The following is a 57671-nucleotide window of genomic DNA, read 5'->3' on the forward strand; positions in this document are numbered from 1 at the left end:
GCGGTGTCCTCGGCCCGATGCTGGTCTTCGGCTTCGGCATGGGTCTGAACTTCGTGACCCTCACGCTGACGGCCGTCTCGGGTGTGGCCCAGCACGAGGCGGGCGCGGCCTCCGGCCTGCTCAACGCCACGCAGCAGGTGGGAGGTTCGCTGGGCCTGTCCATCCTGGTGACGGTCTTCGGGACGGCCGGCCGCGAGGAGGCGAAGGAGCAGCTTCCGTCCTTCCTCGCCGTCGCGACTCCCGAGCAGAAGGCGGAGTTCGCGGCGACGAAGGAGCTGCCCGCTCCGTGGGGTCACGAGGTTCTGACGTCCGGGATCTCGACGGCCTTCCAGGCGGCCGTGGGCATGGTGCTCCTGGCGCTCGTGACGGCCGTCGTGGTGATCCGGGTGCGCAAGAGCGATCTGGAGGCGCTGAGCGGCAAGGCGGAGGCCGCGGGTCCGGTGGCGTAGGGAGTGTCCTGCCGACCCGGCAAGATCGGCAAGACCCCCTGGGGCCCGGTGGTTCGGGACACCGGCGGCGCACAGCCGCCGGTGCCACCGATCCGGGGACCGTGCGTGAGAACCGGGCGCGGCGCCCCGTGCGGGACGGCTCGCGGGTCAGGGAACGTCGTACGGGTCGCCCTCGCCATAGGGGTCGTAGGGGTCGAACTCCTCGTCGCGGCTCGGCCTGCCGCAGGCGCCGGGCGAGACGCTTATCCCACGCTCGGCGAGGATCGAACGGGCCCGCGCCTGCGACCAGCTCGTGGCGTACCAGTCGGCGTCGTCCTCGCGGAGACGGGCGTCGATGTCCCGCAGGGCGCAGGACCGCTGCGGCTCGGGCAGCCGGTCCAGTGCGGGCACGGCGTCGGCCGAGAGTCCTTCGAGGTAGTGGAGGTCGATCTTGCCGAGACGGTCGTAGCGCTCCACGTTGCGCTCGGCGACGATCGCGTCCGGCGAGACCAGCCCGAAGGCCAGCACGGCGACCGCGGCGCTCGCGGCCAGGGCACGCGGCAGGAGGCGTGCCCCGAAGACGCCCGCGGCCATGATCAGCAGGATGACGAGGCCCAGCCAGATCTCCATCGCGGCGACCGAGACGCGGAGCCGGGTGAGCCCGTACGCGTCCACGTACAGGTCCATGCGGCGCAGCGCGGACGCGACCACGACGAGCGTCAGGACGCACAGGGTGCCCAGCACGGCCCGGACGAGCGTGCGGTCACGGGCGTCGGCGCGCGGTGCCCAGCGCAGCGCGAGGCCGATGACGACGAGAGTGAGGAGCGTGGCCATGAGCAGCTGCCAGAAACCCTGCCGGGCGTACTCGGAGTAGGTCAGGCCGGTCTCGCTGAGCACCTTGTCGTACCCGCCGAAGAGGACGGCGAGCTGCACCGCGTTGAACGCCGCGAAGAGCAGGTTCATGACGATCAGCGGCAGGGCCCACTCCACGCGCCCGCGGGCCCGTCCGGGGCGGATCACCATACGGTCCCAGCGCAGCGGCGCGGCCGCGGTGCGCGCCACGGCGATCGCGCCGAAGAGACCGAGCAGGAAGAACGAGAGGCGCCAGGGCACCTGGGTCACGGAGACGTCCGGGATGAGCGAGCCCAGCAGGTCGGCGAAGGCCGCGTCGGCACCGGCGAACAGCGCGCCGAAGACGACGAGCAGGAGGACCGCCACTCCGCCGGTGCGCAGGACCGGAAGCCACCGGCCCCGGCTGCCGTCGGCCCGCTCCCGCACGCCGCGCCAGGCCCAGGTGGTGCCGGACCCGAGCGAGTCGGCGAGCCCGAGGGGACCGAACAGGATGCTCGGCCAGCCACTGCCGCCGTGCAGGGCGAACGCGGTCAGCACGAGGGCGGAGACGATGGCGAGGAACGTCGGCCAGCCCGCGTCCCGCAGGGCGGGCACGAGGAGCAGCGCGAGACCGCCGACCGCCCAGACGAGCGTCCAGGGGCGGAGCCTACGCCGCGCGGCGCGCGCGGCGAACGAGGCGGCGAGGATCGCGGGCACGGCCACGATCAGCAGGTTGAGGCCGATTCCCTCGTCCAGCAGGAGCGCGCTGAGCAGCCCGGTGGCCAGGATCGCCCAGATGGTCGGCATCGTCGCCCGGGCAGGTGGTGCGGGGCGCAGCCGCGAGAGCCAACTCGGGGGCGACGGCTGAGGTGCTCCCCAGGGGCGGTGCGGCGCACCGGCCCACGGGCCGTGCGGTGCCGGACCGCCGGGACGGCCGGTGTGCGCCCCCGCCCGCGGCCGAGGTGCACCCTGCGGCCCGGCCGCGGGTTGCGCCCCGCGGGTGCCGGGCGGCGTCCCCACGGGACCCGACGGTGCCGCCGGCCCCGGCGTCCGCGGCTCGGCTCCGGACGTCGGCCGTGCGTCCTGCTTCGCCACCGAAACGGGCCGCCGGTCGGCCTCGGGCCGCGGGGCGCTGTCGGCCTTCGGCGCGGCGTCGGACCGCGGCTCGGCTCCGGACGTCGGGGCGGCGCCCGACTGCGCCTCGGCACCGGCGTTCGACTCGGCGCCGGTCTCCGGGGCAGGCTGTGCCGGGACCTTCGGGGCGGGCGGCTCGTCGGGCGGGGAGCCCGGCGCATGCTGCGCGGCGGCCTTCCGGTCCGAGTCGGACTGCGGGGCGGAACCCTGATCCGCCGCCGGGACCCGGCCCTCCCCCTGGGCGGAGTCCGGCGCGGCTCCGGCCGGAGTGCGCTCCGATGGCGGTGGCGGCGAAGCGGACGGCGTTTCGGACACGGGACCCCCTCCCGGCCCGGTCCCCACAGGGCCGGTGTCGGCGGAAGACTGCGGTCCGGGCGTCTCGTCGGCGCGCTGTTGTCATGATCAGCGCTACGGAGTGGCCGACTCTAACGCCGGTCCGGCCCCCTGACCGGGGCCGGACGGCGCTGTGGCAGGACCGTGACACTCACGCCCGACGGAAGCCGGCGGTACGGGGCGGATCGCCCCGCTTGTCCGCCGGCCGTTCAGGGCTCGTCAGGGGCGAACCTCGGTCGGCACCCAGCCCGGCAGCTCCTCGGTCTGCTCCGTCCACGCGGCGGGGGGAGCGCCGGTCACCGCGGAGGCGACGACGCCGCCCGCGATCGCGCAGGTCGTGTCGACGTCTCCGCCGACCTGGGCGGTCGTCCAGAACACCCGCTCGAAGTCGTCGAGACCTCGCGCGGCCGACCAGAGGGCGAACGGCACCGTGTCGTGCGCGCTCGTCCGCCGGCCGCTGCCCAGGACCGCGGCCACCGTGCCCGCGTCGCCGTAGTCGAGCATGTCGCGTGCCCTGCGCAGGCCGGCGCCGACGGCACTGCGCGGCACCAGGGCGATCACTCCGTCGAGCAGGTCCGTGGGCGTGGGCGGGCCGGCCGGGTCCGCGGCGAGCGCGGCGGCGGCGGCCACGGCCATGGCGCCGACGACGGCCTCACGGTGCTGGTGTGTCGTGTAGGCGGAGATCTCGGCCTGATGCGTCGCCTGCTCCGGATCGTCCGCGTACCAGGCGCCGAGCGGGGCGATGCGCATGGCGGCGCCGTTGCCCCAGGAGCCCTGTCCGTTGAAGAGCGCCGCGGCCAGCTCGCGCCAGTCGCCACCCTCCCGGATGAGGCGGAGCATCCGGTTCACCGCGGGACCGTAGCCCCGGTCGAAGTCGTGGTGCTCGGCGAACGACTGTGCGAGTGCGTCCTGGTCGATCCGGTCGTGCCGTGCCAGCACGGCCAGCACGGAGCAGGCCATCTCGGTGTCGTCGGTCCACTGCCAGGGGCCGGCCGGCGGCTCGCGTCGTTTCAGTAGCGGGTAGTTGACGGGGACGAAGTACTGGGAGCCCAAGGCGTCTCCCACGGCCAGTCCGCGGAGGCTGGCCAGGGCGCGGTCGAAGCGCCGGTCGAGAGAGGAGTCAGCGGTCATCGCTCTGCCACTCTATCCGGTGTAGCCGTACGGTTCCGGGGTACGCCAGCGTTCGAACGGCCGGTCAAGCCGATAGCGGCCGTCGTCGCCCAGCAGGAGCATCCTCGTCTCGCCGTTGCCCGGGTTGGAGAGCGACTCGAAGTCGGCCACGGTCCAGTGGAACCAACGCATACAGAACAGCCGCATGGTCAGTCCGTGGGTCACGAGCAGCACGTTCGGCGGATGGTCGGGAGCCTCGAAGCTCCGGTACAGGCTCTCCAGGAAGGCGCCGACCCGGTCGTACACGTCGGCCCCGGACTCGCCCTGGGCGAAGCGGTAGAAGAAGTGCCCGTACGCGTCCCGGTAGGCCTTCTGCAGCCGGACGTCGTCCCTGTCCTGCCAGTTTCCCCAGTCCTGCTCGCGCAGCCGCGGCTCCTCCCGCACCCTCACGTGGGCCGGGTCGAGCGCGAGAGCGCGGAAGGTCTCGTGGGTGCGGCGGTAGGGCGAGACGTAGACGCTGACCCCCTCCTCGCCGAACAGCTCGCGCAACCGCTCCCCCGTCCGGCCGGCCTGCCGCCACCCGGTCTCGGTCAGCTTGAGCGCATGGTCGGGCTCGCGTTCGTACACCGTGTCATCGGCATTGCCCTCCGACTCTCCGTGCCGTACGAGAACGATGCGCCGCGGTCGTGCCATGCCCCGACCCTAGGCGGTGTCCTGTCGATCGCGCCGGACCGGCCCCGGCGGCGCGCGCCCGCGCCGGGATCGGTCCAGCGGGCGTGCGGACTCCAGACGGCGGACACGGCCCGTGAAGCGGCCGCGCGGCCGTCGGCCGTGGGAGACCGGACACGAAGCCACCGGCCCGCCGCCGCACGTGGAGCCGCCCCTTCCTGCGTCACACCGTCCAGGACGGCTCCAGCTGCACCACGTCCCCGGTCAGGGCCGCGACGTCGGCCTCCGTCTGGGCCCGCAGGCCGAGCCGCTCGATGCGTTCCACCCGGTACTTCCCGTGCTCGGCTGCGGACCGCCACATCGACAGCACCAGGAACTCGTGCCCCGGCGCCTCGCCGAACACGCCGCGCAGCATCCCGGGCGACCCGGCCATCGCCGGGTTCCACACCTTCTCCTGCATCAGGGCGAAGTGGTCGACCCGGTCCTCGTGCACCCGGCAGTGGGCGACCCTGGCCACGTCCGCGTCCGAGAACCGGGGCTCGAAGCCCGTCTTCACGTCGAAGCGGTAGTCGAAGAGCTTGACCTGGACGTCCTTGAAGGTGCCCACCTGCGACGACGCGAGCCGGTCGTGCGAGCGCGCCATGAAGGAGTCGTAGAACGCCCGGCTCTCCCAGAAGGCGAAGACATGGGCGACGTCGGGCCGCCCGCGGCTCCATCCCCCGCCCTGTCCCCGGAATCCCGGCTCACCCAGCAGCCCCGCCCATTTCCGCTGTCCCCGCTCGAACCCCCGACGGTCCACCACGGTGCAGCGAATCCACTTGACCAGCACCGCGCCATCGTACGGGGCCGGACAGGGCCGCCGTCGGACTACGGCGGAGTGCACCCGGACCAGTCCGGCCGCCCACTCGGCATCCAGTTCGATCCCGGAGACCCCGGACAGCGTGCCGACCGGCTCCGCGGGGCCCGGAGGGTTCCGCGGCGAACCGGCCGCCCGGCGTCCGCCGCTTCGCCACCCGCACCGGGCGCTCATGACACCATGAACAACCTGCCCGCGACCAAGGGCAGTTGACCGGTCCGGCGGAACGCGTCGTACCGGGACACGTCGTACACGGAGAGGGGAATCACGGTGAGCGGTCTCAACAAGGGGGTCGGCAAGGTCGAGGTGACGCTCAAGTGGGACCCCAGCCCGATCGGGGCACAGCCGCACGACCTGGACATCGTCGCGGGGGTCTACCGGGCGGAGGACCCCCACGGGTCGCCGGCCTATCTCGTCCACTTCGGCAGCCGCTCGCCCGACGGCACGATCACCCTGAGCCGGGACAGCCGTACGGGACAGGGCTTCGGCTACGACGAGGCGATGGTCCTGGAACTGGACCGGCTCGCGCCCGAATACGCGCGCGTGGTGGTGGGCGTGGCGATACAGCAGGGCGACGGGCGCCTGACGTTCGGCGAGGTCGCCCACACCGGCGTCCGGGTCCGCGAGGGATACACCGAACTGGTGGCGCACGGCTTCGAGGACGTGGCCGACGCGACGGCGGCGACGGTCGTGGAGTTCACCCGCGAAGGGGCCGAGGGCTGGGGGTACCGCTCGATCCGCCGCGGCTTCGACGCGGACCCGCAGACCTTCGCCACGGTGATGGGCGCGCGCCCCGCCTGAGCGGCACGGGGTGTCGTGCACGACGGAGGGGGACCGACCAGCGGCGGTCCCCTTCCGGAGCCCGTGCTCGGCCGGCCGTGCGGATCACTCCGCCCGGAGTGCCGGCGTGGGGCAGCATGCCGAAGGGGACCGGCCGGTGGCCGATCCCCTTCTGGAACCGCAGGTCAGCTGACTTCACGGCTCACGTCGAACGTGCGCCCGACGCCATTCCGCTCAGTTTCAGCTGCAGCCGCTGGTCGAGCCGCAGCCCTCGCAGATGTAGCAGGAGCCGGCGCGCTGCATCTTCGTGCCGCAGGAGAAGCAGAGCGGCGCGTCCGCGCTGATGCCCAGCTGCATCTCGACGAGCTCCGCCGAGGTGTGCGCCTGCTTCGGGGCCGGGACCTCGGCCTTGGCGACCGGGGCGGCGACGGCCTTCAGGGTCTCCGTCTGGCGCGGGGCGGACTGGGCGAGGCCCTCCACGTCCACGTCCTCGACGGACTGCTCGTACGAGCCCGTCTCCAGGTGACGCTGACGCTCCTCGGCCGAGTGGATGCCGAGCGCGGAGCGGGTCTCGAAGGGCAGGAAGTCCAGCGCCAGGCGGCGGAAGATGTAGTCGACGATCGACTGCGCCATCCGCACGTCCGGGTCGTCCGTCATGCCGGCCGGCTCGAAGCGCATGTTGGTGAACTTCGAGACGTACGTCTCCAGCGGGACGCCGTACTGCAGACCGACGGAGACCGCGATGGAGAAGGCGTCCATCATGCCCGCGAGGGTGGAGCCCTGCTTCGACATCTTCAGGAACACCTCGCCGAGACCGTCGTCCGGGTAGGAGTTGGCGGTCATGTAGCCCTCGGCGCCACCGACGGTGAACGAGGTGGTGATCCCCGGGCGGCCCTTGGGGAGGCGCTTGCGGACGGGGCGGTACTCGACGACCTTCTCGACGGCCTCGCGGATCGTCGCCTCGGACTTCGCGGTGACCTCGACCTTCTCCTCCTCCTTCTTCTTGGCGGAGAGGGGCTGGCCGACCTTGCAGTTGTCGCGGTAGATCGCGAGCGCCTTGACGCCCATCTTCCAGGCCTCGAAGTAGACCTCCTCGACGTCCTCGACCGTGGCCGTCTCCGGCAGGTTCACGGTCTTCGAGAGGGCGCCGGAGATCCACGGCTGGATCGCGGCCATCATGCGGACGTGGCCCATCGCGGAGATGGAGCGCTCGCCCATGGCGCAGTCGAAGACCTCGTAGTGCTCGGTCTTCAGACCCGGGGCGTCGATCACGTTGCCGTGCTCGGCGATGTGGGCGACGATCGCCTCGATCTGCTCCTCCTGGTAACCCAGGCGGCGCAGGGCCTGCGGCACGGTGCCGTTGACGATCTGCATCGAGCCGCCGCCGACCAGCTTCTTGAACTTGACCAGGGCGAGGTCGGGCTCGAGGCCGGTGGTGTCGCAGGACATCGCGAGACCGATAGTGCCGGTCGGGGCGATGACCGAGGCCTGGGCGTTGCGGAAGCCGTTCTTGGCGCCCAGACGGATCACGTCCTGCCAGGCCTCCGTGGCGGCGGCCCAGATCGGCGCGTCGAGGTCGTCCATGCGGACGGCCGCGGTGTTGGCGTCGGCGTGCTGCTGCATGACGCGCTGGTGCGGCTCGGCGTTGCGGGCGTAGCCGTCGTACGCGCCGACGACCGCGGCGAGCTCGGCGGAGCGCCTGTACGAGGTGCCGGTCATCAGCGAGCTGATGGCGCCGGCGAGGGCGCGGCCGCCGTCGGAGTCGTACGCGTGGCCGGTCGCCATCAGCAGGGCGCCGAGGTTGGCGTAGCCGATGCCGAGCTGGCGGAAGGCGCGGGTGTTCTCACCGATCTTCTGGGTGGGGAAGTCGGCGAAGCAGATGGAGATGTCCATCGCGGTGATGACCAGCTCGACGACCTTGGCGAAGCGCTCGGAGTCGAACGACTGGTTGCCCTTGCCGTCGTCCTTGAGGAACTTCATCAGGTTCAGCGACGCGAGGTTGCAGGACGTGTTGTCCAGGTGCATGTACTCGCTGCACGGGTTCGAGCCGTTGATCCGGCCGGACTCCGGGCAGGTGTGCCAGCGGTTGATCGTGTCGTCGTACTGGATGCCGGGGTCGGCGCAGGCCCAGGCGGCCTCGGCCATCTTGCGGAACAGCGACTTGGCCTCGACCTCCTCGATGACCTCGCCGGTCATGCGGGCACGCAGGCCGAACGTGCCGCCGGCCTCGACGGCCTTCATGAACTCGTCGTTCACACGGACCGAGTTGTTGGCGTTCTGGTACTGGACGGACGTGATGTCGTCGCCGCCCAGGTCCATGTCGAAGCCCGCGTCGCGCAGGGCGCGGATCTTCTCCTCTTCCTTCACCTTGGTCTCGATGAAGTTCTCGATGTCGGGGTGGTCGACGTCGAGGATGACCATCTTGGCCGCGCGGCGGGTGGCGCCGCCCGACTTGATGGTTCCCGCGGAGGCGTCGGCGCCGCGCATGAAGGAGACCGGGCCGGAGGCGTTGCCGCCGGAGGAGAGGAGCTCCTTGGAGGAGCGGATCCGGGAGAGGTTCAGGCCGGCGCCGGAGCCGCCCTTGAAGATCATGCCCTCTTCCTTGTACCAGTCGAGGATCGACTCCATGGAGTCGTCGACGGACAGGATGAAGCAGGCGGAGACCTGCTGGGGCTGCGGCGTGCCGACGTTGAACCACACCGGGGAGTTGAAGCTGAAGATCTGGTGCAGGAGGGCGTACGCCAGCTCGTGCTCGAAGATCTCGGCGTCGGCGGGCGAGGAGAAGTAGCCGTGCTCCTCGCCGGCCTTCGTGTACGTCTTCACGATCCGGTCGATCAGCTGCTTCAGACCGGTCTCGCGCTGCGGGGTGCCGACCGCCCCGCGGAAGTACTTGCTGGTGACGATGTTGACCGCGTTCACCGACCAGAAGTCGGGGAACTCGACGCCACGCTGCTCGAAGTTGACCGAGCCGTCGCGCCAGTTGGTCATGACGACGTCACGACGCTCCCAGACCACCTCGTCGTACGGATGCACTCCGGGGGTGGTGTGGATGCGCTCGATACGCAGACCCTGCCGGCCTGCCGCAGCCGCCTTGGCTCCCTTGGCGCGGGAACCTCGTGCCGGACCGCTCGCCGTCTCTGTCATGCCGCCTCCCATATACGGGCAAAACACTTTTCGGCGCCCGGTTACTCCCAGGGCACCATCTTCTGTACTGCTGTCTGTACTGCTGTCTGTACTGCTGCCACGAACGCCTCACGGGCCGTTCGGGGCACGTCTTCCGGTGGCCGCGCGGCGGCCGGTGGGCCGGCCCCGTCCGGGTCCGGCACCGCCGATCAGTCGGCGGCAGCGGCGGGCACGGGGACCTCGGGGGTCACTCCGCTCCCGCGGTGGTCGGATGGAGGCCGCTCGCGGAGCTCCGCGATGGCGGTCTCGAAGTCTTCGAGGCTGTCGAAGGCCTTGTACACGGACGCGAAGCGCAGGTACGCGACGAGGTCGAGCTCCTGCAGGGGGCCGAGAATGGCCAGACCCACGTCGTGGGTGGTCAGCTCGGCGCTTCCGGTGGCGCGCACCGCCTCCTCGACCCGCTGGCCGAGCTGGGCGAGGGCGTCCTCGGTGACCGGTCGCCCCTGGCACGCCTTGCGCACGCCGGAGATGACCTTGGTGCGACTGAAGGGCTCCGTCACGCCGGACCGCTTGACCACCATCAGCGAGGCGGTCTCCACCGTCGTGAAACGGCGGGAGCAGTCGGGGCACTGGCGGCGGCGTCGGATCGACGTCCCGTCGTCGGTGGTGCGACTGTCGACGACACGGCTGTCGGGGTGCCTGCAGAAGGGGCAGTGCATTGGTTCCGACCCTCCCTCACGGCACGACTGACTGGCCTCGCCAGGTCCGTCACGGCCCTGCGAAGCGACCACCAGCATAGGTGATCCGAGTGCCCCCGGCCGACCGGGGACCACTACTTGTGGGTGGCCGATGCAATCCAACCACTAGATCTTGGGGCGGGCCGCATTTTCGGCACATTGCGCGTGTCGGGCCCGCGCGGTGCGGACGGGGCGCCCGGGACCGGCCACGAGAGTACGGGAAGCGCGCGGCTCCGCCGATCCGGCCCCCTCCGGTGCCACACTGACAGGGCACCCCGGGCCCGTTCGAGCCGACCGCGAACGGTACCGTAATGACCGAATTGCCGATGCGCTCCGGGCCACCCATACACCCACCCGCTCGCACAGGTAAGGCAATCTGCGATTTTTCACTCGAACGTGTGTTTGGCGCAACCTTTCGAAAGCCACTACCGTTGTGCCAGCCAGGGAGACCATTCGAGAGGGGCCGCCGACGTGACCACCACCGCAGACAGTGCCACCATCACTGCCCAGGACCGCTCCCAGGGCCGACCCGAGCCGGTGCATGCCATGAACGACACAGTCATGAACGCGGACGGGGAGCCTGGCCGCCCCGCGCGCTCGATGCCCGGCCGACCTCCAGGCATCCGGGCCGACAGCTCGGGCCTGACCGACCGGCAGCGACGGGTCATCGAAGTCATCCGGGACTCGGTCCAGCGGCGCGGCTACCCGCCGTCGATGCGTGAGATCGGTCAGGCGGTGGGCCTCTCCAGCACGTCGTCGGTGGCCCACCAGCTCATGGCCCTGGAGCGCAAGGGCTTCCTGCGCCGCGACCCGCACCGCCCCCGGGCGTACGAGGTCCGCGGCTCCGACCAGCCCAGCACCCAGCCGACGGACACCACCGGGAAGCCCGCCGCCTCCTACGTGCCCCTGGTCGGCCGGATCGCCGCGGGCGGGCCGATCCTCGCCGAGGAGTCGGTCGAGGACGTCTTCCCGCTCCCCCGGCAGCTGGTCGGCGACGGCGAGCTGTTCGTGCTCAAGGTGGTCGGCGACTCCATGATCGAGGCGGCCATCTGCGACGGCGACTGGGTCACCGTCCGCCGGCAGCCGGTCGCGGAGAACGGCGACATCGTCGCCGCCATGCTCGACGGCGAGGCGACGGTGAAGCGCTTCAAGCGCGAGGACGGCCACGTCTGGCTGCTCCCCCACAACTCCGCGTACCAGCCGATCCCCGGCGACGAGGCCACCATCCTCGGCAAGGTCGTCGCGGTACTGCGACGGGTGTGACCCCACCCCGTCGGCACTGACCGGACCCCGGGACCCACTGCGCCGGTCCCGGGGTCCTGCCATGCCCGGGAGGCGGCCGGGGGTGTCCCTACACCCCGGCCGCCTTCGAGGCGGCGTCGATCGCCGCCAGGGACTTGCGCACCTGGTTGCGGTCCGTGGTGTACCAGAAGTCGGGCAGCGAGGCCTTCAGATAGCTGCCGTACCGCGCCGTCGCCAGCCGCGGATCCAGCACGGCGACCACACCCCGGTCCCCCGTGGCCCGTACGAGCCGTCCGGCCCCCTGCGCCATGAGAAGGGCCGCGTGCGTCGCCGCGACGGCCATGAAGCCGTTCCCGCCGGCCTCCTCGACCGCCTTCTGGCGCGCGCTCATCAACGGGTCGTCGGGGCGCGGGAAGGGGATCTTGTCCATGACGACCAGCTGGCAGCTCGCGCCGGGGACGTCCACGCCCTGCCAGAGCGACAGCGTGCCGAACAGACAGGTCTGCGGATCGGCCGAGAAGTTCTTGATCAGTTCGCCCAGGGTGTCCTCGCCCTGGAGCAGGATCGGGAACTCGGGGACACGGGAGCGGAGCTCCTCGGCCGCCAGCTGGGCGGCCCGCATGGAGGAGAACAGGCCCAGCGTCCGACCGCCCGCGGCCTGCATCAGCTCCGTCAGCTCGTCCAGCATGTCGCCGCGGTCGCCGTCGCGGGCCGGCCGGGCCAGGTGCTTGGCGACGTAGAGGATGCCCTGCTTGGGGTAGTCGAAGGGCGAACCGACGTCGATGCCCTTCCACACCGGGACATCGTCCCCCTCGGTGCCCTCCGGGGCGAGGCCCAGCGAAGCCCCGACGCCGTTGAAGTCGCCGCCGAGCTTGAGGGTCGCCGAGGTCAGCACCACCGAGCGGTCCGAGAAGAGCTTCTCCCGCAGCAGGCCGGAGACCGAGAGCGGGGCGACCCGCACCGAGGCGCCGAAGCGGTCGTGCCGCTCGTACCAGACGACGTCGTACTCGGAGCCCTGGGTGATGCGCTCGGCGACACCGTGGATCGACTCGACCGAGGCCATGGCCTGCTTGCGGACGGCGTCCTCGTCCTGGACGGACTTGTCCCGGGTGGAGCCCAGGGCCGTGATGACCTGGCGCGCCGCGTCGCGCAGCGCCATCAGGGCATACCCCAGGTCCTCCGGGACGTCCTCCAGCCGGCCGGGCAGGGCCAGCTCCATCACGCGCTCGAAACCCTCGGCCGCGGTCTGCAGCTGGTCCGCGACCTTCTCGTTGACCAGCTTGGCGGCCCGGCGGACGGCCCGGTTCACCTGGCCGGGGGTGAGCTCGCCGGTGGCGACGCCGGTGACCCGGGAGACCAGCTCGTGGGCCTCGTCGACGATCAGCACCTCGTGCTGGGGCAGCACCGGGGCGCCCTCGATCGCGTCGATGGCGAGCAGGGCGTGGTTCGTGACGACGACGTCGGCGAGCTTGGCCCGCTCGCGGGCCGCCTCGGCGAAGCACTCCGCTCCGTACGCGCACTTCGTCGCGCCCAGGCACTCGCGGGAGGAGACCGACACCTGGGCCCAGGCCCGGTCGGAGACGCCCGGGGTGAGGTCGTCCCGGTCGCCGGTCTCCGTGTCGTCGGACCAGTCCCGCAGCCGGATCAGGTCCTGTCCCAGCTTGCTCGTCGGCGCCGCGGCCTCGAAGGGGTCGAAGAGACCGTCCTCCTCGTCCTGCGGGACGCCCTCGTGGAGCCGGTGCAGGCACAGGTAGTTCGAGCGGCCCTTGAGCATGGCGAACTCCGGACGGCGCCGCAGCTGCGGATGCAGGGCGTCGACGGTCCGCGGAAGATCGCGCTCGACCAGCTGGCGCTGGAGCGCCAGCGTGGCCGTGGCCACCACGACCCGCTCCCCGTGCGCCAGGGCCGGCACCAGGTAGCCGAGGGACTTGCCGGTGCCGGTGCCGGCCTGGACGAGGAGGTGCGAGGTGTCGTCGATGGCCTCGGCCACGGCCTCGGCCATGGTGACCTGGCCGGGTCGCTCCATACCGCCGACGGCGGACACGGCGGCGTGGAGGAGCTCGGGGAGGGATGGCTTCGTCATAGCGCGTCCAGCCTAAGGGGCGGCACCGACAGTCGGATCACGCGAACGCTCACGCCAGCGGGTTGGGAACCGTCCCGTGGACGGCCGCGTGCGGCCGCTCCGCCCGGTCCCGGTAGCCGTCCAGGTGCAGACGGTTGCGGTTGAGGCAGAGTCGCTCGATCCGGGGCGTGAGCAGATCGAACAGCTCGAACCGTTCCTTCAGCTCGGGGAAGCGGGCCTGGTGGCGCAGGATCTCCGCCCGGACCAGCGCCCAGAAATCCTGCTCCGGTACGTCGAGCTGTTCCGCGCACAGCGGCGCGAGGTAGCGGAAGACGCCGACGAAGAGCCCTGAATGGATGAACTGGGTGAGGAAGTCAGGCTCCTCCGTCAGCAGGACCGCCCGGACGTCGTCGGGCATCGTGTCGTGCTCGGGGAGCGGGCGGGCGCTGATGTTCACGTCGTCGACGAAGTCCTTGATCGCCAGACGGACGGGCACGTCCCGGTCGTCGTGGACGACGATGGCGTTCTCGCCGTGCGGGGAGAAGACGGTGCCGTACCGGTAGAGGAAGTGCAGCAGGGGCGGCAGCAGGGCGGCGAACAGGTGCTGGAGCCAGACCGCGGGCGCGAGGCCGGAGCGCCGGACGAGTTCCGCGACGAACGCCCGGCCGTCGGGATCGGTGTGCAGCAGGGAGGCGAGGGTCCTGGCGCGCTCGCCCGGCGGCAGCCGGAGCGGCTCGCGCCAGATCGCGCCGAGGAGTTCCTTGTACTGGTACGGGACCTCGGGCAGCCGGTCGTAGAGCGGGTGCTCGACGGTCACGGAGGCGACCTCGCCGAGCAGGATCACGCCGCACTCGTCCCGCAGGTAGGGGTCGGCGTCGCGCAGCCCGTGGACCCAGGCGGTGACGGCGGGGGCGGCCAGGGTCCGCTCGGTGGGCAGTCCGCGCCAGACGAGGGTGTTGAGGACGGAGAGCGGCAGCTTGACGGTGTGCCGATCCGGCCGGCTGGTGTTCAGGAAGGTGCGGACGGACTGCTGCGGCACGCGCAGGTCGGCGTCGGCAGGCAGCGGGACGATGGCGCCTGCCGCGACGGCCGGGGCGTAGAGCGGGAGCAGGATCTCGTCCCACTGCCAGGGGTGGACGGGCAGCAGGAGGTAGCCGTCCGGGTCGAGGCCCCGGGCTCGCAGGACGGTGTGGAAGGTCGCGCGGGTCTCCGCGTCCAGCTCACCCGCGTAGAGCCGGTCGGGGGTGTGGAGGCCGGGCACGCCCCGGTAGGTGGCGAGGGCGGTGCTGACCGCGATCCACGGGAGGCGGGTGGCGCGGCGGGCTTCCGGGGCCCAGCGGGTGGCGTCGGTCGCGGAGAAGCCGATCCGGCCCTTGTTCAGGACGAGCCAGGGGTGACCGGTCTGGTGGCCTTCGAGGTCGGCGTACCCGAGGTCGGCGAGCGCCTCGACGCCGAGCGCGGTGTGGTCGAGGCGGGTGTCGGCGACGAGGGTGGTGGTGAGCTCGCGGATCAGGTGGCCGAGGGTGGGGCCGTCGAGGCCGAGGAGGCGGCGGGCGCGGACCAGGAGGTCGAGCGGGTCGGTGAGGGGCCGGCCGTCGAGGGTGATGGAGTCGGCCGCGACACGCCAGCTGCCGTAGGAGCCCCGGGTGGCGGTGAAGGCGAGTGCGGAGCCGTCGTCGAGGAGCAGGGTGTACCGGTCGGCCCCGGGACCCGTGCCCGGGTGGACGGGCCCGGATCGCCCGTCACGCACGGGTTCGATGATCTCCTCGTAGGCGAACTCGGCGATGGTCTTCGCCAGCAGACGGGAGGACGCCCGGGCCCAGGCAGCCGGGTTGAGCCCGGGCGGGGCGAGCAGTGCGGAGTCATGGGTGGCAGGGGACGACGGCACGGGGACTCCTCGGGGTGGGAACCGCTGTGGGTCGAGCGGTGTGGGTGAGGCGAGGGACGATCACAGAACGTGACGGAGCGGGCGGTCGCGGACCATGAGGGCGGCCTGCTTGTCGGGGAGGGCGACTTCCGCGGAGAAGCGGAATCCGGCACTCAGGAAGGCGGAGACGGAGGGGGTGTTGCGCAGGTCGGGTTCGGCGACGACCCGCGTGCAGCGGGGCCGGTGGTCGAGGACGAGGTCCGCCACGGCCCGCAGCAGTGCCGTGCCGACACCGCGGCCCCGGTCGGCGACGCCGCCGAGCAGCAGATGGATGCCGGTGTCGTGGGGACGGGCCGGGTAGTGGCGGGCGAGGGGGTCGAGGTCGGCGCGGTAGATCTCGAAGTAGCTCATCGGGGTGGAGTCGAGGACGCCGAGGCAGGGGACGCTGCGGCCGTCGCCGTCGAGTTGGGCGCGGAGGTGGGCGGCGGTCACGCTCTCCGGGCCGGACAGCTCCCAGAAGGCGGCGACGGCCGGGTCGTTCATCCAGCGGGTGACGAGCGCCAGGTCCCGATCGACCCGTACGGGCACGAGCCGGAAGGTGCCGACGGGCGTGACCGCGGGCGCCCAGCCGGCCACGGCGTCGAGGAGATCGGAGTCCGCGGGGCCCGTGGCGTCGCCGGCGGCGGCGAGGAGGGCGATGAGTTCGTCGGAGAGGCGCAGGTCCAGGGTGTCGTCACCGGTGGGGTCGGCGACGGCGGCCGGGGGGCGGGTACCGGCGGCTTCGGCCTCGGTGCGCGCGTCGGCCTCGGCACTCGGATCCGCCTCGGTGCTCGCATCGGCGGGAGGCACGGCGGTGATCTCCTCTCGGCTGTCGGGTCGGGTGGGGGCGCTCAGGGACGCAGCGGGTTGGTGATGGTGACGTAGACGGACTGGGTGTCGACGGGGCCGACCAGTTCGTCGAGGCCGTGGAGGCGCGTGAGGAGGTTGGCCTTGCAGCGCAGGGTCGTGGCTTCCAGCAGGCGGTGCGGCAGGGGGGAACCGAGGGCGGCGGCGGAGCCGAGGAACTGGCGGAAGCCGGCGAGCAGGACGCGCTCGTCGGCGAGGCCCTGGGCGCCGAAGGCCCCGATCAGGCCGAGGACGTTGTTGATGCCGAGGTAGTACGCGAAGCGTTCGTCGGTGACCTGGTCGGAGACGAAGGTGTCGCTGACGGAGCCGATGCCGGGGAGGCGGCCCTCCAGCTCCTCGCGGCGGGACTCGCGGAAGTAGTAGCCCTGGTTGTCGCGGTAGCGGCCGCCGACGGGCCAGCCCTCCGGCGACAGGAGGACGAGGGTGTTCTGCTGGTGGGCCTCCAGCGCGACGCCGGCGGCGCCGTCGAGCCAGAGCACGGGACGGACGACCTGGTCGAGGTAGCGCAGGAACCACTCGGCGGCGACGGCCGTGGTGGGCCGGCCGGTGCGGGCGGCGAGCCGGGTGACGAGGTCGAAGAGGCGGGAACGCATCCGTTCCGTGCCGGGCCAGGGACGCGGGGCGGTGAGGGCGGCGATGCACACCGCGTCGTCGCCGGCGGCGAAGGGGTTGTGGCGGACCATGACGTCGAGTCCGGGGACGGGGGCGCCGTCCGGGGTGTCGACCGCGAGCCAGGCGGGGTCGCGGACGATGTCGAAGCCGGGGTGGGCGCTCTGCCACTGGTCGACGAGGCCGGTGCGCAGGAGCCGGTGGACCTCGACGCCGCGGTGGAGTTCCTTGCGGAGGTTCTCGCGGCGGGAGTTGGTGATGCGGACGCCGAGGGACAGCTTGAGCATGGCGCGGGAGCCGGGGCGGTGCACGGTGCGGACGGAGGAGGTGGGGTGCCAGGAGGCGCCGTGGGGTCCGAGGTCGTGCAGGAGTCCCGCGTCGAGGAGGGAGGCGACGGCCGGCCGGTGGAGCAGTTCGCGGGCCTGCCAGGGGTGCAGCGGCAGGGGCACGGTGCCCGGGGGGAGTTCGAGTCCTTCGGCGAGGCCGGTGGAGAGCTGCTCGGCGGTGACGGGGCGGCCCTGTTCCGTCCAGGCGGAGTCGGTGGCCAGCACGGTGCGGTCGACGGCCATCCAGCGCAGGGGGAAGGAGCCGTGCATCTCGGGCGAGTAGAGGCGGGCCTCGGCCTCGGAGAGACCTTCGCGGCTCTTGGGGGTGGGATGGAGCGGGTGGCCGAGCAGCAGGGACTGTTCGGCGGTGAGGAACAGGTCGGCGTCGGGGCCGGGGTTCGGGCGGCGGCGGCGCTCGGCGATGAACTCGGCCGTCCGGCGGGCGGAGTCGGCGACCCGGCCGACGAGTTCGGTGCCTTCCGGTCGTCCGGTCTCGCGGCTGAGGAGGGCGGCGACGGTGACGGCGTCCGCCGCCGGGGCGGAGGTCGGGAGCCCTTCGAGCGCGGGGGCGCCGAAGCGGTGCCAGCCGGTGAGGGACCAGTGGCGGACGGGGACGAGGAGGGCGGTGCCGCTGGCGTCGAGGGGGATGCGCAGGGTGCCGGACGCGGGGCCCCGCAGGTTCTTCTCCCGTACCCAGCAGCGCAGCAGGTTCTCGATGGTCGCGAGGTCCGCCGCGCGCTGCGGGTCCGGGTCGTCGAGCGGGTCCGGATCGCCGAACGGGTCCGGGTCGCCGAACGGGTCCGGGTCGCCGAACCGGTCGGAGGCGTCGTCGGGATCCGTCGCCCGGAGGGGGACCTGGGCGTCGGGCACGTACGCGTCCTCCGCCCCGTACGGGGCGGCGGGGGGCGCGGGGACGGACGCCGGCCGTGCGGCGGGCCGGGGGTCGTACGGGCCGGAGTGCTGACGGGGGACGACGGCGTGTTCGACGGCGAGGGGCCCGTGCGGGGTGCTGTCGGCGTCGGGCGCTTCGGGTGCGGGGGTCGCGTTCACGGCGGGACTTCCTTGTGATGGTGTCCGGGTTCGGTCCGGGATCAGTGGGACGGTCCGGTGTCGTTCCGGTGGTGCGCGGCCCGCTGGCGTACGGGCCGGGGACGGTCGGGCGGTGCCGGGCGGTGGGAGCGCTCGGCGGCTGCCAGGGCGTCGGCGAAGCGGTCGAGGACGGCCTCGGCCTGTTCGTCGGTGAGGGTGAGCGGCGGGAGGAGCCGGACGACCGCGGAGTGGCGCCCGCCCAGTTCCACGATGAGTCCGCGGTCCAGGCACTGCCGTTGGACGGCCGCCGCGAGAGCGGGGTCGGCGGGCGGGGTGTGGGGATCGGCGGAGAGAGGGTCCTCGGCGGTGGGGTCGACGAGTTCGACGCCGATCATGAGCCCGCGGCCGCGCACGTCGCCGATGGCGGGGTGGGCCGCGGCCAGACCCTGGAGGCGGCCGAGCATGCGGGCTCCGAGGGTGGCGGCCCGGTCGGCCAGGCGGTTCTCCCGGACGTAGGCGAGGGTGGCCGCGCCGGCGGCCATGGCGAGCTGGTTGCCGCGGAAGGTACCGGCGTGGGCGCCGGGTTCCCAGGCGTCGAGCTCGGCGCGGTAGACGACGACGGCGAGGGGCAGGGAACCGCCGATGGCCTTGGACAGGACCATGACGTCGGGGACGACGCCGCTGTGGTCGACGGCCCAGAAGGCGCCGGTGCGGCCGACGCCCGTCTGGACCTCGTCGGCGATCAGTGGAATGGAACGGGCCGCGGTGACGCGCCGCATGCGGCGCATCCAGTCGTCGGGCGCGGGGAGCACGCCGCCTTCGCCCTGCACCGGTTCGAGGATCATCGCGGCGGGTGTGGTGACCCCGCTCTTGGGGTCGTCGAGGAGGTTCTCGGTCCAGCGGGCGGCCAGTTCGGCGCCGCGGTCTCCGCCGACGCCGAACGGGCAGCGGTAGTTCTGCGGGTAGGGCAGCCGGGTCACCCGGACGTCGGTCGCGCCGCCCGAGGCGTCGAGGGCCCCCGCCGTCATCCCGTGGTAGGCGCCGGCGAAACTGAGCAGTCCGCTGCGGCCGGTGGCCGTGCGGACCAGTTTGAGGGCGGCCTCGACGGCGTCCGTACCGGCGGGGCCGCAGAACTGGATCCGCGCGTTCTCGGCGAGGCCGGCCGGCAGCGTGGCGAACAGCTCGGTGGTGAAGGCGTCCTTGACCGGGGTCGCCAGGTCGAGGACGTGGAGCGGGGCGCCCGAGTCGAGCACCTTCCTGATCGCTTCCAGGACCACCGGATGGTTGTGCCCGAGTGCCAGCGTCCCGGCGCCCGACAGGCAGTCGAGGTAACGGCGGCCGTCCGCGCCCTCGATGGTCAGTCCCCGAGCCCGGACGGGGACGATCGGCAGCGAGCGCGCGTACGTGCGCGCCGCCGACTCGCGCAGTGACTGGCGTCGCAGGATGCCCTCGTGGGCGCTCCCCCCGCCCGTCGCCCTCTCCCCTTCGTCCGTCCGCGCGGCCCCCGGTGCCGCCGGGGCTGGTTCGGTCACGGCCACGGCTCGGTGTCCTCCCGCTGTAACAGTTGCGTTGCACATCGGTACGTCGCTCGACCGTGTGTACGACGGCCGTGAACGCTGCCTCTGTGCCCCCCGTACCTACCAACGACGGGAGGCGCCGGGGATAACGGGCCGATCCGAAGATCCTGCGAGTGGTCTGCGTCACGTCCCGGCAACGGCCGCACCGGGGCGGGAACCGCGCACCTGGCGCGTACCGTCCCCTCCGGCACCGGCATAGTGGGGGCCGCACTTCGGGCGCCGGTCACGGCGCCGACACTGTTCACTCATGCACAAGTTGACGTAGTCCCAGGGGGATCACGAGATGCGACCGATTCGTCCGCTGCTCGCCGCGGCAGCCGCCGTGGCGGCGTTGACGCTGACGGCGACGGCCTGCGGCCCGACCGAGGACAACGCGGGGAACAAGCCCAGCGCGCCCGCGAGTCCGTCCACCGGCGACAAGATCACGATTCCGGACGACCTCAAGGACCGGCTCAAGGAGCACGGGATCGATCTGGACAAGTGGAGGAACGGCGAGTGGAAGAACTGGGACCGCGACACCTGGCTGCGTGAGGCCAAGGACTACGTCAACCCGATCATCGAGGACCTCTGGGACCCGGACCGCATGCGGGACGCCGAGCGCCCCGACAAGCCGGTCGAGGAGGAGGACATCTCGGGCGACAAGGGTGTCACCGACCCGACCCCCGCGCCGGTGCGGGCGAAGTCCGTCCAGTCGCCGTACCACGCCAACGTCCCCGAGGCCGGCAAGGTCTTCTTCGACGGTCCGCAGGGTTCGATGGTCTGCTCGGCCACGGTCGTGAAGGACCCCGCGCACCCGGGCAAGTCCAACATGGTCTGGACGGCGGGTCACTGCGTGCACGCCGGCAAGAAGGGCGGCTGGTACCGCAACATCGCCTTCGTCCCCTCCTACAACGACAGCGGGAAGCCGACCTCCGCGCTGGAGAACGCCACCCGTGACCAGGTCGCTCCGTACGGCGTGTGGTGGGGCGACTGGGTGCAGACGTCCGACCAGTGGATCGCGGAGGGCGCGTCGACCGGCGGTCAGGGCGCGCCGTACGACTTCGCGGTGATCCACGTGACGCCCGAGAAGGGCGGCACGGGCAAGTCGCTGGAGGAGACGGTCGGTTCCGCCCTCCCGGTGGAGTTCAACGCCCCGGCGGTGTCGAAGATCTCCGCCATGACGGCGACCGGCTACCCGGCGGGTCCGCCGTACGACGGCCAGAAGATGTTCCAGTGCCAGGACCGGCCGGGCCGCCTCTCGGTGAAGGTCGATCAGCCCACGATGTACCGCATCGGCTGCACCATGACCGGCGGTTCGTCCGGTGGCGGCTGGGTGGCCAAGGGCCGGGACGGCAAGCCGGCGCTGGTGTCCAACACCTCCATCGGCCCGGTGACGGCCGGCTGGCTGGCGGGTCCGCGCCTGGGCGCCGAGGCCAAGGGCGTGTACGACGCGGTCAGCAAGAAGTACGCGGGCAACTGACCCGCGGGTGAACCGGGAGGCGGGGCCCAGGGGGTGTCTTCGACGACAGGCCCCGGGGGTCCCGCCTCCCCGCGGCAGGCATACTGTGCACCGCTAGTGACGCGTCCATGGCAACCAGCTGGGTGGCAGGGCCGGGACGCGGGATCCGTCTCAGGGGGAGAACAACTCATGCGTTCCATACGACTTCTGCCGGCCGCCGCCGGTCTGACGGTGGCGCTCGCGCTGACCGTGACGGGCTGCGGCCCGACCGAGACGCCGGCCGCCGACAAGCCGGCCGCCGGCGCCACCGCCTCCGGTCCCGCGGGCGACGGCGGTGACGCCGCGCTCCCCCAGGACCTGGCCGACAAGCTGAAGAAGCACGGCGTCGACCTGGACAAGTGGAAGAACGGCGACTGGAAGAACTGGGACCAGGACAAGTGGCTGCGTGAGGCCGAGGACTTCGTCAACCCGGTCATCGACGGGCTCTGGGACAACGAGCGCATGCAGTCGGCGAAGAGCCCCGACCCCACGATCGCGGCCACCGCGGGCAGTTCCGGCAGCGACCCGGTGCCGCGGCCGGTGCAGGCCCAGCGCGAGAAGACGCCGTACCACCGCAACGCGGCCCCGGTCGGCAAGATCTTCTTCGACTCCCCGCAGGGCCACATGGTCTGCTCCGGCACGATCGTGAAGGACCCGCGCCGGCCCGGCAGGTCCAACATGGTCTGGACGGCCGGCCACTGCGTGCACGCCGGTCAGCGCGGCGGCTGGTACCGCAACATCGCCTTCGTGCCGGCCTACAACGACCTCGGCAAGTCGGCGTCCGCGCTGCGCAACGCCAAGCCGCACGAGGTCGCCCCCTACGGCCAGTACTGGGCCGACTGGGCCGTGACCTCGGGCGAGTGGATCCAGCGCGGCGGCACGAACCCCGCCTGGCCCTACGACTACGCCGTGCTCCACGTGAAGCCGGAGCGGGGCGGCAAGTCCCTGGAGGAGACCGTGGGCGCGGCCCTGCCGGTCGACTTCTCGGCGCCGACGGCCGCGCAGGCCGGCACGATGGGCGCCTGGGGCTACCCGGCGGCGCCGCCGTACAACGGCCTGATCATGCACAAGTGCCTGGACCGGCCGACCCGGCTGACCACGGCCCCGGCCACGCCGACCATGTACCGCATCGGCTGCACGATGACCGGCGGTTCGTCCGGCGGCGGCTGGTTCCGGGTGCTGCCCAACGGCAAGACGGCGCTCGTGTCGAACACCTCGATCGGCCCGGCCGGCGGCAACGGCTGGCTCGCGGGACCGCAGCTGGGCCGGGGCGCCCAGGCCGCGCACGACATGGTCAGCAAGAAGTTCGCCCGCTGACCCGGTGGGCCCGGTCCCGGCGACCGGGCCCGGACCGGACCGCACACGCGGAAGGCCCCGCCCTCTCGATGCGAGGGGGCGGGGCCTTCCGCGTGGGACGACCGCTCAGTGCGCGGCGGGAACGTACGGCATCAGGAACGCCGCCAGCTCCTCGTGCACCCGCGCCTTGACCAGCGTGCCCTCCGGGGTGTGCTCCTCGGAGAGCATCTCGCCCTCGGCGTGCACCCGGGAGACGAGACCGCCCTGGGTGTACGGCACGAGCGCCTCGATCTCGACCTGCGGACGGGGCAGTTCGGCGTCGATGAGCGCGAGCAGCTCCTCGATGCCCTCGCCCGTCCGGGCGGAGACCGCGATGGCGTGCCGCTCGGCGCGCATGATCCGCTGCAGTACCAGCGGATCGGCGGCGTCGGCCTTGTTGACGATCACGATCTCCGGCACGTTCACCGCGCCGACGTCTCGGAACACCTCGCGCACGGCGGCCAGCTGCTCCTCCGGAGCCGGGTGCGCCCCGTCCACCACGTGCAGGATCAGGTCGGAGTCGCCGACCTCCTCCATCGTGGAGCGGAACGCCTCGACCAGGTGGTGCGGCAGGTGCCGTACGAACCCGACGGTGTCGGCCAGGGTGTACACCCGGCCGGTCGGTGTCTCGGCCCGGCGGACGGTCGGGTCGAGGGTGGCGAACAGTGCGTTCTCCACCAGCACACCCGCGCCGGTCAGCCGGTTGAGCAGGGAGGACTTGCCGGCGTTGGTGTATCCGGCGATGGCGACCGACGGCACCTTGTGACGGCGCCGCTCCTGCCGCTTGATGTCGCGGCCGGTCTTCATCTCCGCGATCTCCCGGCGCATCTTCGCCATCTTCTCGCGGATCCGACGCCGGTCGGTCTCGATCTTGGTCTCACCGGGACCACGGGTGGCCATGCCGCCACCGCCGCCGCCACCCATCTGACGGGAGAGCGACTGACCCCAGCCGCGCAGTCGCGGCAGCATGTACTGCATCTGCGCGAGAGCGACCTGCGCCTTGCCCTCTCGGGACTTGGCGTGCTGGGCGAAGATGTCGAGGATCAGGGCGGTCCGGTCGACCACCTTGACCTTGACGACGTCTTCGAGGGCGATGAGCTGACCGGGGCTGAGCTCGCCGTCGCAGACGACGGTGTCGGCGCCGGTCTCGAGCACGATGTCCCGCAGCTCGCGTGCCTTGCCCGAGCCGATGAAGGTGGCCGGGTCCGGCTTGTCACGGCGCTGGATGACGCCGTCGAGTACGAGGGCGCCCGCCGTCTCGGCGAGGGCCGCGAGCTCCGCGAGGGAGTTCTCCGCGTCCTGGACGGTCCCCGAGGTCCACACACCGACCAGCACCACGCGCTCCAGGCGCAGCTGCCGGTACTCGACCTCGGTGACGTCCTCGAGCTCGGTGGAGAGGCCCGCCACGCGCCGCAGAGCCGCGCGCTCGGAGCGGTCGAACTGATCGCCGTCCCGCTCTCCGTCGATCTCGTGGCTCCAGGCGACGTCCTCTTCCATCAGGGCATCGGCCCGAAGGCTCTCGGTGCGGCTCGTCTCGGCGAAGCTCTGCTCGTCCTGGGAAGGGGATGAAGAGGAGGTCATTTGATCCTTACTTCGATGGAAAGTCGTTGCGTCGATCACAACGTGTGACGGCCGCGAAACATTCCCGGCCGGGCCGCGCTGCCGACCTGATGATGGTGACACGCCCGGACGGGGCCCGTCACCCCGGTTTCACGGCTCCGGCGGCCTCAGGCGCGCGACTGCGCCAGTCCGGGTGGCCCGGCATGGCCGGGGTCTTCTTCGCGTACAGCCAGCCCGCGAAGAAGGAGCCGAGGTCACGCCCCGCGACCTCGGAGGCCAGTGCCGTGAAGTCGGCGGTGGTGGCGGTGCCGTCGCGGTGCTCGTCGACCCAGCGGCGCTCCAGCCGCTGGAAGGCGTCCTCGCCGATCTCCTGGCGCAGGGCGTAGAGGACGAGTGCGCTGCCGTCGTACACCACGGGCCGGAAGAGGCTGATCTTCTTGCCGGGCGAGGGCGGCGCGGGGGCCGCGGGCGGGCCGCCGCCGGCGCGCCAGGTGTCGGAGGCCGTGTACGCCGCCTTCATGCGCCTTTCCAGCGACTGCTTCGCCGTCTCGTCGGCGTAGAGCGCCTCGTACCAGCTCGCGTGCCCCTCGTTGAGCCAGAGGTCGGACCAGGTGCGGGGGGAGACGCTGTCGCCGAACCAGTGGTGGGCCAGCTCGTGGACCATGACCGAGTCGACGTACCACGCCGGGAACGCGGGCTCGGTGAAGAGCCTCCGCTCGAAGAGGGAGAGCGTCTGCGTCTCCAGCTCGAAGCCGGTGTCGGCGTCCGCGATCAGCAGGCCGTACGTCTCGAAGGGATACGGCCCGACCTGGCGCTCCATCCATTCCAGGTGGCCGGGGGTGCGCCGCAGCCAGGGCTCCAGGACCTCCCGGTCGGCGGTGGGCACCACGTCCCGGACGGGGAGTCCGTGCGGGCCGGCCCGGTGGACGACGGTGGTGCGGCCGATGGAGACCTGGGCGAGCTCCGTGGCCATGGGGTGGGCCGTGCGGTAGGTCCAGGTCGTGGTGGCGCCGTGCTCGGTCCGGCCCGCGGGCAGGCCGTTGGCGACGGCGGTCAGCGCGCTGGGGGCGGTGATCCGGAAGGTGAAGAGGGCCTTGTCGGCCGGGTGGTCGTTGGACGGGAAGACCCGGTGGGCGGCGTCGGCCTGGTTGGCCATGGCGAGGCCGTCGCCGGTCCGGACCCAGCCGCCGTTGTCGGCGGGTCCGGTGGGGTCGCTGGTGTGGTGGACGGTGACGGCGAGCGCGTCACCGGACCGGACCGCGCGGGCCGGGGTGATCACGAGGTCCTCGCCGCTCGTGGTGAAGTCCGCGGGTTCGCCCCCGACCGTGACCGAGGCCACCGTGCCGTGGGTGAAGTCCAGGTTGATCCGTTCCAGGTCCTCGGTCGCGAGGGCGTCGATGCGGGTCACGGCCTGGAGCGGCTTGGTGTTCGTCCCCGGGTAGGTAAGGCCGATGTCGTACGCGAGGACGTCGTAGCCGGGGTTGCCGAGGTGGGGGAAGAGCGGGTCTCCGATACCGAGGGGCGCCGGCGCGGGGAGGGCCGCGGCGAGCAGTCCGGCCGATGCGGCGACCACGACGGCGGAACGCAGCCACCGCGCGCGTGGGGGGCGAAGTCGGGGTGTGAGCGGCATGGGCTACGGCTACCAGGGCGTCCGCCGCTCCCCCGGGCGGCGCGCTCGCCCGCCACCCGAAGGAGTCATGCCACCGGGGTCTTCCGGTTCAGTCCTGCGGCGAGGCGGGGTGGCGGGCGCGGCTCACGTCGTACACGCCGGGGACGTCGCGCATCGCCCGCATGAGGGCGGGGAGTCCGGCGGCGTCGGGGAGTTGGAGGGTGTACGTGTGCCGGACCCGCTGTTCGCTGGGCGGCTCGACGGTCGCGGCGACCACGGCCACGCCGGCACCGGCGATGGCCTCGGTGAGGTCCGCGAGCAGATGGGGTCTGCCGAAGGACTCGGCGACGAGCGTGACCCGGCATTCGGCGGTGTCGCCCCAGTGCACGACGACCGGTTCGCGGCCGAGTCGTCTCATCGCGTCGACGGAGGCGCAGCCGGTGCGGTGGACGGTGACGGATCCGCCGCGTACCAGGAAGCCGGTGATCTCGTCCGGGGGTACGGGCGTGCAGCAGCCGGCGGGCCGCACGGCGGCGGTGGCGCTGCCGGGGAGTTCGGCGAGGAGCCGGGTGCCGGTACGCCGGTCCGCGGTGACGGACGAGGGCGGCCGGGGGTCGGCGTCGGGGGCCTTCGCGGCTTCGGGGTGCGCCCGCAGCCACGCGGTGATCGCGATCCGGGCGGCCTGGGTGCGGGCGTGGTCCAGCCACTGCGGCGACGGGCCCGAGGTGGCGTCCTGGGCGAGGAGCAGCTGCACCGTGTCGCCGTCGACGAGCACCGTGCTCAGCGTCGCCAGACGGCCGTTGACGCGCGCGCCGAGACAGCCGTGGGCGGCTTCGCCGTGCTGGGCGTAGGCGGCGTCCACGCAGCTCGCCCCGGCGGGCAGACCGAGGGTTCCGCCGTCGGCGCGGAAGACGGTGATCTCCTGGTCCTCGGCGAGGTCGGCGCGCAGCGAGGTCCAGAAGGTGTCGGGGTCGGGGGTGGCCTCCTGCCAGTCGAGCAGGCGGGAGAGCCAGCCGGGGCGGGTGGGGTCGGCGCGCTCGCCGTCCTCGGCTGCCTCGGCGCCGGCGTCGGCCGTGGCCGGGGGCGGGTACGGATTGCCGAGGGCGACGACGCCCGCTTCGGCGACCTTGTGCATCTGGTGGGTGCGGATGAGGACTTCGGCGACGGCTCCGTCCGGGGCGGCGACGGCCGTGTGCAGCGACTGGTACAGGTTGAACTTCGGGGCGGCGATGAAGTCCTTGAACTCGGAGATCACCGGGGTGAAACAGGTGTGGAGCTCGCCGAGGACGCCGTAGCAGTCGGCGTCCTCGTTGACCAGGACGAGGAGCCGGCCGAAGTCGCTGCCGCGCAGGTCTCCGCGCTTGAGCCGGACGCGGTGGACGGAGACGAAGTGCCGGGGCCGGATGAGGACCTCGGCGGGGATGTCCGCCTCGCGGAGCGCGGCGGAGACGGCGTCCGCGATGGCGGCGAGCGCGTCGCCGGCGCCGGTGTTCTCGGCGATGAGGGCGCGGGTGTTCTCGTACTCCTCGGGGTGGAGGATCGCGAAGACCAGGTCCTCCAGCTCCGTCTTGAGCGCCTGTACACCGAGCCGTTCGGCGAGGGGAATGAGGACGTCGCGGGTGACCTTGGCGATGCGGACCTGTTTCTCGGGGCGCATCACGCCGAGGGTGCGCATGTTGTGGAGCCGGTCGGCGAGTTTGATCGACATCACGCGGACGTCGTTGCCGGTGGCGACGAGCATCTTGCGGAAGGTCTCCGGTTCGGCGGCGGCGCCGTAGTCGACCTTCTCCAGCTTGGTCACGCCGTCGACGAGATAGGCGACCTCCTCGCCGAACTGCTCGCGGACCTGATCGAGCGTCACGTCCGTGTCCTCGACGGTGTCGTGGAGGAGGGAGGCGGTCAACGTGGTCGTCTCTGCGCCGAGTTCGGCGAGGATGAGGGTGACGGCGAGGGGGTGGGTGATGTACGGCTCACCGCTCTTGCGGAACTGCCCGCGATGCGAGAACTCGGCGAGGACGTACGCCCGGCGCAGCACCGCGAGGTCGGCCTCGGGGTGGTGGGCGCGGTGCGCTTCGGCGACGTGCCCGATGGCGTCCGGCAGCCGGTCCCTCGCGGTGGGACCGAGCAGAGCGGCGCGGCCCAGTCGGCGGAGGTCGATCCTCGCGCGGGCGCGTCTGCGGCTGGGCGCGTCGGGGCTGGTGGCCTCGGCCGCGCTCGCAGGGTTGGTGGCCTCTGCACTCATGGGGCACCTCCGGCAACGTCGACCGGCGGTGGGCGGGCAAGGCGTGCCTGCCGGGCCGGTGCTTGATGTTACCGACCCCACCACGCGCTGCAGTGCCCCTCTCGCCCAGCGTGAAACGGATCACCCATTCGAGCGACGGATCAGTCGTTGACTGTTTCGATTCCCGTCGGTCGTGCCCGCTCCGAGGGGGCGGGCGTGGCGGGCCAGGCCGGCCGGGCCCGGCGCGGCGGGAGGTTCGAGGGGGCCGGTGTCCGGCTGTCCGGCTGTCCGGCTGTCCGGCTGTCCGGCTGTCCGGCTGCCGAGGTTCAGGCGGTCGGGGCGTCCGCGAGCCAGGCGGGGTCGAGGGTGCCCTCGGCGACGATGACGGCCGGGCCGGTCATCTCGATCTCGCCGTCGGGGTGCTCGGTGATGATCAGCGTCCCGCCGAGGACGTCGACGGTGTACGTGGCGGGGGTGCCGCTCCGCGCCGGGTCGACGCCGTCCCGGCGCGCGGTGGCCACGGCGACGGCGCACGCGCCGGTACCGCAGGAGCGGGTCTCGGCGGCGCCGCGCTCGTGGACGCGCATGGCGACGTGGCGGGGGCCGCGGTCGGCGACGAACTCGATGTTGACGCCCTCGGGGTAGACCCCGGCGGGGGCGTACGGGGGCTCAGTGAACAGGTTGCCGGCGTGGTCGAGGCTCTCTACGAAGGCGACGGCGTGCGGGTTGCCCATGTTCACGTTGCGGGCGGGCCAGCTGCGGCCGTCGACGGTGACGGTGACACCGTCCTCGGGGAGCCGCGCGCGGCCCATGGAGACGGTGACGGAGCCGTCCTTGTCGAGGTGGACCCTCTTGACCCCGCCCCGGGTGGCGACGGCGACCTCGCCGGCGGTGACGTGTCCGGCGTGCTCCAGGTAGCGGGCGAAGACGCGGACGCCGTTGCCGCACATCTCCGCCACGGAGCCGTCCGCGTTGCGGTAGTCCATGAACCACTCGGCTTCGTCGGCCATGGACCGGGCCTCGGGATGGGCGGCGCTGCGCACCACGTGGAGCAGCCCGTCGCCACCGATCCCGGCCCGCCGGTCGCACAGCCGGGCGACGACCGCCGCGGGCAGCTCGACGGTGTTGTCGGCGTCGGGGACGATCACGAAGTCGTTCTCGGTCCCGTGGCCCTTGAGGAATGCGAGGGGCGAGGTCAGCGCGCTGGTCACGGGATCAACTGTACGGGGCGTCCACGACGGCGGCCCTGCGGGTCCGAAGGGCGGAACGGGGGGCGGGGCAGGCACGCCGCCGGGCCGGGCGGAGGGGCGCGGACCACGGGGCGGGGCGGGGTGGGCTCGCCGGCCGGGTGCCGGGAGGGCCGGCGTGGGCCGCGGGGCCGGTAGCGGGGTGCCGCCGGGCTGGTCGTGTTCCGGACGGCGGGCATCGGCCGCGGCAGGCGCGGCCCGGAGGTCGGGCATCGGCCGCGGCAGGCCCGGCCCGGAGGTCGCGCGTCCGGCGGGAGGCTCAGCGCAGGCGCGCCACGCGCCAGACCGCGAGGGCGACCAGGAGCGCGCTGAGGCAGACGTAGAGGGTGAAGACCCGCCAGTTCGGGCGGTCGCCCGAACCCCGGGCCGGGAGGCCCGGCCAGGTGTAGCCGACCTTGCGGGCGGCCATCATGCCCCAGCCCGCCGCGCAGCAGCTGATCAGCAGGCCGAGCATGGCGACCACGGCGCCGCCGTCGCCCGAGCCGAAGGCGAGCGGGAAGGCGAACATCAGGGAGCCGACGGCGGCGAGGCCCACGATGGGGGCGAGCTGCCAGATCCGCAGCCGACGCTGGGGCCGCAGTTCCACCTCGACCTCGCCCGGGTCGATCTCGACGGCCGAGCCCTGGGCGTCGTCGGGACCGTCCGGGGTCAAACCGGGCGCGTCACCCGGGGCTTCGCCCCGGACCGCGTCGTGCTGCTCTGTGTCGCGAGGGCCGGCCTCCATCGCCACGCGCCCTCCCCACTCGGACTCCACTTGGTCGATCGATGCTCGATGATGGCACGCTCCCACCCCCCGAAATGACGGGCAGTGCGTCCCGATGCCATCACGTGATCAGGCTGTAACCGCTCGTTCGACCAACGCCAGCGCCTCCCCGGGGAGTTCCCTGCGGTGATCTGCCGCTCCGCTGAGCCAGTGGACCCGCGGGTCGCGGCGGAACCAGGAGTCCTGACGGCGCGCGAAGCGCTTGGTAGCGCGCACGGTCTCGGTGCGCGCCTCCTCCTCGGTGCATTCGCCCGCGAGTGCCGCGAGCACCTGCTGGTAGCCGAGCGCGCGGGCGGCCGTGCGCCCCTCGCGCAGCCCCCGCGACTCCAGCGTGCGCACCTCGTCCACGAGCCCGGCCTCCCACATCCGGTCCACGCGGGTGGTGATGCGCTCGTCGAGCTCGGGGCGCGCCACGTCCACACCGATCTGCACCGTGTCGTAGACCGAGTCGGGGCCGGGCAGGTTGGCCGTGAAGGGCTTCCCGGTGATCTCGATGACCTCCAAGGCCCGGACGATGCGGCGGCCGTTGCTGGGGAGGATCGCGCGGCCCGCCTCGGGGTCCGCGGCGGCGAGCCGGGCGTGCAGGACCCCGGAGCCGCGCTCCTCCAGCTCGGCCTCCAGGCGGGCCCGGACGGCCGGGTCGGTGCCGGGGAACTCGAGTGCGTCGATGGCGCCCCGCACGTAGAGCCCGGAGCCGCCGACCAGCACGGGGGTGCGGCCGGCGGCGAGCAGCCGGTCGATCTCGGCCCGGGCGAGCCGCTGGTACTCGGCGACGCTGGCGGCCTCCGTCACGTCCCAGATGTCCAGGAGGTGGTGCGGGATGCCGCCGCGCTCCTCCACCGTCAGCTTCGCGGTACCGATGTCCATCCCCCGGTAGAGCTGCATGGAGTCGGCGTTGACGACCTCGCCGCCGAGTTGCCGGGCGAGGAAAACGCCCAGATCGGACTTTCCGGCCGCTGTGGGACCGACGACGGCGATGACCCGCGGGGCGGGAGCTGCACTTCTCACCGCCCCAGTCTCGCAAACGTCCGGGCGGGTCCTCGAACGAGCGACGTGACGAGCCGCATCCGGGTTCGTTGCCTGTTGCGAGGTTCCGCCCGCCGGTTTCGCGTACCGGCTGCACCGGGTGGCGCAGTGGAGCGCCCCGGGAGCCGCGGCGCTTCTCCCGCACGAGTACGCTATGGAGTGGAAATGGGCGTTTTCGCATTGTTTCGCCGTAAGAGCAAGGAAGCTGCCGAGGCGTCAACGGACGAGGACCGGACCGTCACTCTGACGGCGGACGAGGAGACGGCGGAGGAGATGACCGGGGCGGAGAACGTCACCTCGCGGCCTTCCGGCGCCGCTTCCGAGACCTTCGAGGACGCCGGGACGGACGCGTACGGGATGTCGGACGAGGAGCCGGCGGAGGAGCCCGCGGAGCCGTCCGGGCACGCGGACACCGCCGGGGCCGGGGAGTCGGCCGAAGCCGTCGACCGGACGGCGAACGGCGACGTCGCCGAGGCCCCGGAGGCCGTCGAGGTCGTGGACATCCCGAAGCAGCAGTCGGCCGAGGAGGCCGCGGACAACGAGGCCGGCGAAAGCGCCCGCACGTAGCGACACGGCTCCGCTCGCCCCTACTCGGCGGACGGACCCACCGGAGGGAAGGTGGCCCATGGGTCTCCTGGATTCACTGAAGGCCAAACTCGCCCCTGCCAAGGACAAGGTCTCCGACCTCGCGCAGCAGCACGGGGACAAGATCGACCATGGCCTGGACAAGGCCGCGAAGGTGGTCGACGAGAAGACCAAGGGCAAGTACAGCAACAAGATCGAGTCGGGTACCGACAAGGCCAAGCACGCCCTGGGCCGGATCGCCCACAAGGACGACGGCACCCCGGGCGGGGGCCCGAACCCGACGCCGCCGCCGACCGTCTGAGGCCCGGCACCACCTGACCGTCCGTCCGCACGGCGGGCGACCGCGCAGCCCGGAGCTGCGCGGTCGCCCGCCGTCCGCGTTGTGCCGCCCGGGCGTGCCGGAGCCCCGCGAGGCTCCCGGACCGTCCCGGACGGGACGGTCCTCAGGACCAGGCGGCGACGAAGTAGCCGACGCCGTAGGGGGCGTCCTCGTACAGGAGGCGGCCGTCGAGGCCGGTGCCGGCGGCGGCGCCCGCCAGGACCTGCCAGGGGGCGCGGCCGGCGACCTTCAGCGTGTGCGCGAGGTCCTCGTCGAGCGCGAGCAGGGCGGCCGTGTCGGCCGTGCCCAGCGCCCGCGCGGCCTCGGCGTCGAACCCCGCGGCCCGGTCGTCCAGATAGCCGGGGGCCTTGAGCGTGCGACACGCGCTGCCGTCGCCCATGACGAGCAGGGCGACCCGCTCGGCGGAGGCGGCGAGCTCGCGGCCGGTCGCGGCGCAGCGTGCCGCCTCCAGCGGCTCGCCGACTCCGAGCCCCTCGACCGGGGCGCCGGTCCAGGCGGCGCGTTCCAGGAGCCAGGCCGCGACGGCGAGGGAAGCGGGCAGCGGTCGCTCGCCGGCGGGACCGTCGCCGAGGCGGACGGAGAGGTCGACGCCGAAGCCCGCGAAGGACCCCGCAGAACCGGCCGGGAAGACGCCGCGGGCGCCCTCGTCGGCCGGGCCGACGACGAAGAGGCGATCGGGCCGGGACGCGGCGAGCAGGCCCACGGCATCGGCACAGGCGGTGCGCGCGGCGTCGAGTTCGGGTGCGGCCCCCGTCGCGACGTCGGGCACGAGCAGCGGGGGGCAGGGGCATACGGCGGCGGCGACAAGCATGATCCGCAGCCTACTGCGACGGTGGGCGCCCGAGCGGGCCGCCGCAGGGGGCACGGGTGGGGCCCCGAACGCGTCGTTCCAGGGCCGCGTGCCTCCCCCCGCCGCCGGGCCGTGAAGGGTCAGCTCGCCGGCGGCGCGTCCTGGTGAAGTTCCTCGGCGGCCGCGACCGTCTTCGCGACCGCGGGGTCGTTCGAGTCCCAGACCTGCTCGGCGATGGCGAGCCTGTACTCCGTCAGCGACACCGCACCCTTGACGATCACCAGGTAGCTCTCGCCCCCGGGGAAGCGGTACACCTCGCGCCACTTCTCACGCATCGGTGCCCCGTAGGCGAGGGTGGCGGCGCGCAGTTCCTCGAGCGCCTCGTCGCGCGTACCGGTGAGCCGGCGCACCACTTCGGTGACGTACGTCTCCCCCTTGCCGTACTGCGCGACGACGATCCACTTCCCCATCCCGGCCCCCTCGTGTGCGGTCGTGCCCGCGGTCAGTGGCTGCCACAGGCAGGCGCGGCGGCCTCCGGCAGCGGCTCCGGCACGCCGATCTTAGGCAGGCCGAGCAGGACACCGGCCGGTTTCGCGGCGGCTTCCTGCGTGCGCTTCTCCCAGGCGTCGCCGGCGCGGGTGCGGCGCACGGAGGTCGTCGGGCCCTCGGCGAGCAGGTGGTGCGGGGCGGCGTAGGTGATCTCCACGGTCACCACGTCGCCGGGGCGGACCTCGGACTCCGGCTTGGTGAAGTGCACCAGCCGGTTGTCGGGGGCGCGGCCGGACAGGCGGTGCGTGGTGCCGTCCTTGCGGCCCTCGCCCTCCGCGACCATGACCTCCAGCGTGCGGCCGACCTGCTTCTTGTTCTCCTCCCAGGAGATCTCCTCCTGGAGGGCGACGAGGCGCATGTAGCGCTCCTGCACGACCTCCTTGGGGATCTGCCCCTCCATGTCCGACGCGGGGGTCCCGGGACGCTTGGAGTACTGGAAGGTGAAGGCGTTGGCGAACCGCGCCTCGCGCACCGTGTGCATCGTCTGCTCGAAGTCCTCCTCGGTCTCGCCGGGGAAGCCCACGATGATGTCCGTCGAGATGGCCGCGTGCGGGATGGCCGCCCGCACCTTCTCGATGATGCCGAGGAAGCGTTCCTGTCGGTACGAGCGGCGCATGGCCCGCAGGACGGTGTCCGAGCCGGACTGGAGCGGCATGTGCAGCTGCGGCATCACGTTCGGGGTCTCGGCCATGGCCGCGATCACGTCGTCCGTGAAGTCGCGCGGGTGCGGGGAGGTGAAGCGGACCCGCTCCAGGCCCTCGATCTGCCCGCAGGCCCGCAGCAGCTTGGAGAACGCCTCGCGGTCCCCGAGGTCGGAGCCGTACGCGTTGACGTTCTGCCCGAGGAGGGTGATCTCGGAGACGCCTTCGGCGACCAGGGCCTCGATCTCGGCGAGGATGTCGCCGGGCCGGCGGTCCTCCTCCTTGCCGCGCAGCGCCGGAACGATGCAGAAGGTGCAGGTGTTGTTGCAGCCGACGGAGATCGAGACCCAGGCGGCGTAGGCGGACTCGCGCCGGGTGGGCAGCGTGGAGGGGAACGCCTCCAGCGACTCGGCGATCTCGATCTGCGCCTCTTCCTGGATGCGGGCGCGCTCCAGGAGGACCGGCAGCTTGCCGATGTTGTGCGTGCCGAAGACGACGTCGACCCAGGGGGCCTTCTTGACGATGGTCTCGCGGTCCTTCTGGGCGAGGCAGCCGCCGACGGCGATCTGCATGCCCGGACGCGTGGTCTTCATCGGCGCGAGGCGGCCGAGGTTGCCGTAGAGCTTGTTGTCGGCGTTCTCGCGCACCGCGCAGGTGTTGAAGACGACGACGTCGGCGTCCCCGTCGGAGCCCTCGGGGGCTCGGACGTAGCCGGCGTTCTCCAGCAGTCCGGACAGCCGCTCGGAGTCGTGGACGTTCATCTGACACCCGTAGGTGCGCACTTCGTAGGTTCGAGAAACGCCCACTTCGTCCACTGCTCCGGTCCGGTCGCTGCTGCTGGTCATCCCTCAAGGGTAAGGGGGGCGCCGGGACGTCCCGGACGACGAACGGCCCGCCGCCGTGGTTCAGGGGCGGCAACGCCTCGGCGAGCGCCCCGGGGACCTGGTCAGCACCAGGCGCCGACCTCGGCGAGCTGGGCCCGGAGGGTGCCCGCGTCCGGTCTCAGGGAGCCGGCGAAGGCGGCCGAGCCGATCGTGAAGGCGTCGACTCCGGCCTCGGCGAGGTCGCGGACCTGGCCGCGGTCGGTGATGCCGCCGGCCACGACGAGCCGGCCGGTGGTCGCGGCACGGGCGGCCCGGACGAGGTCGAGCGGGTCGGCGTCGGTGGCGCGATGGGCGAGGAGGTCCACGCCGGCGCAGCCGGCCGCCTCCGCCCGGCGGCAGTCCTCGGCGGTTCGCTCCGGGGTGCCGGCGAGGCGGGTGGGATGGCCGAGGGGTTCGCCGACGAACGGGAGGTACTCGATTCCGGTCCCGGCGAGGAGGCGAAGGGTCTCGTCGACCCAGGTGCCGCCCATCAGCCGGTCCACACCCAGGTCGATCGCGGTCCGCGCGGAGGCGAGGGCCTCCTCACGGGTGGTGCTGACGACTTCGAGGTAGCTGGTCGCCCCTCGTTCCCGGATGCGCCGGTGGAGCAGGGCGAGGGTCGCGGTGTCGACGCCGACGTCCTTGAAGCCGATATGGCCGATGCCGAGGTCGCCGACGGCTTCGAGTACGTCGAGGCAGTCCGGGACGGTCCGGTCGGCGCGGGTGAGCATGAAGATGAAATCCACGGGGCGGTCTCCGGGTCCTTCGTGGGTCGCGGCGGGTGACCGCGGCGGACGGATGGGCGTGGGTGGCGGCGGGTGACCGCGGCGGACGGATGGGCGTGGGTGGCGGCGGGTGACCGCGGCGGACGGCGGATGGGCGTGGGTGGCGGCGGGGCGGGTACGCCGGACACCTGCGCTGCCGTCCGACGCGGACGGGTACGGGTGCGCGCAGGCGGGCCGGGGACGGCGACCCACGCACGTGGGCGGATGCGGGCGCAGGTGGACGAGTGCGGATCGACGTGGCGAAGGCGTGCGGCGACGCGGACGGGCGCAGCCGCGGCAGGAGGCGGCCGCCCGACGGTCAGCGGCCGGGGTAGGGGCAGTGGCAGCCGCCGCCCGACGGTCAGCGGCCGGGCAGGGGGCCGGACGGGGCGCTCGCGCCGTCGGACGTGGCGTCGGCACGGCTCCGGGCGCCGGACCGGTCCTCGGCCGGATCGACGGTCTCCGGCACGGTGGCGCCCGCCGCGAGGTCGTCGGCCTGGTGGAGGGCGGTGAGCAGGCTGGTGTGGTCGGCGGTGCCCGTGCCGGCGATGTCGAAGGCGGTGCCGTGGTCGACGCTGGTGCGGACGAACGGGAGGCCGATGGTGATGTTGACGCCGTGTTCCAGGCCCAGGTACTTCACGGGGATGAGGCCCTGGTCGTGGTACTGGGCGACGACGGCGTCGAACTCGCCGGCGCGGGCCCGCATGAAGACGGTGTCGGCCGGCCAGGGTCCGGAGGCGTCGATCCCCTCGCTCCGGGCGGCGCGGACCGCCGGGGCGATGATGTCGAGGTCCTCGCGGCCGAAGAGGCCGTTCTCCCCCGCGTGCGGGTTGAGCGCGGCGACGGCGATCCGGGGACGGGCGATGCCGCCGCGTCGAAGGGTTCGGTGGGTGAGCCGCACGATGTCGAGTTCGCGGGCCGTGGTGAGCGCGTCGAGTGCGGTGCGCAGGGACTGGTGGACGGTGACCAGGACGACCCGGAGCTCGCCGTTGGCCATCATCATGGCGTAGTCGCCGGTGCCCGACAGCTCGGCCAGGATCTCGGTGTGCCCGGGGTAGGGCAGCCCGGCTCGTCTCAGTGCCTCCTTGTTGATCGGGGCCGTCGTGATGCCGCGGACCTCACCGCGCAGGGCCAGCTCGATCCCGCGACGTACGTAGTGGAAGGACGCGGCACCGGCCCGGGCGTCGACGGTGCCGGACCTCAGGTCCGGCGGCAGCACTCCCTCGGCGAGGACGTCCAGGACGCCGGGGCGGTGGACGGCGGCAGCCACGGTGTCGACCGGTCGCACCGTGAGCCGTACGCCCGTGGTGCGGGCGGCTCGGTCGAGGGCATCCGGATCGCCGATGACGACGACGGGCGGTCGGCGCCTGGGGTCGGCGCACGCTTTGACGGTGATCTCGGGTCCGATGCCGTTCGGGTCGCCCATGGTGAGGGCCAGGGGTGTGGTCGGCGTCCGCATGCGGTCACCCCTTCGCCGTGCTGTCGCCGCCGGCGATCAGCAGTCGGGTGAGCCGTTCGAGCGTGGCCTCGTCGCCGAAGCCCCCTGCCTTGATCAGGACGGGGATCCGCAGCGGGCCGAGCAGCGCGCCGCGGGCGATCCCCGGCTCGGGTTCGTCGAACAACTCGATGCCCGTGGCGCCGAGGGCTGCGAGCACCGCGGCGGCGGTCTCGCCTCCGGTCACGAGCAGTCCGTCGGCGAGTCCCTCCGCTGCCGACCGCGCTGCCGCGACGGCCAGTTCGTCGGTGAGCGACTCCGCCTCCGCCGGGTCGCACCGCCCGTCCGGGGTGTGCACGACCAGGACCGGGGCGTCCGAACGCCGCAGGGCCTCGACGGCGGCGGCCGGATCCCCTGCACCGCGCGACGCCTCCGAGCCCGCTTCGGGATCGGTACCGCTCGATCTCGGGTCCGCACCGGTGCCGACACTCGGGGTCGCATCGCCGGCGACGCCGGAAACGGAAGCGGAGACGGAAACGGAATCGGAGCCGGTGTGGACGGCCGTCACGTCCGGGCGCGTACGCAGGCGCTCCAGCTGACGCCGGGTCGCGGGATGCGCGCTCCCAACGGCCACCAACGGCCTTAGCGCGGCGGGAAGTCGGGGAAGCGCGGCCGCTGCGGGGATTCGCGGGTGGTGACGGGCCAGCGCGGCGGCGAGGCCGGGAGAGCCGACCCAGAGCACGTCGCCCGGGCGGGGCACCGCGGCCACCAGCCGGTCCAGATCGGCGTCCGTGACAGCGGAGCACACGCACACCCCTCCCCTGGAGAGCAGTTCGGGAAGAAGGTCCAGCTCCTTCTGGTCCCCCGCGTCCACGGCCTCGGCCTCGGGAAGCAGGAGGGTGAGGTCCGAGGTGACGACCGGGTGGACCGGGTCCCGGGCGAACTCGCTCTCGTGGACCGGAACGCCCCGCACGTGCTGGACACCGGCGACCGTGGTCCGGCCCTCGGCCGGAAAGGCCGGCGCGATCACGACGGCGCGCCGCCCCGAGCCCTCGCGGGCCGCGCGGATCTCCGCCGCGATGTGCCCCCGGAGCGTGGAGTCGACCGTCTTGATCAGCAGATCGGCCCCGGCGTGGGCGGACGCCGCCCGCTCGGTCAGCGCCCCGGCCACCGCCGAGCCCAGGAGCCGACTGCCGAGGTCGACGGCGACCACCCCCTCACCGTCGTGAGGTGGGATCACATCGTCGTCCACCCGCCCTGGCAGCAGGACCCGCGCCCGGTGCCCTGCTCTGCGGAACGGCGCGGCACCGTCCCCCGCGCTCGTGAGGTCGTCCGCGAGGACGACGATCCTGTTCATGCGGGTGATCGGTACGTTCCTCGTCATGCGTGCTCCTCGGTCCGCCGGTCGGTGACGCCTCCACATTGGCGCCCCCGCAGCCCCCCGACAAGCGATTCCTTCTCACCTGATCCGTGAGTAGATTTCACACATGCGCTGGCCCGACCTCCCCCCGCTGAACACCCTGCTCCCCTTCGAGGCGACCGTGCGGCACGCGAGCATGACCCGTGCCGCCCAGGAGCTCCACGTCACCCACGGGGCGGTCAGCCGGCAGATCCAGAACCTGGAGAAGGCCCTGGGCACCCCGCTCTTCGAGCGCGGGACCCGGGTTCTCCACCCCACACCGCAGGCGCACCGGCTGGCGGCCGCCGTCCGTGACGCGCTCGACCGACTCGACACGGCGGCCCGTGAGGTCTCACGGCGGGAGCGGGCCGGCCCGCTGGCGCTGTCCTGCGAGCCCACGCTACTGATGCGCTGGCTGATCCCGCGGCTCCCCGACCTGGCGGCGCGGGTGCCGGGACTCACCGTGCACCTGTCGGCGGGCGGCGGGCCGGTCTCCTTCGACGGGGACACCGTCGACGTGGCTCTGCGCCGGGACGACTTCCCCGTGCCCGGCCAGGTGAGCCGGACGCCGCTCTTCCTGGAGCGGATCGGCCCCGTGTGCAGCCCGGAGCTGGCCGAACGGATCACCGGAGCCCGGGGCTTCGCCGGTGTGACGATCCTGCACGCGGCCACGCGTCCGGGTGCGTGGGACGACTGGCAGCGGCTCACCCGCCGGCGCGTCGAGGGCGCCGCGCAGCAGACCTTCGAGCACTTCTACCTGGCGCTCCAGGCCGCGGTCGCGGGCGTCGGCGTCGCGATCGGCCCTTACGCGCTGGTCCACGACGACCTCGTCAACGGCCAGCTGGTGGCGCCGTTCGGCCTCATGGCCGACGGCACCGGGTACCACCTGCTGAGCCCGCGGCCACCTGAGCAGGACGACCGGGTCGCCCTGCTCCTCGGCTGGCTGCGGGATCAGGCGGGTGAGCTCTGACGCACCCCCGGCGGCGGACGTCTCCACGCGTGGGGCACGCAGCAGGCCGTCCGAACCGACGGGTCCGCCTGCCCGCCGACCCGCCACCCGCCCGGGGCCGGGTCGCGCCGGCCCGGCGGACGGAGGGACCGGCCTCGCCCGCCGCCCGGGCGCTGCGGAACGTACTGCGCGACGCCCTGCCCGTACCCGCCGATCCGCACCTGGTGTGATCGGGCGATCGCCCCCGTGAACCTCCGCCCCTCCTCCTGTCCACGCCCCGCCGTGCCCTCCGATCGAGCCGCCGCTCCGGCCTCGGAGTCCCCTGCCGGAGCGGCGGGGCCTGGCCATCGGAGGCGGTGAGCTGGCAGGATCGCGCCATGCTCGCCTCGCTCTCCCGTGCCACCCGCCGCCGCGTCCTCCAGGTCTCGGCCGCGGTTCTGGTGGTCTGCGGGCTGCTGGTGTGGTGGCTGGTTCCTTTCGGTACTCCGGCGCCGAGCGGCCGCGTCACGTTCAGTACGGGCGTGCCCAGCGGGGTCTACCAGAAGTACGGGGAGCTGCTGCAGCAGGCTCTCGCCCGTGATCTTCCGGACGTCTCGATAGCCCTCGCCGACAGCGAGGGCTCGCAGCAGAACCTCGCGCGCGTGGCCACCGGCGAAGCCGACTTCACGATCGCCACGGCCGACGCGGTGGCGCACTACCAGCGGGACCGGAAGCCCGGCTTCGACCGGCTGCGCGGCTGCGCCCGGCTCTACGACGACTACGTCCAGCTCGTCGTCCCCAAGGGTTCCGCCGTACAGTCCGTGGCCGATCTGCGCGGGCTGCGGGTCGGCGTCGGACAGGAGGGGTCGGGCGTGCGGCTGATCGCCGAGCGGGTGCTCGCGGCGGGCGGGCTGCTCGACCGCGACATCAAGCCCGTCTCGGCGGGCATCGACACGATGCCGGAGCTGCTGGAGCGCAAGCGGCTGGACGCCTTCTTCTGGTCGGGCGGTCTGCCCACGCAGGCGGTGCAGACGCTCTCCCAGCGTCTTCCGGTGCGGCTGGTCTCGCTGGACGCAGCCCTGATGGCCAATCTCCACGACGTCGGCGAGTCGAACCGCCACTACCGCTCCGCGGTGATCCCGGCGGACGCCTACGGCAAGGCGCAGGACGGGCAGGAGGTGCCGACGCTGGCGGTGGCGAACCTCCTCGTGACCACGGACGACGCCGACCCGGCCCTCGTCGAGGGCTTCACGCGAACGGTGATCGGCAGCCGTGACCGGATCGGCAACCAGGTGCACCCGGCCCAGCTCGTGGACCTCCGCACGGCGATCTACACCGATCCGCTGACGCTCCACGAGGGCGCGCGACGCTACTACCGGTCCGTGAAGCCGTAGCCGCTCCGGGCACCCGCCGTGCGGCCCGCCCGTCCACCCGCCCCGGGCCGCCCCTCAGCGCGCCTGCGGCGCCGTCCTCGGCACGGTGACCGTCACGCGCAGCCCGTGCGGCTCGTTCGGCGCGAAGCCGATGGAGCCGCCGCCCGCGGCCAGCAGCGTCCGGCAGATGGACAGGCCCAGGCCGGACCCGTTGACGTTCTGATGGCGGCCGCTGCGCCAGAAGCGGTCGCCGACCCGGTCGAGCTCCTCCAGGGTGAGCCCCGGGCCGCCGTCCGCGACCTCGATCGCGCAGGTCTCGGCGGCGAGGGACACGGCCATGGTGACCCGCTCGCCGGCCGGGGTGAACTTCAGCGCGTTGTCGACGACCGCGTCGAGGACGCTGGAGAAGGCCACCGGATCCACCCAGGCGGCCGCCGCCCGGACCTCGCCGCTCAGCCGGACACCCTTCTCCTCGGCGAGCGGACGCCAGGCGGCGATCCGCTCGGACGCCATGGCGCCGATGTCGGTGAGCCGCAGATCGGCGTCGGCGTGCTCGGCGAGGGCCAGGTCCAGCAGGTCGTCGAGGACCTGCGCGAGCCGCTTGCCCTCGGTGCGGACGGAGGCGATCTCCTCGTTGCCCTCGGGAAGTTCGAGCGCGAGCAGCTCGATGCGCAGCAGCAGCGCCGACAGCGGGTTGCGCAGCTGGTGGGACGCGTCCGCGACGAACGCCCGCTGCTGCTCCAGGACGTCCTCGACGTTGTCGGCCATCTCGTTGAACGAATGCGCCAGGCGGCGCAGTTCGGGCGGGCCGCCGGCGGCGGCGACGCGGGACTTCATGCGGCCGGTGGCGATGTCGTGGGTGACCGCGTCCAGTACGCGCACGGGGCGCAGCACCCAGCCGGTGAGCCGGAACGCCGCGCCGACGGCGAGCAGCATCGCGGCGAACTCGCCGACGACGATGATCAGCCAGCCGCGCAGGATCTGCGAACGCAGCTGTCCGGTGGGCGAGTCGGTGACGACGACGGCGACGACGTCGCCGTCGCGCACCACCGGGGAGGCGATGGTGAGCCTCGCCTCGTCCTGCCAGGGCCAGACCTGCGGTGGATCGTGGCTGCGGCGGCCGAGCAGTGCCTCCTGGAAGGCCCGGCGGCCCTCCCCTTCGTAGGGGACGACCCAGTCCTCGGGTGCGGCGGCCATGGACCGGTTGTTGCGGTAGAAGATGCCGGTACGGATGCCGTACACGTCGTGGTAGCTGGCCAGTTCGCCGCCCAGGGTGGCGCGGCGTTCGTCGATCCCGGGGTCGGTTTCGCGGACGAACTGGGCGAGGGCGGCGAAGCGCGCCGCGTCGTCGAGCCGGTCGACGACCACGCGCTGCTGCTCGGAGGCGGCGAGGCTGGCGGCCAGCGGGAAGCCGAGGGCGAGCAGCACCCCGGCCATGAGGACGATGAGCAGCGGAAGCAGGCGGGTGCGCACGAAGTGGTCCGGAGGGGGTCAGGCGGCCGGGGCGACCAGGCGGTAGCCGACGCCTCGCACGGTCTCGATCAGCGCGGGCATCCGCAGCTTGGAGCGCAGTGAGGCGACGTGCACCTCCAGGGTGCGGCCGGTCCCCTCCCAGCTGGTGCGCCAGACCTCGCTGATGATCTGCTCGCGGCGGAAGACGACCCCGGGCCGCTGGGCGAGGAGCGCGAGCAGGTCGAACTCCTTGCGCGTCAGCTGGACGGGGGCGCCCTCGACGCTGACGCGCCGGGTGGGCAGCTCGATGGTGACGGCGCCGAGCCGCAGGGCGGCCTCGTCGCCGGCGGAGCCGGCCTCGTCGCCGTTCGCGGTGCGCCGGCTGACGGCGTGGATCCGGGCCAGCAGCTCGCCGGTGTCGTAGGGCTTGACCACGTAGTCGTCGGCACCGAGGTTGAGGCCGTGTATGCGCGAGCGGACGTCGGCACGCGCCGTCACCATGATCACCGGAGTGCTGGTGAGCTTCCGGATGCGGCCGCAGACCTGGTAGCCGTCCTGGTCGGGCAGACCGAGGTCGAGCAGGATCACCCCGTACGAGGGACGCTCGCCGTGCGCGGCGGGCAGGACCGCCTGGAGCGCCTCCTCGCCGTTGCGGGCGTGCGTGACGGTGAAGCCGTGCTTCGCGAGCACCGCGGACAGGGCCGCGGCGACGTGGTCGTCGTCCTCGACGAGCAGCAGTCTCATGACCCTCCTCCGTAACTCGGTGATCTCGTGGTGGATCCCTGTCTACCAGCAGGGCACCTTGGCATGAACGCCGATCAGCGGCATCTCAGTCAAGTGTCCCCCTGGCGCACCCGGGTTTCCGTTATGGAGCCGGTACGCCGTGCACCGTCCCCTTCACCCAGTGTGTCCGGTTGCGGCCGGATCGTTATCCTCAATTTCCGCTCAGATGTGATGACGCTCGTCGCACCGGGTGCCTAGTGTCCTTGCCAACCGAGGAGGACGGAGCTAGAAGCCGATGAGCGGAGTGTCAGTGACCAAGGGCTCGGAAGACGCCGTACCGGCGGCGGCGGGCGACCTGGTCGTGCTGTCCAACGTGAACAAGCACTTCGGCGCGCTGCATGTGCTCCAGGACATCGACCTGACCATCGCCCGTGGCGAGGTCGTGGTCGTCATCGGGCCCTCCGGGTCCGGCAAGTCCACGTTGTGCCGCACCATCAACCGGCTGGAGACGATCGACTCCGGCACCATCACGATCGACGACCGGCCGCTGCCCCAGGAGGGCAGGGAGCTGGCGCGGCTGCGCGCCGACGTCGGCATGGTCTTCCAGTCCTTCAATCTCTTCGCGCACAAGACCGTGCTCGAGAACGTCATGCTGGGCCAGGTCAAGGTCCGCAAGACGGAGAAGAAGGCGGCCGAGACCAAGGCCCGCGCGCTGCTCGACCGGGTGGGTGTCGGCACCCAGGCGGACAAGTACCCCGCGCAGCTCTCCGGCGGACAGCAGCAACGCGTCGCCATCGCGAGGGCGTTGGCGATGGACCCGAAGGTCATGCTCTTCGACGAGCCGACCTCGGCGCTGGACCCCGAGATGATCAACGAGGTCCTTGAGGTCATGCAGCAGCTGGCCCGCGACGGGATGACCATGGTCGTCGTCACCCACGAGATGGGCTTCGCCCGTTCCGCGGCCAACCGCGTGGTGTTCATGGCGGACGGGAAGATCGTCGAACAGGCCACGCCCGACGAGTTCTTCAACAACCCGCGCAGCGACCGTGCCAAGGACTTCCTGTCGAAAATCCTGCACCACTGACGGCGCCTTCCCGCATGCTTCACCCTGCCGATCAACAACCCACGACCTAAGGGATGTTCACCATGAAGCTCCGCAAGTCCGCGGCCGTCGCCGTCGCCGTGCTCGCCCTGACCGCGACCGCGTGTGGTGGCAAGGAGGGCTCCGCCGGCGACAAGCCCGCCGTGAAGCCCGGCGACAAGACCGCGCCCCAGCTGCCCACGTACACCGTCGCCACCGACGTGAAGCTGGAGTCGCCGGTCTTCAAGGAGGCCCAGAAGCGCGGCAAGCTGATCCTCGGTTCCAAGGCCGACCAGCCGTACCTCGGCTTCGAGGACCAGGCCACCAAGGAGCGGTCCGGCTTCGACATCGAGATCGCCAAGATGATCGCGGCCGAGCTCGGTTTCAGCGCGGACAAGATCGAGTGGAAGACCGTCGACTCCAAGCTCCGTGAGACGGCGATCTCCACCGGCCAGGTCGACTACTACGTCGGTACCTACACGATCAACGACAAGCGCAAGGCGCTCGTCGGCTTCGCGGGCCCGTACTACAAGGCCGGCGCCGACCTCCTGGTCCGCAAGGACGAGACCGCGATCACCGGTCCGGACACCCTCAAGGGCAAGAAGGTCTGCTCGATCACGGGCTCCACCCCGCTGCAGGAGATCAAGAAGCCCGAGTACGGCGCCCAGACCGTCGAGCTCGGCAAGTACTCGGACTGCGTGCAGCAGCTCGTCACCAAGCAGGTCGACGCCGTCACCACGGACGACTCGATCCTCAAGGGCTACGCCGCCGCCAACGCCGGCAAGCTCAAGGTCGTCGGCAAGCCGTTCACCGAGGAGCCCTACGGCATCGGCATGAACAAGGACGACAAGGTCCTGCGCGACAAGATCAACGACATCCTGGACGCGCGCATCAAGGACGGCACGTACAAGAAGATCTACGAGGCCACCCTCGGCCTCTCCGGCTCCGCGTACACCGAGCCGCCGGCGATCAACCGCTACTGATCCTCAGGTGAGGCGAGCGCCCCGTACCGATGTGCGGGGCGCCGCTCCCCCTGCCCGCATGCCCTGCCCGTAAGCCTTGGCACGCCTCGACCGTAGGACGCCGACCGCCGACGCGGAGACCTCATGAACGTACTGCTCGACCATTTCCCGGAGTTCCGCGACGGCTTCATCGGAACCGTGTCGATCACCGCCGTCAGCTCGGTCATCGCGCTGCTCCTCGGCGTCGTCGTCGCCGGCTTCCGGGTGTCGCCCGTACCGCCTCTGCGCTACTTCGGCACCCTCTGGGTCACGCTGCTGCGCAACACTCCCCTGACCCTGCTCTTCCTCATCTCGCTCTTCGTGGTCCCGGAGATCCTCTTCCCGGGGATGAGCCCCTTCGTGCTCGGCTCGCTCGCGCTGGGCTTCTACACCTCCGCCTTCGTCTGCGAGGCCGTCCGCTCCGGCATCAGCACGGTGCCGCTCGGCCAGGCCGAGGCCGCCCGTTCGCTCGGCATGACCTTCGCGCAGACGCTGCGGATGATCGTCCTGCCGCAGGCCACGCGGACCGTCCTGCCGCCGCTGAGCTCGATCTTCATCGCGCTCACCAAGAACTCGGCCATCGCCGGCGCCTTCAGCGTCACCGAACTCTTCGGCTGGCAGACGCTGATGAGCGAGCAGGGCTACGCCATCGCCCCGATCTTCGTCTGGGTGGCCGCCGCGTACCTGGTCATCACGTTCACCATCAGCGGGATCTTCCGTCTCCTGGAGCGCCGCATGGAGGTCGCCCGATGAGTGCCAGCGTTCTCTACGACACCCCCGGCCCCAAGGCGCGCGTCCGCAACCGGATCCTCGCCGTGCTGGGCAGCGTCGCCATCGTCGCCCTGATCGCCGTCAGCGTCGTCCGGCTGAACGAGAAGGGGCACCTCGCCCCCGAGATGTGGGACATCTTCAACTACGCGGGCATCCGGCAGAACATCGCCGACGCGGTGCTCGCCACGCTGAAGGCCTTCGGTCTCGCCGCCGTCGGCTCCCTCGTCCTCGGCGTGCTGCTGGCCGTGGCCCGGCTCTCCGACCACGCGCCGATCCGCGTGGCGGCCACCGGCTTCATCGAGGTCTTCCGCTCGATCCCGCTGCTGATCACGATCTACGCCGTCTGGGTCGGCTTCCTCACCGACTACTCGATGTGGGCGCTGGCGCTGGGCCTGTCCATCTACAACGGCTGCGTCCAGGCCGAGGTGCTGCGCGCCGGCGTCAACGCGGTGCCCAAGGGCCAGCGGGAGGCCGCGTACGCCCTGGGCATGAGCAAGACCCAGGTGATGACCACCGTCCTGCTGCCGCAGGCGATCCGGGCGATGCTCCCCACGATCATCAGCCAGCTGGTGGTCACCCTGAAGGACACCTCGCTCGGCTTCGTGATCCTCTACCCGGAGCTGCTCCAGACGGCACGGCTGATCGCCTCCAACACACAGGTCAACGGCCAGTACCCGTACGTCTCCACGATCGTCGTCATCGGCACGATCTACATCGCGATGTGTCTCGCGCTCTCCGCCCTCGCCACCTGGATCGAGAAGCGGGGCCGCCGGGCCAAGACCGGGATCGCCGTCTCCGAGGCCGGCGTCACGACGCTCGCGGGTGCCAACGAGGCCGTGCAGATTCCCTCCCAGCCGGGCGAAGCCCCGGCCGACGAGCCCGGCATCACGAAGAACTGACAGTATGTGACATCATCCGGGGGCAGTGGCGGTCGCCGCTGCCCCCGTCACTTGACGCACGCACCCGCAGTGGGTTGCATACGTTCTGTGACCATGCACCGGGCTCGCGCCACACTTCGCTGTGCTTCCCGCATGACCGAACGGCCTTCAGGAGCCACGCCGTGGACCCGGTGATCATCGTCGGCGCGGGGCCCGTGGGCCTCGCGCTCTCCCTTGCCCTGGCAGCCCAGGGCGTCCCCAGCGTCGTACTCGACGAGGGCCCGGGCAAGGAGGAACCGCGTCCGGCCCGTTCCGTCGTGCTGCGCGAGGACATGGCGGCGATGGTGGAGCGGCTCGGCTGTGCCACGCTGCGTGACGAAGGGGTCCGCTGGGTCGGCTGGCGTTCCCTGCGACGCAAGCAACAGATGCGGCACATCACACTGAACCTCGGGCTGCGCGGCGACGAGAGCGCGGTCGCGGGCCCGCCCGCTCCGCTGCACATCCCGCAGCACGCCCTCGCGCGCGGTCTGCGGGCCGCGATCGCCGGACAGGAACTCGTCCAGCTCGTCACCGAGGCGCGTCTCGACCTGATCGAGCAGGACGCCGGCGGCATCACCGCGCACACCCGCGGACCCGGCGCGACCTGGTGGCGTGGCAGCCACCTGGTGGGTTGCGACGGCGCCCGCTCCACCGTGCGCAAGCTGCTCGGCATCCGCTTCCCGGGGCGGACGGCGGTGGAACGCCACGCGGTGGCCGCACTGCGCACCGAACTCCCCTGGCCCGGCGAGGCGCTGTTGCACCGTCAGCCGCCGTGGCGGGGTGGCGGCGACGAGGTCGCGGCCCGGCCGCTGCCCGACGGCGTCTGGCGGATCGACTGGCTGCTCCCGCCGCGCGGCGACCTGGTCACCCCCGACGCCCTCGTCAGCCGGATCCGCGACACCCTCGCCGGCTGGTGCGACGGTGTGACGCCGCCGTACGAGCTGATCGACACCGGGGTCCACACCCTGCACCACCGGCTGGCCAGGCGCTGGCGGGTGGACCGGGTCTTCCTCGCGGGCGACGCCGCGCACCTGCTCGGCGCGGTCGGCACCCAGGGCCTCGACGAGGGACTGCGGGACGCGGACAACCTCGCCTGGAAACTCGCCCACGCCTGGCACCACGGCGGCTCGGACACCCTGCTCGACAGCTACCAGAGCGAACGGCGCGCCGCCGTCGCCTCGCGGCTGCGGGCCGCCGACCAGTCGCTGCCCGTGCTGCGCGGCGGCGGGGGGCTGCGGACGTACATCCCGGGCGGTACCCGCGGCCACGACACCCTGGTGACCGACGGCCACCTGGGGCGCGGCCCGCTGGGCGCGCCCCCCGCGTACCCGCACTCCCCCCTCGCGCCTCCGGACGCCGTGGCGCAGACGCCGGTGGCCACGAGCGCGGGCGCCCCGGTCGAGGACGTCCGGGTGACGGCTCCGGACGGCACGACGGTCCGGCTCCGGGACCGGCTGGGGCAGGGACGGTTCCTGGTGGTGCTCGTGGCACCCGGCACCGGCGTGTGGGACCGGCGGCACTGGATGAGCGCGGGCGTGATGCCGCGGCTCGCGGAGGCCGTCCGGGCGCTGCCGGCGCGGGCGGAGCTGCTGGTGACCGAGGCCTATCCGGGGGCGGCGGCGCACGCCGTGCTCCTGGTGCGGCCGGACGGGCACCTGGTCGCGGCCTTCTCCGGGGTGCGGCCAGAGGAGCTGTACGCGGCGACGGACGCGGCCCGCGGCGGCGCGGTCACGGGGTCCGGGGAGCCGGGGCCGGTGGCCGCGGCCGAGGGAGCCGGAAAGCCCGGGCCGGGAGCGGGGGCGGCGCGAGCCGAGAAGGCGGGAGCCGGGGCCGGGCCGGTGTCCGGCCCACGGTCCGGGAAGGCCGCCGGGCGGGGCTCCGGGCCGGGAGCGGCGGCGGGAAAGAGGGACCGCACCGCGGACGTCAATTGACCGTCGCGGGCGCTCATGGTGTACTCCGGAGCGTGACCGACACCGATGTGCGCCTGTGGCGGAGGGTCCATATGGACCTCGTCCGCTACGCGGGCTGCGTGTGTCGCCCGTCCTGCTGAATTCGCCCTTCCCTCGCGCGCTCCGCCATGCCGTCGTCGGCTGCCCGGCGTCACCGCGCGCCTCTCCCGCGAACTTCCAGGACGGTCCTCCGTGTCCCAGCACGTCTCCGTGTCCGCGCACGCCTCCGTGGTCCCGCACGCGCACGCCGCCGCGCCCTCCCCCATCGCCACCGAACCCACCGCCGCCGACCTCCTCGACTTCGTCCGCCGCACGGCGGCGGACACCGCGTTGATCGACTCGCTGCCCCTGGATCCGGAGGGCCGCACCTGGGTGCGGCTCGACGGACCCGCCGGCAGCGAGGCCTGGCTGATCGGCTGGCCGCCCGGCACCGGCACCGGCTGGCACGACCACGCCGAGTCGCACGGCGCCTTCACCACCGCTCGCGGCACGCTGAAGGAGAACTCGCTGGCGGTGCGCCTGCCGGCGAGCGGCTGGAAGACCCTGGAACTGGCCGACGGCGTAGACCGGCGGCGTGAACTGACGGCCGGCAAGGGGCGCGCGTTCGGCCGGCACCACGTGCACGAGGTGCTCAACGAGTCCCGCGACACCCACGCGGTGTCGGTGCACGCGTACTACCCGCCGCTCCCGCTGATCCGGCGCTTCAGCCGCTCGGGCGCGGTACTCCGTCTGGAGCAGGTCGAGCGACCGGAGGACTGGCAGTGAGCGACGAACGCGTGGGCATCGACGAGTTGTTGGAGCGGGTCAGGTCCGGCCTGGACCGGATCGGGGCCCGTGAGGCGCACACGGCGTACGAGGCGGGTGACGCGCTCCTGGTCGACACCCGCTACGCGGCGCTGCGCGAGAGGGACGGCCTGATCCCGGGCGCGCTGGTCGTGGAACGGAACGAGCTGGAATGGCGGCTCGACCCGCTCGGCAGCCACCGCGCCCCGGAGGCGGACAGTCACGACCTGCGGGTGGTGGTCTTCTGCAACGAGGGCTACGCGTCCTCGTTGGCCGCCGCCTCGCTGCGGCAGCTGGGCCTGCACCGGGCGACGGACGTGATCGGCGGCTTCCAGGCCTGGAAGGCGGCGGGCCTGCCGGTCCTGCCGCCCCGGACGAACCGGGAGTAGCTCCGCCGGCACGGTCACGGGAGCGAGGGCGGGGCCGGGGTCAGCGAGGGCAGGTGCGGGGCCGGGGCCAGCGAGGGCGCACACGTGCGGGGGGGGCAGGGTGTGCGGGATGCGGGTCCGTTCCGCTCCGAGCCGCCGTACGGGCGCGGCGCAGCCGGGCCCCGGTCTGGTGGATCCCGGACACCTCCTAGAAGGGCTCGTCCAGCCCCTCCGTGTCCTCGCCCTCCTCCTCCAGCGCCTGCCGGACCACCCGCAGGGCCATGCCCTCGGGGTAGCCCTTGCGGGCGAGCATCCCCGCGAGGCGTCGCAGGCGGCGGTCCCGTTCCAGGCCGCGGGTGGCGCGGAGCTTGCGGTCGACGAGCTCGCGCGCGGTGATCTCCTCCTGCTCGGAGTCGAGCTGCCCCACCGCCTCCTGGATCAGCGAGGGGTCGACTCCCTTGGTCCGCAGCTCCCGGGCCAGGGCGCGGCGGGCCAGGCCCCGGCCGTGGTGCCGGGACTCCACCCAGGCATCGGCGAAGGCGGCGTCGTCGATCAGCCCCACGTCCTCGAAGCGGGAGAGGACCTCCTCCGAGACCTCGTCGGGGATCTCCCGCTTGCGCAGGGCGTCGGCGAGCTGCTTGCGGGTGCGGGGAGTCCCGGTGAGCAGGCGCAGACAGATCGCCCGCGCCCGCTCAGCCGGATCCTGGGGCGACAGCTCCTTCTCGGCCCTCGACGAGTCGGGGCTGTCGCCCGGCCATTCGGTACGCCGGGTCACCGTGTCAGCTCTTGGCCGCCGGGGCCGCCTTGGTCGCCTTCGTGGCCTTGACCGCCGTGGCGGGGACGGCCTTGGCCGCCTCGTCCGTGGCGGTCGCGGCACCCGCGGCCTCCGCGCCCGGTTCGGCCGCGGCTTCCTCCGGCCGCACTCCGACGCCCAGCTTCACCTTGATCTTCTTCTCGATCTCGTCGGCGAGATCGGGGTTGTCCTTCAGGAAGTTGCGGGCGTTCTCCTTGCCCTGGCCGAGCTGGTCGCCCTCGTAGGTGTACCAGGCACCGGCCTTGCGGACGAAGCCGTGCTCCACGCCCATGTCGATCAGGCCGCCCTCGCGGCTGATGCCCTGGCCGTAGAGGATGTCGAACTCGGCCTGCTTGAACGGCGGCGCGACCTTGTTCTTGACGACCTTGACGCGGGTGCGGTTGCCGACCGCGTCCGTGCCGTCCTTGAGGGTCTCGATGCGGCGGATGTCCAGACGCACGGAGGCGTAGAACTTCAGCGCGCGGCCACCGGTCGTGGTCTCCGGCGAGCCGAACATGACGCCGATCTTCTCGCGGAGCTGGTTGATGAAGATCGCGGTGGTCTTGGACTGGTTCAGCGCACTGGTGATCTTCCGCAGGGCCTGGCTCATCAGGCGGGCCTGGAGACCGACGTGCGAGTCGCCCATCTCGCCCTCGATCTCCGCGCGCGGGACGAGCGCGGCGACGGAGTCGATGACGATCAGGTCGAGGGCGCCGGAGCGGACCAGCATGTCGACGATCTCGAGGGCCTGCTCGCCGTTGTCCGGCTGGGACAGGATGAGGTTGTCGATGTCGACGCCGAGCTTCTTGGCGTACTCGGGGTCGAGGGCGTGCTCGGCGTCCACGAAGGCGACCTGGCCGCCGGCCTTCTGGGCGTTCGCGACGGCGTGCAGGGTCAGGGTGGTCTTACCGGAGGACTCCGGTCCGTAGATCTCCACCACACGGCCGCGCGGCAGGCCGCCGACGCCAAGGGCGATGTCCAGGGCGGTCGAACCGGTGGAGATCACCTCGATCGGCTCCTGGGTACGGTCACCCATGCGCATGACGGCACCCTTGCCGAATTGCCGTTCAATCTGTGCGAGCGCGGCTTCGAGCGCCTTCTCGCGGTCGGTTCCTGCCATGGGTTCCACCCGGTTTGCTTGAGTCGATCGCTTCATGTGAAAGACGCTATCCCCTGCCACTGACAATGGGCCTCGGCGTCTCTCCGACCTGTGGACAACTCGGCCACAACCCCGTGATTCCAAGGGCCGGAATCCCATAAGAATGGATGTTCGATTTCGGTGTCAAGCGCACCACGCCGACGGCACCGCCCCCGCGCGACCCCCCTCCCGGCCGGTCCGCGGACCGGTCCGAGGCCCCCCTCCCGCCGGTTCCCGCACCGTGCGCACGGTCAGGCGACACCTATCCTTCCTGGCATGCCCCTCCCCTTCCGCGTCCGTGACGGGCGCCCGTCCCCGCGGGTCACCGACGCCGTCGTGGCGCTGGCCGTCACCCTCGTCGTGGTGATCTGGACCCTGGTCGCGGCGCGGTACACGGACGAGCCGACGGCGCGCACGGTCGTCGGCTGGACCGTGATCGCGATCGGCTGCGGGGCGCTGTGCTTCCGCCGCCGGTGGCCCGTCGCGGTGGCCGTCGTGACCCTGCTGGCCTGCGCGGTCTACTACCCGGTCTCGGCCCAGGACGGGCCGCTGATGATCACCTTCGCGCTCGCCCTCTACACGCTGGCCGCCGAGGGCCGGTTCGCCGCCGCCGTCGCCCTGGCCGCGGCCACCCTGCTCGCCGTCGGCCTCGGCGAGCTCCGCCAGCAGCCGGGGCACCGCCAGATCGACGACACCTCGCTCGCGATGCTGTCCGGCTGGCTGATCAGCCTGGTCGCCGTCGGCCGCGCCCAGCGCACCCGGCTCGCCTATCTGCACGAGGTGGAACAGCGGGCGCTCGCCGCCGAGCGGGAGCAGGAGGCGCGTGCCCGGCAGAGCGCCACCGAGGAGCGTCTGCGGATCGCCCGGGAGCTGCACGACGTGCTCGGGCACAGCATCTCGCTCATCAACGTCCAGTCCGGCGCCGTCCTGCACCGGCTGGGCAAGAAGCCGGAGCCCGACGTGGCCCTGGCCGCCGCCGAGGAGGCGCTGCAGGCGGTGAAGGCCACCAGCAAGGACGCGTTGCGTGAGCTGCGCGCCACCCTCGGACTGCTGCGCCGCGCCGACGAGGCCGCCCCGACCTCGCCGACCTCGGGCCTCGCGCTGCTCGGCGAGCTGGTGGAGCGGGCCCGGAGCACCGGCCTCGACGTCCGCACCGCGGTGGCCGGCACCCCCGCCGCGCTGGCTCCGCCGCTCGATCTCGCCGCGTACCGGATCGTGCAGGAGTCGCTGACCAACGTCACCCGGCACGCGGGGGCGCGGACCGCGCTGGTCACGCTGGACTGGGGCCCGCGCGAGCTGCGGCTGCGGATCGAGGACGACGGCGAGGGCGCGCCGGAGGAGTCGCCGCTGGGCAGCGGCATCCGCGGGATGGCGGAGCGGGCCCGGGCCTTCGGCGGCGATCTGACCGCCCGGAACACCGCCGACGGCTTCCTGGTCGACGCCCGGCTGCCGCTCGCCGGTACCGGCCACGCCCCCCTGCGGGCCCCTGGCCCGCCCGGCCCCATCCACTCCGACGGACCGTCCCCCTCGCCTCCGCCGCCCGGCCCGACCGGCCCCACCGGACCGTCCGGCCGCACCGACCCGCCCACCACGCCCCAGGGGGACCCCCGATGATCCGTGTCGTACTGGCCGACGACCAGACCCTGGTCCGCGCGGGGTTCCGCTCGATCCTGGCCGACGAGGACGACATCGAGGTGGTCGGGGAGGCCGGCGACGGGGAGCAGGCCGTCGCGCTCGCACGCGAACTGCGACCGGACGTGGTCCTGATGGACGTCCGGATGCCCGGCCTGGACGGTCTGGAGGCCACTCGGCGCATCACCGGCGACGCCCGGCTGGAAGGGGTCCGGGTGGTCATCCTCACCACCTTCGACATCGACGACTACGTCTACGGCGCCCTGCGCGCGGGGGCCTCCGGTTTCCTGGTGAAGGACACCGAGCCGATGGAACTGCTGCACGGCGTGCGGGTGGTGGCGCGCGGCGACGCGCTCATCGCCCCGGCCGTCACCCGCCGCCTGATCGCGGAGTTCGCCGGCCGTACCCGGCAGCCGGACCCGAGCCCGCGCCTGAACGCGTTGACCGAACGGGAGCGTGAGGTGATGGGCCTGGTGGGGGCGGGGCTCTCCAACGACGAGATCGCGCGGCGGCTCGTCCTGTCCCCGGCGACCGCCAAGACGCACGTCAGCAGGATCATGACCAAGCTCGACGTCCGGGACCGGGCCCAACTGGTCATCCTCGCGTACGAGTCGGGGATGATCACGCCGGGCTGGCTCGGCTAGGGGGTGTCTTGCCGATCAGGCCGGGACCGCGAGCCCGGCAAGATCGGCAAGACGCCCCCTAGGTCCTGTCGCCGGGCGGTCTGCGAGGTCGCGGAGCCGTCCCCTAGGGGCTGCCGCGGCCCGCCCGCAACTCCGGGGGTACGGCCTGGGCGAGGGGCGCAACCGAGGGGGTACACCGGTTGTCCACCGGCGGGCGACGCGGTGACCGCGGGCGTACGCCGACGCTGGCCGTGTGAATCCAGAAGTACTCGACCTCGCCCGGCTCCAGTTCGCCCTGACGGCGGGCGGCCACTTCCTCTTCGTCGCCCTCACCCTCGGGCTGGCGACCGTCGTCGCCGTGCTCCAGACCGTGGCGACGATCGGGCGCCGGCCGCTGCACGCGCGCATGGTCCGCTTCTGGGGACAGCTGTACGTGATCAACTACGCGGTCGGGATCGTCACCGGCATCGTGATGGAGTTCCAGTTCGGCATGAGCTGGAGCGGGCTCACGCACGAGGCGGGCAACGTGCTCGGCGCCTCGCTCGCGGTCGAGACGATCGTGGCGTTCTTCGTCGAGTCGACCTTCCTGGGCTTGTGGATCTTCGGCTGGCACCGGCTCGGACGGTGGGTCCATCTCGCGACGATCTGGGTCGTGACGCTCACCGCGTACCTCTCGGCGTACTGGATCCTCGTCTCCAACGGCTTCCTCAACCACCCCGTCGGCCACCGCACCGAGGACGGCGGACTCGTCCTGGCCGATCCGGTGGCCGTGCTGACGAATCCGTCCGCGCTGCTGGCCTTCGGGCACGTCCTCGCCGGCGCCCTGCTCACCGCCGGCTTCTTCATGGCCGGGGTCAGCGCCTACCACCTGTTCCGGCGGACGGACGAAGGGGCGTTCTTCGGACGGAGCCTGCGCGTCGGGGTGTTCCTCGCCTTCCCCGCGCTGATGGTCACCGCCGTCTTCGGCGGCCTCCAGTTCTCCGCGCTGAGCACGTTCCAGCCCATGAAGTCGGCCGTCTTCGGCGGGAAGGCCGCCGAGATCGCACGCGTGCAGGCGGACATGGCCGCGCGCTACGGCCCCGGCGACTACGTCCCCTCCGAGGCGTGGACGCGGGGCGCGGGCCTGGTCATGCTCCTCTGCTTCGCGCTGATGATGTACCTCACCTTCGCCGGAGTGATCCTGGCCTGCTTCAAGAAGGCCGTCCTCCGCTTCCGGCTCTGGCATCTCGCCCTGATGGCCGCGGTGCCCCTGCCGTACCTCGCGATGATCGGCGGCTGGGTCTTCCGTGAGGCAGGCCGACAGCCCTGGGTGGTCTACGGACTGCTGAGGACAGAGGACGCGGTCTCCGATCTCTCCCCGGCCACGATGCGGATCTCGCTGGCCGTCTTCACCACGCTCTTCGTGCTGCTCCTGGTCCTCAACGCCTGGCTGCTGGCCCGGCACGCGCGCCGCGGCCCGGTCGATCCGGGGCTCGGCCGCGACGACCGGGCCGGCTCCGAGGACCCGGTCGCCGCCCTGCCCGCCACGCGCTACTGAGGAGCGGACCGTGCTCTTTCCCGACACTCTCGCCGTCGTCCTGCCGGCCTTCTTCGCCACCGGCTGGTTCATCCTCGGAGGCTCCGATCTCGGCACCGGGATGCTCCTGCCGTACCTGGGCCGGACCGCGCACGAAAGGCGCCTGGTCATCGCGTCCTTCGCGCCGTTCTTCCTGGGCAACGAGGTCTGGCTGATCGCCACCGCCGGCGTGCTCGCCGGGTGCTTTCCCACGCTCGAAGGGGAGTTGCTGGCGGGCCAGTACCCCGTGCTCGTCGCCCTGCTGGCCGGCTGGGTCGTCCGGGACACGGGGCTGTGGTCGCGCGGCCGCGTGAGCGGGGACGGGGGACGCCGCCGGCGCGCGCTGTGCGACGCGGCGGTGGTGTGCGGCAGCTGGACCGTCGCACTCTCGGTGGGGCTGCTGCTCGCCGCGCTGCTGACCGGGGCGCCATACGAGCCCGTCGGCGGCCCGGCGGGCGTCCTCGTCGCCCTCGCGGTCGCCGCCCTGTTCGCCGTGCACGGGCTGGGCTTCGCGACGCTGCGGCTGACCGGACCGCCTTTCGAGCGGGCCCGGCTGCTGGTGGGACGGAACGGCCCCTGGCAGTCGTTCGCCCTCACCGCCGTCCTCCTCGGTGCGCTCCCGCTGGTCGCCGGCGGCACCCTCCCGCTCGCAGGGCGAGCGGCGGACCCCGCCACGCTCGCCCTGCTCGTCCCCGCGCTGCTGGTCGTCACCCCTTTCCTGGTCGCCGCCCAGGTGTGGACCTGGATCGCCTTCCGGCGGCGGGTGACCGGGCCTTCCTACCTCTGACCCCCGCTTCCGCGTCCCCCGTCCCGCATCCCTCAGCTGTCACCCATGCCCCTTCCCGGCTCGCACCGGGCCTCTCGACAGGAGAAACAATCATGACCGTCACGCGGGACAGCGATCCCCCGGTCACCCGTCGGCGCGGCAGCGTCTTCGAGCGGCTGGCCGCCCTCTCGTACCGCCGCCGCTGGACGGCGGTGCTGCTCTGGATCGTGGTGGTGGCCGCGGCGACCGGCGCGTCCACCGCCGTCGGCAGCGCGTACCACAACGACTTCTCGCTTCCCGGGACCGATGCGCAGGCGGCCCGGACCGCCCTGGAGCGGCACGGCTCCGGCCAGGCCGACGCGACCCTGCAGATCGTCGTCAAGGACGCGCGGGGGATACGCGATGCCACGGTCACGGCGCGCGTGGACGGGCTCCTCGACCGGGTGGCGCTGCTGCCCGGTGTGACGGACGTCCGCAGCCCCTACGAGGACGGGGCCGCGGCCTCGCGGGACGGGACCGTGGGCTACGCGACCGTCACGCTCGACGGGGAGGCGGAGAACACCGACCGGGCCCAGGTCCTGAAGGTCGTCGAGACCGTGCGCGCGGCCCAGGGCGACGGCCTGGTGGCCGCCGTCGGCGGCGACGCGGCCCGTGGCGCCGAGGAGGGCGGCGGAGGCGCGGCGGAGGGCGCGGGCATGCTGGGCGCGCTGGTCATCCTGGTCTTCCTGTTCGGCTCGCTGGTCGCGGCGAGCCTGCCGGTGATCACCGCGGTGTTCGCGGTCGCCGCCTCGATCGGTCTGATCGCCCTCGCCTCGCACCTGGCGGACGTCGCCGACTTCACGCCGCCGATCATGATGCTGGTCGGTCTCGGCGTGGGCATCGACTACGCCCTGCTGATCTTCTCCCGCTACCGCGGAGAGCTGCTGGCGGGTGCGGAGCCCGAGCCGGCCGCCCGCACCGCGCTCGACGCCGCGGGCCGGACCGTCTTCTTCGCCGGCTGCACGGTGATCATCGCGTTGACCGGGCTGGTGGCCCTGGGGCTCGGTTCGCTGCAGGGCGTCGCGCTCGCCGTCGCCCTGACCGTCCTGGTCACCATGGCCGCGTCCCTCACTCTGCTCCCGGCGCTACTGGGCCTCTTCGGCCGGCGGATCCGGCGGCAGGTGGCCAGGCGGGCGGCGCGGGCCGGCCGGGTCGAGGGCGCGGGCTGGCGGCGCTGGGCGGCGGGGGTGCAGCGTCGGCCGTGGACGGCCCTGCTGCTCTCCCTGGCAGCCCTGGGTGCCCTGGCCGCGCCGGCTCTCGACATGCGTCTCGGCTTCGCCGACGCGGGCAACGACGCCCCGGCGAAGTCCAGTCGGCAGGCGTACGACCTGCTGGCCGAGGGCTTCGGTCCCGGCTTCAGCGGACCGCTGGTCGTGGTCGTGGACGGCGGCGCGGCCCGCGGCACCGGCGGGGAGGCGGACACGGGCGCGGCCGTGGCCGCCACCGCCGGGGAGCTGCGGCGGCTGCTGGACGCGACCGACGGCATCGCGGCGACGACACCTCCGCTCCCGGCCGGGGATCCCGCCGTCGCGACCGTGATCGCCTTCCCCGACTCG

The 57671-nt window shown here is 72.7% G+C and carries 49 protein-coding genes (2 of these 49 cut by a window edge); 22 read left to right on the top strand and 27 right to left on the bottom strand.

The genetic code is table 11. The annotated features are described in order from the left end of the window. Positions 1–449 carry the final stretch of an MFS transporter gene (locus ACE1OA_RS08855; RefSeq protein WP_356604233.1) on the top strand. The gene continues 1105 nt to the left of window position 1, outside the view, so 449 of the gene's 1554 nt are visible here — the last part of the coding sequence; its start codon lies beyond the left edge, outside the window; the stop codon is at positions 447–449. A 147-nt stretch (positions 450–596) separates the two neighbouring features. Here ACE1OA_RS08855 and ACE1OA_RS08860 read toward each other — a convergent pair whose 3' ends face one another. The 4 genes from ACE1OA_RS08860 to ACE1OA_RS08875 all read right to left on the bottom strand — a co-directional run bounded on the left by ACE1OA_RS08860 (position 597) and on the right by ACE1OA_RS08875 (position 5334). Next, positions 597–2354: a DUF4153 domain-containing protein gene (locus tag ACE1OA_RS08860; RefSeq protein WP_432754052.1), complete on the bottom strand. Its 1758-nt coding sequence runs from the start codon at positions 2352–2354 to the stop codon at positions 597–599. A gap of 591 nt (positions 2355–2945) precedes the next feature. Next, on the bottom strand, positions 2946–3857 hold the full coding sequence (locus ACE1OA_RS08865; RefSeq protein WP_356604237.1) for an ADP-ribosylglycohydrolase family protein: 912 nt from the start codon (positions 3855–3857) through the stop codon (positions 2946–2948). A 12-nt stretch (positions 3858–3869) separates the two neighbouring features. After that, the gene (locus ACE1OA_RS08870; RefSeq protein ID WP_356604239.1) at positions 3870–4529 is read right to left on the bottom strand and encodes a histidine phosphatase family protein; all 660 of its coding nucleotides are present in this window, start codon (positions 4527–4529) and stop codon (positions 3870–3872) included. 199 nt (positions 4530–4728) lie between these two features. Then, positions 4729–5334 carry a YdbC family protein gene (locus ACE1OA_RS08875; protein ID WP_356604241.1) on the bottom strand — a complete coding sequence of 202 codons (606 nt, stop codon included), beginning with the start codon at positions 5332–5334 and terminating at the stop codon, positions 4729–4731. A gap of 297 nt (positions 5335–5631) precedes the next feature. Here ACE1OA_RS08875 and ACE1OA_RS08880 point away from each other — a divergent pair, with 297 nt between their 5' ends. After that, positions 5632–6162, top strand: coding sequence for a TerD family protein (locus ACE1OA_RS08880; protein ID WP_356604243.1), 531 nt, complete (start codon positions 5632–5634; stop codon positions 6160–6162). A gap of 219 nt (positions 6163–6381) precedes the next feature. On the opposite strand, the gene ACE1OA_RS08885 is transcribed toward ACE1OA_RS08880, so the two are convergent. Further along, positions 6382–9285, bottom strand: coding sequence for a vitamin B12-dependent ribonucleotide reductase (locus tag ACE1OA_RS08885; protein WP_356777422.1), 2904 nt, complete (start codon positions 9283–9285; stop codon positions 6382–6384). Between the two features lie 188 nt (positions 9286–9473). After that, positions 9474–9983, bottom strand: a complete 510-nt coding sequence (gene nrdR / locus ACE1OA_RS08890; protein WP_356604247.1) for a transcriptional regulator NrdR — start codon at positions 9981–9983, stop codon at positions 9474–9476. Positions 9984–10472: 489 nt separating this feature from the next. Between nrdR and lexA the strand changes: the two genes are divergently transcribed. Further along, on the top strand, positions 10473–11264 hold the full coding sequence (gene lexA, locus ACE1OA_RS08895; RefSeq protein ID WP_356604249.1) for a transcriptional repressor LexA: 792 nt from the start codon (positions 10473–10475) through the stop codon (positions 11262–11264). Between the two features lie 88 nt (positions 11265–11352). Here lexA and ACE1OA_RS08900 read toward each other — a convergent pair whose 3' ends face one another. From ACE1OA_RS08900 to ACE1OA_RS08920, 5 genes are read right to left on the bottom strand one after another with little or no spacing between them, the layout of a single operon-like run. Further along, entirely contained in the window at positions 11353–13326 is a 1974-nt protein-coding gene (locus ACE1OA_RS08900) for an ATP-dependent DNA helicase (protein ID WP_384867711.1), read from the bottom strand. Between the two features lie 49 nt (positions 13327–13375). Then, positions 13376–15193: an IucA/IucC family protein gene (locus tag ACE1OA_RS08905; RefSeq protein WP_356604253.1), complete on the bottom strand. Its 1818-nt coding sequence runs from the start codon at positions 15191–15193 to the stop codon at positions 13376–13378. Between the two features lie 60 nt (positions 15194–15253). Beyond that, on the bottom strand, positions 15254–16021 hold the full coding sequence (locus tag ACE1OA_RS08910; protein ID WP_386543095.1) for a GNAT family N-acetyltransferase: 768 nt from the start codon (positions 16019–16021) through the stop codon (positions 15254–15256). 41 nt (positions 16022–16062) lie between these two features. Then, on the bottom strand, positions 16063–18063 hold the full coding sequence (locus ACE1OA_RS08915) for an IucA/IucC family protein (RefSeq protein ID WP_432752606.1): 2001 nt from the start codon (positions 18061–18063) through the stop codon (positions 16063–16065). 41 nt (positions 18064–18104) lie between these two features. Continuing rightward, the gene (locus ACE1OA_RS08920; protein ID WP_356604257.1) at positions 18105–19580 is read right to left on the bottom strand and encodes a diaminobutyrate--2-oxoglutarate transaminase family protein; all 1476 of its coding nucleotides are present in this window, start codon (positions 19578–19580) and stop codon (positions 18105–18107) included. 322 nt (positions 19581–19902) lie between these two features. On the opposite strand from ACE1OA_RS08920, the gene ACE1OA_RS08925 reads away from it, so the two are divergent. Together ACE1OA_RS08925 and ACE1OA_RS08930 are read left to right on the top strand one after the other, a co-directional pair. Then, complete coding sequence (locus tag ACE1OA_RS08925) at positions 19903–21078, top strand: trypsin-like serine peptidase (RefSeq protein ID WP_384867720.1); 1176 nt, start codon at positions 19903–19905, stop codon at positions 21076–21078. Positions 21079–21246: 168 nt separating this feature from the next. Then, entirely contained in the window at positions 21247–22413 is a 1167-nt protein-coding gene (locus ACE1OA_RS08930) for a trypsin-like serine peptidase (protein WP_361313663.1), read from the top strand. 105 nt (positions 22414–22518) lie between these two features. Here ACE1OA_RS08930 and hflX read toward each other — a convergent pair whose 3' ends face one another. The 6 genes from hflX to miaA form a co-directional block, all read right to left on the bottom strand. Beyond that, entirely contained in the window at positions 22519–24012 is a 1494-nt protein-coding gene (gene hflX / locus ACE1OA_RS08935) for a GTPase HflX (protein ID WP_356604263.1), read from the bottom strand. A gap of 118 nt (positions 24013–24130) precedes the next feature. Next, positions 24131–25621, bottom strand: a complete 1491-nt coding sequence (locus ACE1OA_RS08940; protein WP_432752607.1) for a M1 family metallopeptidase — start codon at positions 25619–25621, stop codon at positions 24131–24133. Positions 25622–25709: 88 nt separating this feature from the next. Then, positions 25710–27842 (bottom strand): RelA/SpoT family protein, encoded by a 2133-nt coding sequence (locus ACE1OA_RS08945; protein WP_432752608.1) that lies wholly within the window; start codon positions 27840–27842, stop codon positions 25710–25712. 305 nt (positions 27843–28147) lie between these two features. Further along, positions 28148–29032, bottom strand: coding sequence for a diaminopimelate epimerase (dapF, locus tag ACE1OA_RS08950; protein ID WP_386546362.1), 885 nt, complete (start codon positions 29030–29032; stop codon positions 28148–28150). A 295-nt stretch (positions 29033–29327) separates the two neighbouring features. After that, positions 29328–29792, bottom strand: a complete 465-nt coding sequence (locus tag ACE1OA_RS08955) for a hypothetical protein (protein WP_356777508.1) — start codon at positions 29790–29792, stop codon at positions 29328–29330. Positions 29793–29900: 108 nt separating this feature from the next. Then, positions 29901–30839: a tRNA (adenosine(37)-N6)-dimethylallyltransferase MiaA gene (gene miaA, locus ACE1OA_RS08960; protein ID WP_432752609.1), complete on the bottom strand. Its 939-nt coding sequence runs from the start codon at positions 30837–30839 to the stop codon at positions 29901–29903. 183 nt (positions 30840–31022) lie between these two features. Between miaA and ACE1OA_RS08965 the strand changes: the two genes are divergently transcribed. Continuing rightward, positions 31023–31424 (top strand): hypothetical protein, encoded by a 402-nt coding sequence (locus tag ACE1OA_RS08965; RefSeq protein WP_432752610.1) that lies wholly within the window; start codon positions 31023–31025, stop codon positions 31422–31424. A gap of 58 nt (positions 31425–31482) precedes the next feature. Next, complete coding sequence (locus tag ACE1OA_RS08970; RefSeq protein ID WP_432752611.1) at positions 31483–31743, top strand: antitoxin; 261 nt, start codon at positions 31483–31485, stop codon at positions 31741–31743. A 142-nt stretch (positions 31744–31885) separates the two neighbouring features. On the opposite strand, the gene ACE1OA_RS08975 is transcribed toward ACE1OA_RS08970, so the two are convergent. From ACE1OA_RS08975 to ACE1OA_RS09000, 6 genes are all read right to left on the bottom strand, one after another. Further along, positions 31886–32593, bottom strand: coding sequence for a class III extradiol dioxygenase subunit B-like domain-containing protein (locus ACE1OA_RS08975; protein ID WP_432752612.1), 708 nt, complete (start codon positions 32591–32593; stop codon positions 31886–31888). Positions 32594–32712: 119 nt separating this feature from the next. Continuing rightward, a complete protein-coding gene (locus ACE1OA_RS08980) occupies positions 32713–33042 on the bottom strand; it encodes a hypothetical protein (protein WP_432752613.1) in 330 nt (109 codons plus the stop codon). Between the two features lie 32 nt (positions 33043–33074). Continuing rightward, on the bottom strand, positions 33075–34607 hold the full coding sequence (gene miaB / locus ACE1OA_RS08985; protein WP_432752614.1) for a tRNA (N6-isopentenyl adenosine(37)-C2)-methylthiotransferase MiaB: 1533 nt from the start codon (positions 34605–34607) through the stop codon (positions 33075–33077). Positions 34608–34708: 101 nt separating this feature from the next. Continuing rightward, positions 34709–35371, bottom strand: a complete 663-nt coding sequence (locus ACE1OA_RS08990) for a HisA/HisF-related TIM barrel protein (protein ID WP_384867734.1) — start codon at positions 35369–35371, stop codon at positions 34709–34711. A 379-nt stretch (positions 35372–35750) separates the two neighbouring features. Beyond that, positions 35751–36848 carry a 4-hydroxythreonine-4-phosphate dehydrogenase PdxA gene (gene pdxA, locus ACE1OA_RS08995; protein ID WP_384867736.1) on the bottom strand — a complete coding sequence of 366 codons (1098 nt, stop codon included), beginning with the start codon at positions 36846–36848 and terminating at the stop codon, positions 35751–35753. A 4-nt stretch (positions 36849–36852) separates the two neighbouring features. Continuing rightward, positions 36853–38208 carry a four-carbon acid sugar kinase family protein gene (locus ACE1OA_RS09000; protein WP_432752615.1) on the bottom strand — a complete coding sequence of 452 codons (1356 nt, stop codon included), beginning with the start codon at positions 38206–38208 and terminating at the stop codon, positions 36853–36855. A gap of 103 nt (positions 38209–38311) precedes the next feature. On the opposite strand from ACE1OA_RS09000, the gene ACE1OA_RS09005 reads away from it, so the two are divergent. Next, the gene (locus ACE1OA_RS09005; protein ID WP_356604289.1) at positions 38312–39193 is read left to right on the top strand and encodes a LysR substrate-binding domain-containing protein; all 882 of its coding nucleotides are present in this window, start codon (positions 38312–38314) and stop codon (positions 39191–39193) included. Between the two features lie 356 nt (positions 39194–39549). Further along, entirely contained in the window at positions 39550–40545 is a 996-nt protein-coding gene (locus tag ACE1OA_RS09010) for a TAXI family TRAP transporter solute-binding subunit (protein ID WP_432754053.1), read from the top strand. A gap of 54 nt (positions 40546–40599) precedes the next feature. Here the strand turns inward: ACE1OA_RS09010 and ACE1OA_RS09015 are convergent, their stop codons facing one another. Further along, entirely contained in the window at positions 40600–41997 is a 1398-nt protein-coding gene (locus ACE1OA_RS09015) for a sensor histidine kinase (protein WP_384867741.1), read from the bottom strand. 18 nt (positions 41998–42015) lie between these two features. Then, positions 42016–42720, bottom strand: coding sequence for a response regulator transcription factor (locus tag ACE1OA_RS09020; protein ID WP_356604295.1), 705 nt, complete (start codon positions 42718–42720; stop codon positions 42016–42018). A 274-nt stretch (positions 42721–42994) separates the two neighbouring features. On the opposite strand from ACE1OA_RS09020, the gene ACE1OA_RS09025 reads away from it, so the two are divergent. From ACE1OA_RS09025 to ACE1OA_RS09060, 8 genes are all read left to right on the top strand, one after another. Next, positions 42995–43783, top strand: a complete 789-nt coding sequence (locus tag ACE1OA_RS09025; RefSeq protein WP_356604297.1) for an amino acid ABC transporter ATP-binding protein — start codon at positions 42995–42997, stop codon at positions 43781–43783. Positions 43784–43845: 62 nt separating this feature from the next. Continuing rightward, positions 43846–44763, top strand: a complete 918-nt coding sequence (locus ACE1OA_RS09030; RefSeq protein ID WP_356604299.1) for a glutamate ABC transporter substrate-binding protein — start codon at positions 43846–43848, stop codon at positions 44761–44763. A gap of 123 nt (positions 44764–44886) precedes the next feature. Next, a complete protein-coding gene (locus ACE1OA_RS09035) occupies positions 44887–45534 on the top strand; it encodes an amino acid ABC transporter permease (RefSeq protein WP_147976701.1) in 648 nt (215 codons plus the stop codon). Continuing rightward, positions 45531–46451: an amino acid ABC transporter permease gene (locus ACE1OA_RS09040; RefSeq protein WP_356604301.1), complete on the top strand. Its 921-nt coding sequence runs from the start codon at positions 45531–45533 to the stop codon at positions 46449–46451. The genes ACE1OA_RS09035 and ACE1OA_RS09040 overlap by 4 nt, the downstream gene beginning before the upstream one ends. A 161-nt stretch (positions 46452–46612) precedes the next feature. After that, entirely contained in the window at positions 46613–48400 is a 1788-nt protein-coding gene (locus ACE1OA_RS09045; protein ID WP_432752616.1) for an FAD-dependent monooxygenase, read from the top strand. A gap of 47 nt (positions 48401–48447) precedes the next feature. Further along, a complete protein-coding gene (locus tag ACE1OA_RS09050) occupies positions 48448–48519 on the top strand; it encodes a putative leader peptide (RefSeq protein WP_309544753.1) in 72 nt (23 codons plus the stop codon). A 127-nt stretch (positions 48520–48646) separates the two neighbouring features. Continuing rightward, a complete protein-coding gene (locus ACE1OA_RS09055) occupies positions 48647–49183 on the top strand; it encodes a cysteine dioxygenase (RefSeq protein ID WP_432754054.1) in 537 nt (178 codons plus the stop codon). Further along, positions 49180–49590: a rhodanese-like domain-containing protein gene (locus ACE1OA_RS09060; RefSeq protein ID WP_356604305.1), complete on the top strand. Its 411-nt coding sequence runs from the start codon at positions 49180–49182 to the stop codon at positions 49588–49590. The genes ACE1OA_RS09055 and ACE1OA_RS09060 overlap by 4 nt, the downstream gene beginning before the upstream one ends. A 187-nt stretch (positions 49591–49777) precedes the next feature. On the opposite strand, the gene recX is transcribed toward ACE1OA_RS09060, so the two are convergent. After that, a complete protein-coding gene (gene recX / locus ACE1OA_RS09065) occupies positions 49778–50344 on the bottom strand; it encodes a recombination regulator RecX (protein WP_147980010.1) in 567 nt (188 codons plus the stop codon). Positions 50345–50348: 4 nt separating this feature from the next. Further along, positions 50349–51482: a recombinase RecA gene (gene recA / locus ACE1OA_RS09070; RefSeq protein WP_356604307.1), complete on the bottom strand. Its 1134-nt coding sequence runs from the start codon at positions 51480–51482 to the stop codon at positions 50349–50351. Between the two features lie 294 nt (positions 51483–51776). Between recA and ACE1OA_RS09075 the strand changes: the two genes are divergently transcribed. The 5 genes from ACE1OA_RS09075 to ACE1OA_RS09095 all read left to right on the top strand — a co-directional run. Continuing rightward, positions 51777–53114 (top strand): sensor histidine kinase, encoded by a 1338-nt coding sequence (locus ACE1OA_RS09075; protein ID WP_432752617.1) that lies wholly within the window; start codon positions 51777–51779, stop codon positions 53112–53114. Then, the gene (locus tag ACE1OA_RS09080) at positions 53111–53776 is read left to right on the top strand and encodes a response regulator transcription factor (protein ID WP_356604311.1); all 666 of its coding nucleotides are present in this window, start codon (positions 53111–53113) and stop codon (positions 53774–53776) included. Before ACE1OA_RS09075 ends, ACE1OA_RS09080 begins: the two co-directional genes overlap by 4 nt. Positions 53777–54008: 232 nt before the next feature. Then, positions 54009–55292 (top strand): cytochrome ubiquinol oxidase subunit I, encoded by a 1284-nt coding sequence (locus ACE1OA_RS09085; protein WP_432752618.1) that lies wholly within the window; start codon positions 54009–54011, stop codon positions 55290–55292. Between the two features lie 10 nt (positions 55293–55302). After that, complete coding sequence (locus ACE1OA_RS09090) at positions 55303–56097, top strand: cytochrome d ubiquinol oxidase subunit II (RefSeq protein WP_386542298.1); 795 nt, start codon at positions 55303–55305, stop codon at positions 56095–56097. A gap of 92 nt (positions 56098–56189) precedes the next feature. Then, positions 56190–57671: the 5' portion of an MMPL family transporter gene (locus ACE1OA_RS09095; RefSeq protein WP_432752619.1), read on the top strand. 711 nt of this gene lie beyond the right edge of the window; the window shows 1482 of its 2193 coding nt (coding positions 1–1482); the start codon lies at positions 56190–56192; its stop codon lies off the right edge, out of view.

This window comes from Streptomyces sp. JL2001, assembly GCF_050917515.1.
In the GTDB taxonomy this organism is placed as follows: Bacteria; Actinomycetota; Actinomycetes; order Streptomycetales; family Streptomycetaceae; genus Streptomyces.

Bases quoted from the DNA above. Each gene is read 5' to 3' on its own strand.
- ACE1OA_RS08930 (WP_361313663.1), top strand. From the start codon at position 21,247: ATGCGTTCCATACGACTTCTGCCGGCCGCCGCCGGTCTGACGGTGGCG.
- miaB (WP_432752614.1), bottom strand. From the start codon at position 34,607: ATGACCAGCAGCAGCGACCGGACCGGAGCAGTGGACGAAGTGGGCGTT.
- ACE1OA_RS08900 (WP_384867711.1), bottom strand. From the start codon at position 13,326: ATGACGAAGCCATCCCTCCCCGAGCTCCTCCACGCCGCCGTGTCCGCC.
- hflX (WP_356604263.1), bottom strand. From the start codon at position 24,012: ATGACCTCCTCTTCATCCCCTTCCCAGGACGAGCAGAGCTTCGCCGAG.
- ACE1OA_RS08925 (WP_384867720.1), top strand. From the start codon at position 19,903: ATGCGACCGATTCGTCCGCTGCTCGCCGCGGCAGCCGCCGTGGCGGCG.
- ACE1OA_RS09080 (WP_356604311.1), top strand. From the start codon at position 53,111: ATGATCCGTGTCGTACTGGCCGACGACCAGACCCTGGTCCGCGCGGGG.
- ACE1OA_RS09005 (WP_356604289.1), top strand. From the start codon at position 38,312: ATGCGCTGGCCCGACCTCCCCCCGCTGAACACCCTGCTCCCCTTCGAG.
- ACE1OA_RS08870 (WP_356604239.1), bottom strand. From the start codon at position 4,529: ATGGCACGACCGCGGCGCATCGTTCTCGTACGGCACGGAGAGTCGGAG.
- ACE1OA_RS08945 (WP_432752608.1), bottom strand. From the start codon at position 27,842: ATGAGTGCAGAGGCCACCAACCCTGCGAGCGCGGCCGAGGCCACCAGC.
- ACE1OA_RS09030 (WP_356604299.1), top strand. From the start codon at position 43,846: ATGAAGCTCCGCAAGTCCGCGGCCGTCGCCGTCGCCGTGCTCGCCCTG.
- ACE1OA_RS08975 (WP_432752612.1), bottom strand. From the start codon at position 32,593: ATGCTTGTCGCCGCCGCCGTATGCCCCTGCCCCCCGCTGCTCGTGCCC.
- ACE1OA_RS08865 (WP_356604237.1), bottom strand. From the start codon at position 3,857: ATGACCGCTGACTCCTCTCTCGACCGGCGCTTCGACCGCGCCCTGGCC.
- ACE1OA_RS09075 (WP_432752617.1), top strand. From the start codon at position 51,777: ATGCCCCTCCCCTTCCGCGTCCGTGACGGGCGCCCGTCCCCGCGGGTC.
- ACE1OA_RS09035 (WP_147976701.1), top strand. From the start codon at position 44,887: ATGAACGTACTGCTCGACCATTTCCCGGAGTTCCGCGACGGCTTCATC.
- ACE1OA_RS08965 (WP_432752610.1), top strand. From the start codon at position 31,023: ATGGGCGTTTTCGCATTGTTTCGCCGTAAGAGCAAGGAAGCTGCCGAG.
- ACE1OA_RS08955 (WP_356777508.1), bottom strand. From the start codon at position 29,792: ATGGAGGCCGGCCCTCGCGACACAGAGCAGCACGACGCGGTCCGGGGC.
- ACE1OA_RS09000 (WP_432752615.1), bottom strand. From the start codon at position 38,208: ATGACGAGGAACGTACCGATCACCCGCATGAACAGGATCGTCGTCCTC.
- ACE1OA_RS09010 (WP_432754053.1), top strand. From the start codon at position 39,550: ATGCTCGCCTCGCTCTCCCGTGCCACCCGCCGCCGCGTCCTCCAGGTC.
- ACE1OA_RS08980 (WP_432752613.1), bottom strand. From the start codon at position 33,042: ATGGGGAAGTGGATCGTCGTCGCGCAGTACGGCAAGGGGGAGACGTAC.
- nrdR (WP_356604247.1), bottom strand. From the start codon at position 9,983: ATGCACTGCCCCTTCTGCAGGCACCCCGACAGCCGTGTCGTCGACAGT.
- ACE1OA_RS09040 (WP_356604301.1), top strand. From the start codon at position 45,531: ATGAGTGCCAGCGTTCTCTACGACACCCCCGGCCCCAAGGCGCGCGTC.
- ACE1OA_RS08940 (WP_432752607.1), bottom strand. From the start codon at position 25,621: ATGCCGCTCACACCCCGACTTCGCCCCCCACGCGCGCGGTGGCTGCGT.
- ACE1OA_RS08970 (WP_432752611.1), top strand. From the start codon at position 31,483: ATGGGTCTCCTGGATTCACTGAAGGCCAAACTCGCCCCTGCCAAGGAC.
- pdxA (WP_384867736.1), bottom strand. From the start codon at position 36,848: ATGCGGACGCCGACCACACCCCTGGCCCTCACCATGGGCGACCCGAAC.
- ACE1OA_RS09020 (WP_356604295.1), bottom strand. From the start codon at position 42,720: ATGAGACTGCTGCTCGTCGAGGACGACGACCACGTCGCCGCGGCCCTG.
- ACE1OA_RS08885 (WP_356777422.1), bottom strand. From the start codon at position 9,285: ATGACAGAGACGGCGAGCGGTCCGGCACGAGGTTCCCGCGCCAAGGGA.
- ACE1OA_RS09025 (WP_356604297.1), top strand. From the start codon at position 42,995: ATGAGCGGAGTGTCAGTGACCAAGGGCTCGGAAGACGCCGTACCGGCG.
- recA (WP_356604307.1), bottom strand. From the start codon at position 51,482: ATGGCAGGAACCGACCGCGAGAAGGCGCTCGAAGCCGCGCTCGCACAG.